This window comes from Serratia odorifera, from assembly GCF_041448735.1.
Taxonomy (GTDB): domain Bacteria; phylum Pseudomonadota; class Gammaproteobacteria; order Enterobacterales; family Enterobacteriaceae; genus Serratia_F; species Serratia_F odorifera.
The window spans coordinates 57,672-113,514 of the sequence record NZ_JBGMUT010000010.1 but is presented as its reverse complement, the minus strand read 5'-3'; the positions used below and the strand labels follow the sequence as shown (position 1 = coordinate 113,514).

At 56.7% G+C, this 55,843-nt stretch carries 56 protein-coding genes (1 of these 56 running past the window's edge); 33 read left to right on the top strand and 23 right to left on the bottom strand.

Annotated features, from left to right (window positions below; all coding sequences use genetic code 11):
- Window positions 1–49: 49 nt before the first annotated feature.
- Entirely contained in the window at window positions 50–2,485 is a 2,436-nt protein-coding gene (locus ACCC84_RS19745; RefSeq protein WP_088499835.1) for a bifunctional aspartate kinase/homoserine dehydrogenase II, read from the bottom strand.
- Between the two features lie 2 nt (window positions 2,486–2,487).
- Window positions 2,488–3,648, bottom strand: coding sequence for a cystathionine gamma-synthase (gene metB / locus ACCC84_RS19740; protein WP_371902187.1), 1,161 nt, complete (start codon window positions 3,646–3,648; stop codon window positions 2,488–2,490).
- Window positions 3,649–3,963: 315 nt separating this feature from the next.
- On the opposite strand from metB, the gene metJ reads away from it, so the two are divergent.
- On the top strand, window positions 3,964–4,281 hold the full coding sequence (gene metJ / locus ACCC84_RS19735; protein ID WP_004956495.1) for a met regulon transcriptional regulator MetJ: 318 nt from the start codon (window positions 3,964–3,966) through the stop codon (window positions 4,279–4,281).
- A gap of 75 nt (window positions 4,282–4,356) precedes the next feature.
- Here the strand turns inward: metJ and rpmE are convergent, their stop codons facing one another.
- A complete protein-coding gene (gene rpmE / locus ACCC84_RS19730; protein ID WP_004956496.1) occupies window positions 4,357–4,572 on the bottom strand; it encodes a 50S ribosomal protein L31 in 216 nt (71 codons plus the stop codon).
- A 200-nt stretch (window positions 4,573–4,772) separates the two neighbouring features.
- On the opposite strand from rpmE, the gene priA reads away from it, so the two are divergent.
- The 7 genes from priA to rraA all read left to right on the top strand — a co-directional run bounded on the left by priA (window position 4,773) and on the right by rraA (window position 12,788).
- On the top strand, window positions 4,773–6,968 hold the full coding sequence (gene priA / locus ACCC84_RS19725; protein WP_198773831.1) for a primosomal protein N': 2,196 nt from the start codon (window positions 4,773–4,775) through the stop codon (window positions 6,966–6,968).
- A gap of 258 nt (window positions 6,969–7,226) precedes the next feature.
- On the top strand, window positions 7,227–8,255 hold the full coding sequence (cytR, locus tag ACCC84_RS19720) for a DNA-binding transcriptional regulator CytR (protein ID WP_198773832.1): 1,029 nt from the start codon (window positions 7,227–7,229) through the stop codon (window positions 8,253–8,255).
- A gap of 65 nt (window positions 8,256–8,320) precedes the next feature.
- The gene (ftsN, locus tag ACCC84_RS19715; RefSeq protein ID WP_371902186.1) at window positions 8,321–9,238 is read left to right on the top strand and encodes a cell division protein FtsN; all 918 of its coding nucleotides are present in this window, start codon (window positions 8,321–8,323) and stop codon (window positions 9,236–9,238) included.
- Between the two features lie 102 nt (window positions 9,239–9,340).
- Window positions 9,341–9,871 (top strand): ATP-dependent protease subunit HslV, encoded by a 531-nt coding sequence (gene hslV / locus ACCC84_RS19710; protein ID WP_039991409.1) that lies wholly within the window; start codon window positions 9,341–9,343, stop codon window positions 9,869–9,871.
- 12 nt (window positions 9,872–9,883) lie between these two features.
- Window positions 9,884–11,215 (top strand): ATP-dependent protease ATPase subunit HslU, encoded by a 1,332-nt coding sequence (gene hslU / locus ACCC84_RS19705; protein WP_004956505.1) that lies wholly within the window; start codon window positions 9,884–9,886, stop codon window positions 11,213–11,215.
- Window positions 11,216–11,309: 94 nt separating this feature from the next.
- On the top strand, window positions 11,310–12,227 hold the full coding sequence (locus ACCC84_RS19700; RefSeq protein WP_039991411.1) for a 1,4-dihydroxy-2-naphthoate polyprenyltransferase: 918 nt from the start codon (window positions 11,310–11,312) through the stop codon (window positions 12,225–12,227).
- A 75-nt stretch (window positions 12,228–12,302) separates the two neighbouring features.
- The gene (rraA, locus tag ACCC84_RS19695) at window positions 12,303–12,788 is read left to right on the top strand and encodes a ribonuclease E activity regulator RraA (protein ID WP_004956507.1); all 486 of its coding nucleotides are present in this window, start codon (window positions 12,303–12,305) and stop codon (window positions 12,786–12,788) included.
- A gap of 57 nt (window positions 12,789–12,845) precedes the next feature.
- Here rraA and zapB read toward each other — a convergent pair whose 3' ends face one another.
- Window positions 12,846–13,085, bottom strand: coding sequence for a septal ring assembly protein ZapB (gene zapB / locus ACCC84_RS19690; RefSeq protein ID WP_004956509.1), 240 nt, complete (start codon window positions 13,083–13,085; stop codon window positions 12,846–12,848).
- 535 nt (window positions 13,086–13,620) lie between these two features.
- On the opposite strand from zapB, the gene ACCC84_RS19685 reads away from it, so the two are divergent.
- From ACCC84_RS19685 to glpX, 3 genes are all read left to right on the top strand, one after another.
- Window positions 13,621–14,466 (top strand): MIP/aquaporin family protein, encoded by an 846-nt coding sequence (locus ACCC84_RS19685; RefSeq protein ID WP_004956510.1) that lies wholly within the window; start codon window positions 13,621–13,623, stop codon window positions 14,464–14,466.
- Between the two features lie 41 nt (window positions 14,467–14,507).
- Window positions 14,508–16,016, top strand: a complete 1,509-nt coding sequence (glpK, locus tag ACCC84_RS19680) for a glycerol kinase GlpK (RefSeq protein WP_004956511.1) — start codon at window positions 14,508–14,510, stop codon at window positions 16,014–16,016.
- 127 nt (window positions 16,017–16,143) lie between these two features.
- On the top strand, window positions 16,144–17,154 hold the full coding sequence (gene glpX, locus ACCC84_RS19675; protein WP_004956512.1) for a class II fructose-bisphosphatase: 1,011 nt from the start codon (window positions 16,144–16,146) through the stop codon (window positions 17,152–17,154).
- A 57-nt stretch (window positions 17,155–17,211) separates the two neighbouring features.
- Here the strand turns inward: glpX and emrD are convergent, their stop codons facing one another.
- On the bottom strand, window positions 17,212–18,396 hold the full coding sequence (emrD, locus tag ACCC84_RS19670; protein WP_198773835.1) for a multidrug efflux MFS transporter EmrD: 1,185 nt from the start codon (window positions 18,394–18,396) through the stop codon (window positions 17,212–17,214).
- A gap of 295 nt (window positions 18,397–18,691) precedes the next feature.
- On the opposite strand from emrD, the gene ACCC84_RS19665 reads away from it, so the two are divergent.
- Both ACCC84_RS19665 and fpr read left to right on the top strand, forming a co-directional pair.
- On the top strand, window positions 18,692–19,315 hold the full coding sequence (locus ACCC84_RS19665; protein WP_273871595.1) for a helix-turn-helix transcriptional regulator: 624 nt from the start codon (window positions 18,692–18,694) through the stop codon (window positions 19,313–19,315).
- A 3-nt stretch (window positions 19,316–19,318) separates the two neighbouring features.
- Complete coding sequence (fpr, locus tag ACCC84_RS19660; RefSeq protein ID WP_004956515.1) at window positions 19,319–20,065, top strand: ferredoxin--NADP(+) reductase; 747 nt, start codon at window positions 19,319–19,321, stop codon at window positions 20,063–20,065.
- 8 nt (window positions 20,066–20,073) lie between these two features.
- Here fpr and ACCC84_RS19655 read toward each other — a convergent pair whose 3' ends face one another.
- Complete coding sequence (locus ACCC84_RS19655; RefSeq protein WP_039991413.1) at window positions 20,074–20,499, bottom strand: DUF805 domain-containing protein; 426 nt, start codon at window positions 20,497–20,499, stop codon at window positions 20,074–20,076.
- A 200-nt stretch (window positions 20,500–20,699) separates the two neighbouring features.
- On the opposite strand from ACCC84_RS19655, the gene ACCC84_RS19650 reads away from it, so the two are divergent.
- A complete protein-coding gene (locus ACCC84_RS19650) occupies window positions 20,700–21,284 on the top strand; it encodes a DUF1454 family protein (protein WP_004956517.1) in 585 nt (194 codons plus the stop codon).
- A 127-nt stretch (window positions 21,285–21,411) separates the two neighbouring features.
- Window positions 21,412–22,179, top strand: a complete 768-nt coding sequence (tpiA, locus tag ACCC84_RS19645) for a triose-phosphate isomerase (protein WP_371902185.1) — start codon at window positions 21,412–21,414, stop codon at window positions 22,177–22,179.
- 62 nt (window positions 22,180–22,241) lie between these two features.
- On the opposite strand, the gene ACCC84_RS19640 is transcribed toward tpiA, so the two are convergent.
- The 4 genes from ACCC84_RS19640 to cpxP form a co-directional block, all read right to left on the bottom strand.
- Window positions 22,242–23,231 (bottom strand): sulfate ABC transporter substrate-binding protein, encoded by a 990-nt coding sequence (locus ACCC84_RS19640; RefSeq protein ID WP_004956521.1) that lies wholly within the window; start codon window positions 23,229–23,231, stop codon window positions 22,242–22,244.
- 181 nt (window positions 23,232–23,412) lie between these two features.
- Complete coding sequence (gene pfkA, locus ACCC84_RS19635; protein ID WP_004956523.1) at window positions 23,413–24,375, bottom strand: 6-phosphofructokinase; 963 nt, start codon at window positions 24,373–24,375, stop codon at window positions 23,413–23,415.
- 233 nt (window positions 24,376–24,608) lie between these two features.
- Entirely contained in the window at window positions 24,609–25,511 is a 903-nt protein-coding gene (gene fieF, locus ACCC84_RS19630; RefSeq protein WP_004956524.1) for a CDF family cation-efflux transporter FieF, read from the bottom strand.
- A 115-nt stretch (window positions 25,512–25,626) separates the two neighbouring features.
- Window positions 25,627–26,121: a cell-envelope stress modulator CpxP gene (gene cpxP, locus ACCC84_RS19625; RefSeq protein WP_004956624.1), complete on the bottom strand. Its 495-nt coding sequence runs from the start codon at window positions 26,119–26,121 to the stop codon at window positions 25,627–25,629.
- A gap of 147 nt (window positions 26,122–26,268) precedes the next feature.
- On the opposite strand from cpxP, the gene cpxR reads away from it, so the two are divergent.
- From cpxR to trmL, 3 genes are all read left to right on the top strand, one after another.
- Window positions 26,269–26,967 (top strand): envelope stress response regulator transcription factor CpxR, encoded by a 699-nt coding sequence (gene cpxR / locus ACCC84_RS19620; protein ID WP_371902184.1) that lies wholly within the window; start codon window positions 26,269–26,271, stop codon window positions 26,965–26,967.
- Window positions 26,964–28,352, top strand: coding sequence for an envelope stress sensor histidine kinase CpxA (gene cpxA, locus ACCC84_RS19615; RefSeq protein WP_004956628.1), 1,389 nt, complete (start codon window positions 26,964–26,966; stop codon window positions 28,350–28,352). The genes cpxR and cpxA overlap by 4 nt, the downstream gene beginning before the upstream one ends.
- A 74-nt stretch (window positions 28,353–28,426) precedes the next feature.
- Window positions 28,427–28,900 carry a tRNA (uridine(34)/cytosine(34)/5-carboxymethylaminomethyluridine(34)-2'-O)-methyltransferase TrmL gene (gene trmL, locus ACCC84_RS19610; protein WP_004956630.1) on the top strand — a complete coding sequence of 158 codons (474 nt, stop codon included), beginning with the start codon at window positions 28,427–28,429 and terminating at the stop codon, window positions 28,898–28,900.
- Between the two features lie 51 nt (window positions 28,901–28,951).
- Here trmL and cysE read toward each other — a convergent pair whose 3' ends face one another.
- The 5 genes from cysE to ACCC84_RS19585 all read right to left on the bottom strand — a co-directional run bounded on the left by cysE (window position 28,952) and on the right by ACCC84_RS19585 (window position 32,275).
- The gene (gene cysE, locus ACCC84_RS19605; RefSeq protein ID WP_004956632.1) at window positions 28,952–29,773 is read right to left on the bottom strand and encodes a serine O-acetyltransferase; all 822 of its coding nucleotides are present in this window, start codon (window positions 29,771–29,773) and stop codon (window positions 28,952–28,954) included.
- Between the two features lie 121 nt (window positions 29,774–29,894).
- A complete protein-coding gene (gene gpsA, locus ACCC84_RS19600) occupies window positions 29,895–30,914 on the bottom strand; it encodes an NAD(P)H-dependent glycerol-3-phosphate dehydrogenase (protein WP_198773843.1) in 1,020 nt (339 codons plus the stop codon).
- Window positions 30,914–31,384 (bottom strand): protein-export chaperone SecB, encoded by a 471-nt coding sequence (gene secB / locus ACCC84_RS19595; RefSeq protein ID WP_004956637.1) that lies wholly within the window; start codon window positions 31,382–31,384, stop codon window positions 30,914–30,916. The genes gpsA and secB overlap by 1 nt, the downstream gene beginning before the upstream one ends.
- Before the next feature lie 180 nt (window positions 31,385–31,564).
- Window positions 31,565–31,813, bottom strand: a complete 249-nt coding sequence (grxC, locus tag ACCC84_RS19590; protein ID WP_004956639.1) for a glutaredoxin 3 — start codon at window positions 31,811–31,813, stop codon at window positions 31,565–31,567.
- Window positions 31,814–31,840: 27 nt separating this feature from the next.
- Window positions 31,841–32,275 (bottom strand): rhodanese-like domain-containing protein, encoded by a 435-nt coding sequence (locus tag ACCC84_RS19585; protein WP_004956643.1) that lies wholly within the window; start codon window positions 32,273–32,275, stop codon window positions 31,841–31,843.
- 284 nt (window positions 32,276–32,559) lie between these two features.
- Here ACCC84_RS19585 and gpmM point away from each other — a divergent pair, with 284 nt between their 5' ends.
- From gpmM to ACCC84_RS19570, 3 genes are read left to right on the top strand one after another with little or no spacing between them, the layout of a single operon-like run.
- Window positions 32,560–34,104 carry a 2,3-bisphosphoglycerate-independent phosphoglycerate mutase gene (gpmM, locus tag ACCC84_RS19580; protein ID WP_004956646.1) on the top strand — a complete coding sequence of 515 codons (1,545 nt, stop codon included), beginning with the start codon at window positions 32,560–32,562 and terminating at the stop codon, window positions 34,102–34,104.
- A gap of 9 nt (window positions 34,105–34,113) precedes the next feature.
- Entirely contained in the window at window positions 34,114–35,448 is a 1,335-nt protein-coding gene (envC, locus tag ACCC84_RS19575) for a murein hydrolase activator EnvC (protein ID WP_371902183.1), read from the top strand.
- A 3-nt stretch (window positions 35,449–35,451) separates the two neighbouring features.
- The gene (locus ACCC84_RS19570; RefSeq protein WP_004956653.1) at window positions 35,452–36,402 is read left to right on the top strand and encodes a divergent polysaccharide deacetylase family protein; all 951 of its coding nucleotides are present in this window, start codon (window positions 35,452–35,454) and stop codon (window positions 36,400–36,402) included.
- Window positions 36,403–36,440: 38 nt separating this feature from the next.
- On the opposite strand, the gene tdh is transcribed toward ACCC84_RS19570, so the two are convergent.
- Window positions 36,441–37,466: an L-threonine 3-dehydrogenase gene (gene tdh, locus ACCC84_RS19565; protein ID WP_004956657.1), complete on the bottom strand. Its 1,026-nt coding sequence runs from the start codon at window positions 37,464–37,466 to the stop codon at window positions 36,441–36,443.
- A gap of 9 nt (window positions 37,467–37,475) precedes the next feature.
- The gene (gene kbl / locus ACCC84_RS19560; protein WP_004956662.1) at window positions 37,476–38,672 is read right to left on the bottom strand and encodes a glycine C-acetyltransferase; all 1,197 of its coding nucleotides are present in this window, start codon (window positions 38,670–38,672) and stop codon (window positions 37,476–37,478) included.
- Window positions 38,673–38,913: 241 nt separating this feature from the next.
- Here kbl and rfaD point away from each other — a divergent pair, with 241 nt between their 5' ends.
- From rfaD to ACCC84_RS19530, 6 genes are read left to right on the top strand one after another with little or no spacing between them, the layout of a single operon-like run.
- Window positions 38,914–39,846: an ADP-glyceromanno-heptose 6-epimerase gene (rfaD, locus tag ACCC84_RS19555; protein ID WP_004956667.1), complete on the top strand. Its 933-nt coding sequence runs from the start codon at window positions 38,914–38,916 to the stop codon at window positions 39,844–39,846.
- A gap of 21 nt (window positions 39,847–39,867) precedes the next feature.
- Window positions 39,868–40,914, top strand: a complete 1,047-nt coding sequence (rfaF, locus tag ACCC84_RS19550) for an ADP-heptose--LPS heptosyltransferase RfaF (protein WP_273871612.1) — start codon at window positions 39,868–39,870, stop codon at window positions 40,912–40,914.
- Window positions 40,915–40,916: 2 nt separating this feature from the next.
- Entirely contained in the window at window positions 40,917–41,879 is a 963-nt protein-coding gene (rfaC, locus tag ACCC84_RS19545) for a lipopolysaccharide heptosyltransferase RfaC (protein WP_004956674.1), read from the top strand.
- Window positions 41,879–43,036: a glycosyltransferase gene (locus ACCC84_RS19540; protein WP_371902182.1), complete on the top strand. Its 1,158-nt coding sequence runs from the start codon at window positions 41,879–41,881 to the stop codon at window positions 43,034–43,036. Before rfaC ends, ACCC84_RS19540 begins: the two co-directional genes overlap by 1 nt.
- 31 nt (window positions 43,037–43,067) lie before the next feature.
- Window positions 43,068–44,309 carry an O-antigen ligase family protein gene (locus ACCC84_RS19535; RefSeq protein WP_004956680.1) on the top strand — a complete coding sequence of 414 codons (1,242 nt, stop codon included), beginning with the start codon at window positions 43,068–43,070 and terminating at the stop codon, window positions 44,307–44,309.
- Window positions 44,306–45,283, top strand: coding sequence for a glycosyltransferase family 2 protein (locus ACCC84_RS19530; protein WP_198773844.1), 978 nt, complete (start codon window positions 44,306–44,308; stop codon window positions 45,281–45,283). Before ACCC84_RS19535 ends, ACCC84_RS19530 begins: the two co-directional genes overlap by 4 nt.
- An 8-nt stretch (window positions 45,284–45,291) precedes the next feature.
- On the opposite strand, the gene ACCC84_RS19525 is transcribed toward ACCC84_RS19530, so the two are convergent.
- Window positions 45,292–46,416, bottom strand: a complete 1,125-nt coding sequence (locus ACCC84_RS19525; protein WP_198773845.1) for a glycosyltransferase family 9 protein — start codon at window positions 46,414–46,416, stop codon at window positions 45,292–45,294.
- Window position 46,417: 1 nt separating this feature from the next.
- Window positions 46,418–47,374 (bottom strand): polysaccharide deacetylase family protein, encoded by a 957-nt coding sequence (locus ACCC84_RS19520; RefSeq protein WP_004956691.1) that lies wholly within the window; start codon window positions 47,372–47,374, stop codon window positions 46,418–46,420.
- A gap of 211 nt (window positions 47,375–47,585) precedes the next feature.
- Here ACCC84_RS19520 and rfaQ point away from each other — a divergent pair, with 211 nt between their 5' ends.
- The 3 genes from rfaQ to ACCC84_RS19505 are packed head-to-tail and all read left to right on the top strand — an operon-like array spanning window position 47,586 to window position 50,893.
- Window positions 47,586–48,668 (top strand): putative lipopolysaccharide heptosyltransferase III, encoded by a 1,083-nt coding sequence (gene rfaQ, locus ACCC84_RS19515; RefSeq protein WP_371902191.1) that lies wholly within the window; start codon window positions 47,586–47,588, stop codon window positions 48,666–48,668.
- Window positions 48,665–49,792 carry a glycosyltransferase family 4 protein gene (locus ACCC84_RS19510; RefSeq protein ID WP_004956702.1) on the top strand — a complete coding sequence of 376 codons (1,128 nt, stop codon included), beginning with the start codon at window positions 48,665–48,667 and terminating at the stop codon, window positions 49,790–49,792. Before rfaQ ends, ACCC84_RS19510 begins: the two co-directional genes overlap by 4 nt.
- Before the next feature lie 3 nt (window positions 49,793–49,795).
- A complete protein-coding gene (locus ACCC84_RS19505) occupies window positions 49,796–50,893 on the top strand; it encodes a glycosyltransferase (RefSeq protein WP_004956704.1) in 1,098 nt (365 codons plus the stop codon).
- A 33-nt stretch (window positions 50,894–50,926) separates the two neighbouring features.
- Here the strand turns inward: ACCC84_RS19505 and ACCC84_RS19500 are convergent, their stop codons facing one another.
- Window positions 50,927–51,940 (bottom strand): glycosyltransferase family 9 protein, encoded by a 1,014-nt coding sequence (locus ACCC84_RS19500; protein WP_004956706.1) that lies wholly within the window; start codon window positions 51,938–51,940, stop codon window positions 50,927–50,929.
- A gap of 125 nt (window positions 51,941–52,065) precedes the next feature.
- On the opposite strand from ACCC84_RS19500, the gene waaA reads away from it, so the two are divergent.
- The 3 genes from waaA to coaD are packed head-to-tail and all read left to right on the top strand — an operon-like array spanning window position 52,066 to window position 54,604.
- Entirely contained in the window at window positions 52,066–53,343 is a 1,278-nt protein-coding gene (gene waaA / locus ACCC84_RS19495) for a lipid IV(A) 3-deoxy-D-manno-octulosonic acid transferase (RefSeq protein WP_039991430.1), read from the top strand.
- Window positions 53,343–54,116 carry a glycosyltransferase family 2 protein gene (locus tag ACCC84_RS19490; RefSeq protein ID WP_004956711.1) on the top strand — a complete coding sequence of 258 codons (774 nt, stop codon included), beginning with the start codon at window positions 53,343–53,345 and terminating at the stop codon, window positions 54,114–54,116. Before waaA ends, ACCC84_RS19490 begins: the two co-directional genes overlap by 1 nt.
- A 2-nt stretch (window positions 54,117–54,118) precedes the next feature.
- Entirely contained in the window at window positions 54,119–54,604 is a 486-nt protein-coding gene (coaD, locus tag ACCC84_RS19485; RefSeq protein ID WP_371902181.1) for a pantetheine-phosphate adenylyltransferase, read from the top strand.
- Here the strand turns inward: coaD and mutM are convergent, their stop codons facing one another.
- The 3 genes from mutM to rpmB form a co-directional block, all read right to left on the bottom strand.
- Window positions 54,605–55,414 (bottom strand): bifunctional DNA-formamidopyrimidine glycosylase/DNA-(apurinic or apyrimidinic site) lyase, encoded by an 810-nt coding sequence (gene mutM, locus ACCC84_RS19480; protein ID WP_004956715.1) that lies wholly within the window; start codon window positions 55,412–55,414, stop codon window positions 54,605–54,607.
- Between the two features lie 87 nt (window positions 55,415–55,501).
- Entirely contained in the window at window positions 55,502–55,669 is a 168-nt protein-coding gene (rpmG, locus tag ACCC84_RS19475) for a 50S ribosomal protein L33 (protein WP_004392084.1), read from the bottom strand.
- An 11-nt stretch (window positions 55,670–55,680) separates the two neighbouring features.
- Window positions 55,681–55,843 carry the 3' portion of a 50S ribosomal protein L28 gene (gene rpmB, locus ACCC84_RS19470; protein ID WP_004931195.1) on the bottom strand. It continues 74 nt past the right edge of the window, so 163 of the gene's 237 nt are visible here — the last part of the coding sequence; its start codon lies beyond the right edge, outside the window; it ends in the stop codon at window positions 55,681–55,683.

Here is a 55,843-nt window from a genome sequence, read left to right as displayed (position 1 = left end):
CGCCCAGAGACAGACTACGCACAGAGCGCGGCAAGCCGCGCTCGAGGGATTACAGCAGCTGTGCCAAACGATTGAGATCCGACTGCAGCGCTCCGGCGGTGACATCACGCCCGGCGCCCGGCCCGCGGATCACCAACGGGTTATCACGATACCAGCGGCTTTCAATGGCAAACACGTTGTCGCACGGCAGCAGCGACGCCAGCGGATGCTCTGGTCGCACCGCCTCCACCCCGACGCGCGCCTTGCCGTTGGCATCGAAGCGTGCCACGTGGCGCAACACCAGCCCCATTTCACTGGCGGCCTCAAAGCGTTGCAGCATCTGCTGATTCAGCGCATCGCCATTCTCAAAGAACTGATCGACCGAGCCCTGTTCGGTACCTGCCGGCACCAGCGATTCCACCCGCACCTGATTCGGTTCGATGTCATAACCGGCCTCTCGCGCCAAAATCACCAGTTTGCGCATCACGTCCTGTCCGGAAAGGTCAACGCGCGGATCGGGTTCGGTCAGCCCCTGCTGCCACGCCTGATCAACCAGTTCGGTAAACGGCACCGTGCCGTCGAATTGCAGGAACAGCCACGACAGCGTACCGGAGAAAATACCACTGAGCGCCAAGATACTGTCGCCGCTATCACGCAGATCGCGCACCGTGTAGTTCACCGGCAAACCGGCACCCACGGTAGCGTTATACAGCCAATGGCGGCCGGTTTTTGCGAACGCGTCGCGAATCTGGCGATGGGTATCGCTGCAGGACGCGCCGGCCAGTTTGTTGGCGCTAATAACATGGAAACCGTAACTGGCGAAATCCAGGTACTGATCTGCCAGGTTTTCACTGGCAGTAACGTCAAGCACCACCAGATCGTCGAACGGATGAGCACGCATCCACAGAAACAGCGACTCTTCGTCCAGTTCCTGCGCTTCGTCATCGAAAAACGCCAACGCGCGGCTGGCATCCAGTCCGTCGTAATTGAGCAGACTGCGACGACTGTCCACCACCCCGGCCAGAATGAATTCAAAACCGGTACGGGCAGACAGGTTTTTTTGTTCACGTGCGAACAGTTCCAGCCAGCGCGAACCAATATTGCCTTTGCCGAACAGCACCAGGCCGATGCGCTTTTCCGCCCGGAACAGGCTCTGGTGCAGCCCCTGGATCAGCAAGCCGGTCGGCCCCTGACGCAGTACCGCCACCAGGCTGATGCCGTCTTCCGCCTGCCAGATAAACTCCACCGGCTGATCTTTCAACTGCTGATAGAACCGATGGCTGTGCAGCGGGTTCTTACACACGCCGGCACCAACCAGCGCCACCAGCGCCAGCCCTTCCCGCAGTTGCAAGGTCCCCGGCAACGCCGCTTGCTGCAAAACGCGCAGTACGCTACCGGCCACTTCTGCGGTATAGCACAGCTGAATCAGGCTGCGATCGGTGTGGATGCCAATCGACAGCGGTTTGATCTGCGCGCGTTTCAGCACCAGATCCAGTTCTTTTTGCGCCAGCTTGAAATCATGCTGGGGTGCAACCGTCAGCTCGATCAGGCAGACGTCATCATGGCTGGTGACGATTTTCGCGCCAGTGCCCGAGGCCAGCACCCGCTCAATGCGCGTAGAGCCCTGCTCCGGTTGATAACTGCAGCGCAGTTGCAGATCGATATCACTGCCGGATACCGGTTGCAAAGTACGGGTGTGCAATACCGGTGCCGCCAGGCGCGCCAGTTCGCTGGCCTCGTCCAACCGCAACAGCGGCAGCAGACAGGCGTCTTTCACTTTACGCGGATCGGCGCTGTACACCCCGGCGACGTCGCTCCAGATAGTGACCCGCTCAACGCCGGCCAAGGCGCCGATCTGCGTGGCGGAATAGTCACTGCCGTTGCGCCCTAACAGCACGGTTTCACCGGCGTCGTTGCGCGAAATAAACCCGGTCACCACCAGGCGTCGGCCCGGATGCTGTGCCATCAACTGCTGCAATAGCGGGTAGGAGCGTCCTTCATCCACCTGCGGCTGCGCCGCACGTTCGGCGCGCAGAAAATCGCGCGCATCCAGCCAGGCCGCTTGCATATCCAGTTTCTTCAGCACTTCCGCCATCAGGCGCGCCGACCAGATTTCACCGTGCCCCACCACTTCGGCGTAGGTCACGTCATCGACGTTGCCGTCCAGCAGCACCGCCAGACGCTCCAGATCGTGAATAAATGCCGCAATCAACGGCTCGGCGGTTTCCGGCGGTAACAGGCCGCTAATCAGCTCGCTATGGTAGCGGCGCAGCGCCTGTTGAACCTGATGCGCGGAAAGGCGATCGCTCTGGCTCAGCTTGAGCCAGTTAATCAGTTGGTTAGTGGTGCTGCCGGCCGCCGATACCACCATCAGATCGCCCGGCTGGCTGTATTCGGCCATAATTCCGGCCACCCGCAGATAACACTTCACATCCGCCAGGCTGCTGCCGCCAAATTTGTGCAGTTGACGCCCGCTGACCGGCCCTGCTACCGCAATTGCATTCATGCTTACCTCGTTGCCGCCGCCTGGAAAGCGCGTTCCAGATCGGCAATCAAATCTTCACTGTCTTCAATACCCACGGAAATACGCAGCAGGCTTTCGGAAATGCCAGCCGCCGCTCGCGCATCCGCCGCCATGCCGGCGTGGGTCATGGTCGCCGCATGCGAGATCAGGCTTTCCACCCCACCCAGCGATTCCGCCAATGTGAACAACTCCAGAGCCGACAGGAAGCGGCGCAGTACTGCCTCGTCCCCGTCCAGCTCAAAACTGAGCATCGCACCAAAACCGCGTTGTTGCCGGCGCGCAATCTCATGGCCTGGGTTTTCCGGCAGGGAAGGATGATACAGCTTTTTGACCAAAGGTTGCTGCTGTAAATAACCGACAATCGCATCGGCGTTGTGTTGCGCCGCCTTGATGCGCGGCGACAGCGTGCGCATACCGCGCAGCAGCAGGTAGCTGTCAAACGCGCCGCCGGTGACGCCGATATTGTTCGCCCACCACGCCAGCTCCACCGCCAGCTCGGCGTCTTTGGCAATCACCGCGCCGGCAACCACGTCGGAGTGACCGTTAAGGTATTTGGTGCAGGAATGAACCACCAGATCCGCCCCCAGCGCAATCGGCTGCTGCAGCGCCGGGCTGAGGAAGGTGTTATCCACCACCGCCAGCGCACCGGCGGCATGCGCCGCCTGACAGATGGCGGCAATATCCACCACCCGCAACAGCGGGTTGCTCGGGCTTTCGATCAGCACCAACTTTGGTTTTTGCGCTAACGCCTGTTGCAACGCAGCCTCGTCGCTCTGATCGACAAACAGCACCCGATAGGCGCCACGCTTGCTCAGGCTGTCAAACAGCCGATAGCTGCCGCCGTAGCAGTCGTGCGGTGCCACCAGCAGATCGCCGGGTTGCAGTAGTACCGTCGTCACCAGATGGATCGCCGACATGCCACTGCCGGTCATCACCGCACCAGCACCGCCTTCCAGCTCGGCCAGCGCACGCTGTACCACGTCACGCGTCGGGTTGCCGCGCCGCGAATAATCATGGGCTCGCGACTGGTTAAAGTCGGTGAAGTTATAGGTGCTGGACAGATGAATCGGCGGAACAACGCAGCCAAACTGTTGGTCATCGTTCAGGCCGCTGCGCACGGCGATGGTGGCGGGTTTACGCGTCATTAGGGGGCTCGGCTCTCGAATACGGTGAATGAGGCCTAAAGATTAATCGCAAGAAGGATGGACGTCAATACATCTGGACATCTAAACTTCTTTGCGTATAGATTGAGCATCGGCATAATACCCGCTAAAATTATAGCGATTTGATATGACGTTAAGATGTTGTTGCGCTAAGCATAGTCTAAAGCTATCGATCGACAGCAATCAGTGACTTTGGTCGCGTAAAGTTGACATTTATTTAGTGAGAACAGTGAAGATCGGGCATAATTAGCCGGTTTTTAGAATTTTGTAATTTTTCTGACAAATTTAAGGTGTCCCATGGCTGAGTGGAACGGCGAGTATGTCAGCCCTTACGCTGAACACGGTAAAAAAAGCGAGCAAGTAAAAAAAATCACGGTATCCATTCCGCTGAAGGTTCTTAAGATCCTCACCGATGAACGGACCCGTCGCCAGGTGAATAACCTGCGCCACGCCACTAACAGTGAATTACTGTGCGAAGCGTTCCTGCATGCCTTTACCGGCCAGCCGCTGCCGAACGATGAAGACCTGCGCAAAGAGCGCAACGATGAAATCCCGGAAGCCGCGAAAGTGCTGATGCGCGAACTGGGTGTGGATCCCGATACCTGGGAATATTGAATGCCGTCTGCCAACGCAGGCGACAAAAACAAAAAAGGCGCCTGAGGCGCCTTTTTTATCGGACGATAAGAAATCTTATTTCTTAGCGCCTGGTACGCTGAAACGCTTGTTGAAGCGGTCAACGCGGCCACCGGTAGCAACGTCACGCTGCTTGCCAGTGTAGAACGGGTGGCATTGACCACACACGTCCAGGTTCAGATCGTGACCCACTGTAGAGCGGATAGTGATCACGTTACCGCAAGAGCAGTTTGCAGTAACAACGTCGTATTTTGGGTGGATACCTTGTTTCATGGGGAAACCTCAGTTAAGGCCGTGTCGCTATCCAGCCCTGTTTCGCCAGACACCACACGTGATTGATGATAATTTTTTGGTATCGAATTATACCAAAGGCGGCAAATTATACAGAATAATATCACCCGCGCAATCGGATCCGTACATTTGAACGGCTAGCGTGTAAACTAGCCGACAATCTTTACCTCCTGGATGACCTCATGCCCGTTGTTCACGTTGCTTTACCGGTTCCCCTCGCTCGTACCTTCGACTATCTGTTGCCGCATGGCGTGCAACCGGTCATGGGTGCACGCGTCAGCGTTCCCTGGGGACGGCAACGCTCGATCGGCATCGTAACCGGCTGCAGTGAAGCCAGCGAGGTACCGCTGGAAAAACTGAAGCCGATCGACAGCGTCATCGATCACACCTCGCTGTTTTCACCCAGCCTGTGGCGTATTCTCAACTGGGCCAGCGAGTACTACCACTACCCGCTTGGCGAAGTGCTGTCTCATGCGCTACCGATCCTGCTGCGTCAGGGCAAACCCGCAGAGGCCGCCCCGCTATGGCAATGGTTCGCCACCGAGCAGGGGCGCGCCACCCCGCCGGAAAGCCTGAAACGCGCGCCCAAGCAGCAACAGGCGCTGGCTGCGCTACTGCAGCGGCCGGTTTACCGTCATCAGGTCAGCGAACTGGAACTGAGCGAGCCTGCGCTCCAGGCGCTGCGCGCCAAGGGGCTGGTTGACCTGCGTGCTCAGGCCGTCGCCACACAGGACTGGCGGCGCGATTTCGCCGTGTTGGGCGAGCGACTGCGGCTGAATACCGAGCAGGCCACCGCCGTCGGTGCCATACGCAGCGAGGATCAACAGTTTGCCGCCTGGCTGTTGGCAGGCGTCACCGGATCCGGCAAAACGGAAGTCTATCTCAGCGTGCTGGAAAACATTCTGGCCAAGGGCCGCCAAGCGCTGGTACTGGTGCCGGAAATCGGCCTGACGCCACAAACTATTGCCCGCTTTCGCGAACGCTTCAATGCGCCGGTCGAGGTTCTGCACTCCGGCCTCAACGACAGCGAACGTCTGGCGGTATGGCTGCGGGCGCGCAGCGGCGAAGCGGCGATTGTCATCGGCACGCGCTCTGCCCTGTTTACGCCGTTTGCCCGCTTGGGCGTGATCATCATCGACGAAGAGCACGACAGTTCGTACAAACAGCAGGAAGGCTGGCGCTATCACGCACGTGACCTGGCCGTGTTTCGCGCGCACGCAGAAAACATTCCGATGGTGATGGGCTCCGCCACCCCAGCGCTGGAAACGCTGCACAATGTGCAGTTGGGGAAATACCGCCAGTTAAAATTAACCCAGCGCGCCGGCAACGCCAAACCGGCGGCGCAGCATCTGATTGACCTGAAAGGCCTGCCATTGAAAGTCGGCCTGTCGCAGCCGTTGTTGAAAAGCATGCAGCATCATCTCAAGAACGGCAATCAGGTCATGCTGTTCCTCAACCGTCGCGGTTACGCGCCGGCGTTGCTATGCCACGAGTGTGGCTGGATAGCCGAATGCCAGCGCTGTGACCGCTATTACACGCTGCACCAGAATCATCGCCAACTGCGTTGCCACCACTGCGACAGCCAGCGCCCGGTGCCGCACCAGTGTCCACAATGCGGCTCAACCCACCTGGTATCGGTCGGCGTCGGCACCGAGCAGTTGGAAAATGAACTGGCGCCGCTGTTCCCGGACACGCCAATTACCCGCATCGATCGCGATACCACCAGTCGCAAAGGCTCGCTGGAACAGCATCTGGCGGATATCCACCGCGGTGGCGCACGTATTCTGATCGGCACCCAGATGCTGGCCAAGGGGCACCACTTCCCGGACGTCACGCTGGTGGCGCTGCTGGACGTGGACGGCGCGCTGTTTTCCGCCGACTTTCGCTCCGCCGAGCGCTTTGCCCAGCTGTATACCCAGGTGTCCGGCCGTGCCGGCCGCGCCGGCAAACAGGGCGAAGTGTTGCTGCAAACCCACCACCCGGAGCACCCGTTGCTGCAAATCCTGCTGCAACAGGGTTACGACGCCTTTGCCAAACAGGCGCTGGCGGAACGTAACAGCGTGTTTCTACCACCGTATACCAGCCATATTCTGCTGCGTTCGGACGATCACGATAATCAGCAGGCGCCGCTATTCCTCCAGCAGCTGCGCAACTTACTGGAAGCCAGCCCGCTAAAGGACGAATCGCTGTGGATCATGGGTCCAGTGCCGGCGCTGCAATCCAAGCGCGGCGGCCGTTTCCGCTGGCAGTTGCTGTTGCAGCACCCGTCGCGACGCGTGTTGCAGCAACTGATGAAAAGTTCGCTGCCGCTGATCGGGACGCTGCCGCAGGCACGCAAAGTAAAATGGACGCTGGATGTCGATCCCATCGACAGTTGAACCCAGAAAAGTCTGATTCAGTTCCTGTTAAGCAAACGTTTACCCTTGAATTTGCGAGCGAACGCGAAAAAACCTTCCTAAGTCACATTTTTTATGCAAATTAGGTAACAAAAGCAGAACGTAATCTGTTTAGAATGTCTGCTAAGGTTTTTTGTCATTTGTGAGCATACCTGCACGCCAACGCTGAACAGGCGACGTCAGCGAGGTCGGGTATTGCAGTAGTCGCGTTGGCATGGGGCTGGCGCAAGGAGAAAGGCGTTGGAACACAAGAAAGAACTATCCATGGCGACCATGAAAGACGTTGCCGAAATGGCGGGCGTTTCAACGGCTACCGTATCGCGTGCGTTGATGAACCCGGAAAAGGTGTCAACGCCGACGCGTCAGAAAGTGGAACAGGCCGTACTGGCCGTGGGCTACTCTCCCCATGCACTCTCACGCAACATCAAGCGCAACGAATCCCGCACCATCCTGGTGATCGTGCCGGACATCTGCGACCCGTTTTTCGCCGACGTGATCCAGGGGATCGAGCAGACCGCTGCGCAGCAGGGTTACCTGGTGCTGATCGGCGACTGCGCGCAGCAAAATCAGCAGGAACGCACCTTCGTTAACCTGATAATCACCAAACAGATTGACGGTATGCTGCTGTTGGGCTCCAACCTGCCGTTCGACGCCAGCAAGGAAGAGCAGCGCAACCTGCCGCCGATGGTGATGGCCAATGAATTTGCACCTGAACTGGAATTGCCGACGGTGCACATCGACAACCTCACTGCCGCCTTCGAAGCGGTGCACTATCTGCATCAGCTCGGCCACACGCACATCGCCTGTATCGCCGGGCCGGAGCAGATGCCACTCAGCCATTATCGTCTGCAAGGTTACATTCAGGCATTACGTCGTAATGGCATTACCGTCGAAAGCAGCTATATTACCCGGGGTGATTTCACCTACGAGGCAGGCGCGCAAGCGCTGGCGGCGCTGATGGCGCTGCCAAAACCGCCAACGGCGGTATTCTGTCACAGCGATGTGATGGCGATCGGCGTGTTGTCGCAGGCGAAGCGATTGGGCCTGCGCGTACCGCAGGATCTGTCGATTGTCGGGTTCGACGACATCAAGCTGGTGCAGTATTGCGACCCGCCATTGACCACGGTGGCGCAACCGCGCTATCAGATTGGTCAGCAGGCCATGTTACTGCTGCTGGAACAACTGCACGGACAGGCAGTCGCCAGCGGTTCCCGCTTATTGGACAGCGAACTGATCGTCAGAGGCAGCACCGCTGCTCCTAAACGCTAGTCAAATATTTTAGGGTTCAGTAACATGACGGACTTAATTCCTTATAAAGACACAGCGGAAGAATAGTGGCACAGAAAGACTATGTAAGCCGCGGGCGCTCTGGAGCGCGGCGCAAAACCCCCAGCCGTAAAAAAAGCAGTTCTCCGAAGGTATCTAAAACCGTGGTGGCGCTTGCTGTTGCCCTGCTGGTGATCTTTGTCGGTGGCCTTTATTTCATTACGCACAACAAACCGGACGACGCACCGCTGTTGCCTACGCACAGCAGCCGGCCGGGCAATGGCCTGCCACCGAAGCCGGAAGAACGCTGGCGTTATATCAAAGAGCTGGAAAACCGCCAGATTGGCGTACAGGCCCCGACCGAACCAACGGCCGGCGGTGAAGTGAACTCCAAAACCCAACTGACGCCAGAACAGCGCCAACTGCTGGAGCAGATGCAGGCAGATATGCAACAACGGCCGACCCAACTGAACGAAGTGCCGTACAACGATGCGATGGCGGCGCAGGGCAGTAGCCGCCAGCAGATGCAGCAACGGCAACAACAGTTGCAACAGCAACAACAGCAACAACAGCAGCAACAGCAGCAACAGCAGCAACAGCAGCAGGTGAACCAGCCACGTAATCCGTTCAACAGCGGTTCGGCTCCGGTGCAGCAACAGCCCAAGCCGGCCGTCACGCCGCCGGTGCAGACCAAACAGCCTGAAGCAAAACCGCAGCCTAAACCGGAAGCGAAGCAGGAAACCGCCAAGCAGGAATCGAAACAGCGCTGGATGGTGCAGTGCGGCTCGTTCCGCGCCACCGATCAGGCAGAATCGGTACGTGCCCGGCTGGCGTTTGAAGGCATTGAAAGTCGCATTACCAATGGCGGCGGCTGGAATCGCGTGGTGCTCGGGCCGTTCAGCAGCCGCGCTGCAGCCGATAAAACACTTTCGCGCCTGAAGGGCGTTGGCATGTCAAGTTGCATTCCCCTCTCCGTTGGGGGTTGAAAAGCGTTAATCCTCCCCCATCTATACTCTCAATATGCCTCGTAGTGCCGGTGCCGACCGGCGCTGCGAGGGCTTCTTTCCGTCTGCAACGAGGGTCTGCTCGTGACAACAATTGTAAGCGTACGTCGCAACGGCCAGGTGGTCATCGGTGGTGATGGCCAGGCAACATTGGGAAATACGGTGATGAAGGGCAACGTCAAGAAAGTACGTCGCCTGTACAACGATAAAGTGATCGCCGGTTTCGCCGGGGGCACCGCTGACGCCTTCACGCTGTTTGAGCTCTTCGAACGTAAACTGGAAATGCACCAGGGCCACCTGGTGAAAGCCGCCGTGGAGCTGGCAAAAGACTGGCGTACCGACCGTATGCTGCGTCGTCTGGAGGCCTTGCTGGCCGTCGCCGACGAGAACGCCTCGCTGATCATCACCGGCAACGGTGACGTAGTACAGCCTGAAAATGATTTGATCGCGATCGGTTCCGGCGGCCCGTACGCCCAGTCTGCCGCTCGCGCGTTGTTGGAAAATACCGATCTGGGCGCCCGCGACATCGTCGAGAAATCCCTCGGCATCGCCGGTGACATCTGTATCTACACCAACCATTTCCTCACTATCGAAGAATTGCCTTCCAAAGCGTAAGGACCGAATACTATGTCTGAAATGACTCCGCGCGAGATCGTCAGCGAACTGGACGGTTACATTATCGGCCAGAGCAAGGCCAAACGTGCCGTCGCCATTGCCCTGCGCAACCGCTGGCGCCGCATGCAGCTCAACGAAGAGCTGCGCCATGAAGTAACGCCAAAAAATATTTTGATGATCGGCCCGACCGGCGTCGGTAAAACCGAAATCGCCCGTCGCCTGGCTAAACTGGCCAATGCGCCATTCATCAAGGTTGAAGCGACAAAATTCACCGAAGTGGGCTATGTTGGTAAAGAAGTGGATTCGATTATCCGCGATCTGACCGATTCTGCGATCAAAATGGTACGCCTGCAATCGATCGAAAGAAACCGCACCCGCGCCGAAGAAATGGCCGAAGAACGCATTCTCGACGTGCTGATCCCGCCGGCCAAGAATAACTGGGGCCAGCCGGAAGAACACCAGGAACCGTCCGCCGCGCGCCAGGCCTTCCGCAAGAAACTGCGTGAAGGCCAACTGGACGACAAGGAAATCGAGATCGATCTGGCGGCTGCGCCGATGGGTGTCGAAATCATGGCGCCTCCAGGCATGGAAGAGATGACCAACCAGTTGCAGTCGATGTTCCAAAACCTCGGCGGCCAAAAGCAGAAACCACGTAAGCTGAAGATCAAAGAAGCCTTCAAACTGCTGGTGGAAGAAGAAGCGGCCAAGCTGGTGAACCCGGAAGAGCTGAAAGAACAGGCGATCGAAGCGGTGGAACAGCACGGCATCGTGTTTATCGACGAAATCGACAAAATCTGTAAGCGCGGCGAATCTTCAGGTCCGGACGTGTCCCGTGAAGGGGTGCAGCGCGATCTGCTGCCGCTGGTTGAAGGCAGCACCGTGTCGACCAAGCACGGCATGGTGAAAACCGACCACATTCTGTTTATCGCCTCCGGCGCATTCCAGGTGGCCAGCCCGTCGGATCTGATCCCGGAATTGCAGGGTCGTTTGCCGATCCGCGTTGAACTGCAGGCGTTGAGCACTGAAGACTTCGAGCGCATCCTCACCGAGCCGAACGCCTCGCTGACCGAGCAGTACAAAGCGCTGATGGCGACCGAAGGCGTGACCATCGACTTTACCGCCGACGGCATCCGCCGCATCGCAGAGGCGGCGTGGCAGGTCAACGAAAGCACCGAGAACATCGGCGCGCGCCGTTTGCACACCGTACTGGAACGTCTGATGGAAGATATCTCCTACGATGCCAGCGAAAGTAGCGGCCAGAGCATCACCATTGATGCGCAATATGTCGGTAATCATCTGGATGAGCTGGTAGCAGATGAAGATTTGAGTCGTTTTATCCTATAATCGCTCTATCATTGTCCTGTCAGTCAATTATATGGGAGGCATCGCCTCCCATTTTTTGGCCGGGACACCGCCACCTGACCTGCTGAAGCGAAAAATGAGCTCATCTATCACTACCACCCCGGCCCGAGCCTGGTTGGAAAGTTTACGACCACGTACCCTGCCGCTGGCTTTTGCCTCCATCGTTGTCGGTTCGGCGATCGCCGCCTGGCAAGACAGCCTGAAACCGGGTGTGGCGCTGCTTGCGCTGCTGACCGCCGGTCTGTTGCAAATCCTCTCCAATCTGGCCAATGACTACGGCGACGCGGTCAAGGGCAGCGATAACGAAGATCGCATCGGGCCGTTGCGTGGCATGCAAAAAGGCATGATTAGCCAGGCGCAGATGAAACGGGCGTTGGTGATTACCGTGGTGCTCATCGCCATTGCCGGCAGTTCGCTGATTGCGCTGGCCTGCGAAAAACCGAGCGACGTGGTCGGGTTCCTGGTATTGGGTGCGTTGGCGATCGTTGCAGCGATCACCTACACCGTGGGCAATAAGCCCTATGGTTATCTGGGGTTGGGCGACATTTCGGTGCTGGTGTTCTTCGGCTGGCTCAGCGTCGCTGGCACCTATTACCTGCAAACCCACCATTTCGACAGTGTCATTATGCTGCCGGCCACCGCCTGCGGTTTATTGGCGGCGGCGGTACTTAACATCAATAATCTGCGCGATATCGAAAGCGACCGTGCCAACGGCAAAAACACGCTAGCGGTACGTTTGGGGCCGACCAATGCCCGACGCTATCATGCGCTGTTGCTGGCCGGCTCAGTGCTGTGCTTCGCCCTGTTTACCCTGTTCAACCTCAGCGGCCCATGGGGCTGGCTGTTCGTACTGGCGGTGCCGCTGCTGTGGCGTCATGCCTTGCGCGTCGTGCGCGATCCGTCGCCGGCCGGTATGCGCCCGATGTTGGAACACATGGTCAAGGCCGCGCTGCTGGCCAATGTACTGTTCGCCATCGGCGTGGTGCTCAGTTAAAAACCGATGATTTTGCCAACATGGCAAATAAAGGGATATACTGGTTATTCCAGCGGCAAACAGACGTAAAATCCTATGAAATACGATACTTCCGAACTTTGCGACATCTATCATGAAGAGGTTAACGTAGTTGAACCTCTATTCTCCAATTTTGGCGGGCGTACTTCATTTGGCGGGCAGATCACTACGGTGAAATGCTTCGAGGATAACGGCCTGCTTTTTGACCTGCTTGAAGAAAACGGCCGTGGCCGGGTGCTGTTGATCGACGGCGGTGGTTCGGTACGCCGGGCGCTGATCAACGCAGAACTGGCGCGTCTGGCAACCCAGAACGAATGGGAAGGCATCGTGGTTTACGGTGCTGTGCGTCAGGTAGACGATTTGGAAGAGCTGGATATCGGCATCCAGGCGATGGCGGCCATTCCGGCCGGCGCGCCGAGCGAAGGCGTCGGTGAAAGCGATATCCGGGTTAATTTCGGCGGCGTCACCTTCTTCTCCGGTGACCATCTGTACGCTGACAATACCGGCATTATTCTTTCCGAAGATCCGCTCGATATCGAATAAGCAGCATCCCACCATGAAAAAGGGCGCCAAAGGCGCCCTTTCTGTATTGCCGAATAATCAGACTTCTTCCATCTTGCCCAGCAGCGCGCGCAGGCGGTCTTGCCATACGTGCTGTTCTTCTTTCAGCTGTTGGTTCTCACGTACCAGCGCATCGTGATTACCGCTGGCGTTCTGAACTTCCTGAGACAGGGTATTATTCTTCTCTTTCAGCTCTTCAATTTCCATCTGCAACAGCGTGATGGTATCGATCGCCTGCTGAACTTTTGCTTCCAGTTTTTCAAATACTTCAAATGACATTCTTCAGTCCCCTCATGATAGCAAGGCGTACATCTATAAGTAGCGGCCGCAGCAAAGGCTTGCAGCTACTGCGAATATGCATCGCGCCAAGTGACACGCGCTTTTATGGAAAACGCGCCTGTCTCGATAAAACGCTCTTTCGATAAAAACGATTGTAAGTAGCCTGCCTCTCACTGTCTAGCAACATACCGGCTCATCACGCAGTCTGTTGCAAATTTCCTACCGCTACCATCAGCAAAAACTGAAAAAAACGCCGCTCCGGGTTGGTGGTTTGTTAACAACCGACTAGGAAAAAGGAATAAGCACTGTGCTTTTTGGCCTAGAAAGATCACTAAACGACGCGAATTCGCTCAATTTTATGACGAAGCACACACATTTTGATTTCGCTATTTCTCGTTTATGTTCGTTAACGATAAATTTACATCACGTCCTCCGAATAAAATTGGACGAGATAAAAAAAACTGTACCCTAGGCTACCTGGCGCCACGCGCAGAGCCTATAAACCTCTAACCGCTGTTTGCAGGACAACAACATTATGAGCCAAACCACCAGTCCGACCTTAAAAGGCCAGTGCATTGCTGAATTCCTCGGCACCGGTCTGTTGATCTTTTTTGGCGTAGGCTGCGTTGCCGCATTGAAACTGGCCGGCGCCAGCTTCGGCCAATGGGAAATCAGCGTCATCTGGGGCTTCGGGGTCGCCATGGCGATTTATCTGACCGCCGCGATCTCCGGCGCTCACCTGAACCCGGCAGTCACGCTCGCACTGTGGCTGTTCGCCTGCTTTGATGGACGCAAAGTACTCCCCTACATCGTTGCTCAGGTGGCTGGAGCCTTCTGCGCCGCAGCGCTGGTCTACGGGTTGTATTACAACCTGTTCTTTGATTTTGAAGCGGCCCACCACATGGTGCGTGGCAGCAACGAAAGCCTGGATCTGGCCGGCATTTTCTCCACCTATCCAAACCCGCATATTTCCGTGATGCAGGCGTTCCTGGTGGAAACCGTCATTACCGCGATCCTGATGTGCCTGATCCTGGCGCTGACCGACGATGGCAACGGCGTGCCGCGCGGCCCGCTGGCGCCTTTATTGATCGGTATTCTGATTGCCGTTATCGGCGCGTCTATGGGACCATTGACCGGCTTCGCGCTCAACCCGGCGCGTGACTTCGGTCCGAAAATGTTCGCCTACATCGCCGGTTGGGGTGAAGTGGCCTTCACTGGCGCACGTGACATCCCTTACTTCCTGGTGCCAATCTTTGGCCCAATCCTTGGCGCAGGTCTGGGTGCCTTCGGCTACCGCGCATTGATTGGTCGTCATCTGCCTTGCGATGTTTGCATCGAGGAAGACGAGCCCGCCGCCAAGACCCAGCAGCGCAAAGCGTGATTGGCGCAGTTTTAAATGGTTAACAACAGCAGGAATAAACCATGACCACAGCTAAAAAATTTATTGTCGCTCTCGACCAGGGAACCACCAGTTCACGCGCCGTCGTGATGGATCATGACGCCAATATCGTGGCAGTCTCACAGCGCGAATTCACCCAGGTGTACCCGAAAGCGGGCTGGGTAGAACACGACCCGATGGAAATCTGGGCGTCACAAAGCTCAACGCTGGTTGAAGTACTGGCCAAGGCCGATATCAGTTCCGATCAGATTGCCGGCATCGGCATCACCAACCAGCGCGAAACCACCATCGTCTGGGAAAAGGACACCGGCAAGCCGATCTATAACGCCATTGTCTGGCAATGTCGCCGTACCGCAGAAATCTGCGAACAGCTCAAGCGCGACGGCCTGGAAGAGTACATTCGCCATAACACCGGTCTGGTGGTTGACCCCTACTTTTCCGGCACCAAGGTAAAATGGATCCTCGACCACGTCGAAGGGGCGCGCGAACGCGCCAAGCGCGGCGAACTGCTGTTCGGTACCGTCGACACCTGGCTGGTGTGGAAAATGACTCAGGGTCGGGTGCACGTTACCGATTATACCAATGCCTCGCGCACCATGATGTTCAACATTCATGAGCTGGACTGGGACGATCGCATGTTGCAGGCGCTGGATATTCCGCGCGCCATGCTACCGAAAGTGCGCCCGTCTTCTGAAATCTACGGCCAGACCAACATCGGCGGCAAAGGCGGCACGCGCATCCCAATCGCCGGCATTGCCGGTGACCAGCAGGCAGCGCTGTACGGCCAACTGTGCGTTCAACCGGGCATGGCCAAGAATACCTACGGCACCGGCTGCTTCCTGTTAATGAACACCGGCACCGAAGCGGTAAGCTCCAGCCACGGCCTGCTGACCACCATCGCCTGCGGCCCGCGCGGCGAAGTGAACTATGCGCTGGAAGGCGCGGTGTTCATCGGCGGTGCCTCCATCCAGTGGCTGCGTGACGAGCTGAAGCTGATCAGCGACGCCACCGACTCCGAATACTTCGCCAGCAAGGTGAAGGACAGTAACGGCGTATACGTGGTGCCGGCCTTCACCGGCCTCGGCGCGCCTTACTGGGATCCGTACGCCCGCGGCGCCATCTTTGGCCTGACTCGCGGCGTGAACAGCAACCACATCATCCGTGCGACGCTGGAATCCATCGCCTACCAAACCCGCGACGTGCTGGACGCCATGCAGGCAGACTCCAACACCCGTCTGCAATCGCTGCGCGTCGACGGTGGCGCGGTGGCCAACAACTTCCTGATGCAGTTCCAGTCAGATATTCTCGGCACCCGCGTAGAGCGCCCTGAAGTACGGGAAGTTACCGCGCTGGGTGCTGCCTTCCTCGCCGGTCTGGCGGTCGGGTTCTGGAACGATCTGGACGAAGTGAAGAGCAAGGCGGTCATTGAACGCGAGTTCCGCCCAAGCATCGAAACCACCGAGCGTAACTACCGCTATAGCGGTTGGAAGAAAGCGGTGGCACGTGCCCAGGCATGGGAAGAACACGAATAAGCGCCACCGCGTATCCTTCTGAACAAACGCTGCCTGCGGGCGGCGTTTTTTTTTGCCTCGCCCCGCCGGCACCCCGCTGTGGTAGACTTTGTCGATATTTTCTTCCTTCTCACTGACAGGTTCTGCCATGAAACGTGAATTAGCCATCGAATTTTCCCGCGTGACCGAAGCTGCCGCTCTGGCCGGCTACAAGTGGCTGGGGCGCGGCGACAAAAATGCCGCCGACGGCGCCGCCGTCAACGCCATGCGCATTATGCTCAATAAGGTGGATATCGATGGACGCATCGTGATCGGCGAAGGGGAAATCGATGAGGCACCAATGCTGTATATCGGCGAACAGGTTGGCAGCGGCTACGGCGACGCGGTGGATATCGCCGTCGATCCCATCGAAGGCACCCGCATGACCGCCATGGGCCAGTCCAACGCGTTGGCGGTACTGGCGGTGGGCGATCGCGGTACGTTTCTGCACGCGCCGGACATGTACATGGAAAAGCTGGTAGTAGGGCCGGCCGCACACGGTGCCATTGACCTCAACCTGCCGCTGGCGGAAAACCTGAAAAACGTCGCCGCGCGCCTGGCCAAACCTCTGGCACAGCTGACGGTGATTACGCTGGCGAAACCACGCCATGAGGCGGTTATTGCGCAAATGCAGCAACTGGGCGTCAAAGTGTTCGCCATTCCCGACGGTGACGTGGCGGCATCGATTCTCACCTGCATGCCGGAAAGCGAAGTGGATGTGATGTACGGTATTGGTGGCGCGCCGGAAGGGGTTATTTCGGCGGCGGTGATCCGCGCGCTGGATGGCGATATGCAGGCTCGCCTGCTGCCGCGCCATCAGGTGAAGGGCGACAGCGCGGAAAACCGGCGCATCGGTGAAGAAGAGCTGACACGCTGCAAGGAAATGGGCATCGAAGCTGGCAAGCTCCTGCGGCTGGACGACATGGCGCGCAACGATAATGTGATTTTCGCCGCTACCGGCATCACCAAAGGCGATCTGTTGGAAGGCATTAGCCGCAAGGGCAATATGGCCACCACGGAAACGCTGCTGATTCGGGGCAAGTCCCGTACCATCCGCCGTATTCGCTCGACCCATTACCTCGATCGCAAAGACCCGGCGCTGCACCCGTTCCTACTGTAGTCAGCGGCCACCGCCGCCCCTGGGCCAGGCCTGCCTGGCCTGCCTGGCCTGCCAGCATCAGGCGGTGTGCCCCTGGTGCTGCATCCGATTGGACAGCGGCCACCAGCACAGCAAAATCAGCAGCGCCATGGCAAACATCAACAGACCCAGACTGAACTGCCCGGTCTGCGGCAGCATGGCGGACAGCCATGTCGCCAGCCCGGACCCCATGTTTTGCATACCGCCCACCAACGCGCCCGCGGCACCGGCCAGATAGGGGAACGGCTCCATCGCGCCGGTGGTTGCCAGCGGGAACAGCATGCCGGCACCAAAGAAGAACAGCGCCGCCGGTACGATCAATGTCCAGATGTTCATCACCCCGAACCAACCGGGGACCCACATCATCAGGCCTGCCAGCAGACAACTGATCACCGAATGCCACATCAGGCTGTGGAAGGTCTTGCCGTCACGGCCGGCATACCAGGCGCCAAAAAAGGCCGCCGGGATCGGCAGAATAAACAGAATGCTAACGGTCAGCCCGCTCAGCCCCAGCACCCCGCCCATCAATACGCCGCAGCTGGCCTCAAACACCGCAATACCCGCCAGCGCGCCAATCAGCATCACCAAGTAACAGCTGAAGGTACCGTCACCCAGCAGTTGGCGAAAACTGGCCAGCATGCGGCGCTTTTCCGTTTGTTGCGGCCGCGTTTCCGGCAACCAGCGCAACATGGCAAACGCCACGCCGACGCACAGCACCAGTAGAAACGCGTAGCAGGCACGCCAACCGAACATCATCGCCAGCGCACCGCCGATCACCGGTGCCAACAACGGGCTGACCAGAATCCCCATATTCAGTAAGCTGTTGGCGTAGCGCAGCGCGCTGCCGGCATACAGATCGCGCGGCATGGTGCGCGCCATCACCCCGGCAACGCCGGTGCCCATCCCCTGGATCGCGCTGGCGGCCACCAGCATCGTCAGGCTACTGGCCATCAAGGCACCCGTCGCGCCGACGATAAATATCACCATCCCCGCCAAAATCACCGGGCGGCGACCAATACGGTCCGACAGCGGGCCGTAAATCAGCTGGGAAAACCCGTAGGTCATCAGATAAGCCGCCATCACCCGCTGTACTGCACCGTTAGGTACCGACAGGTCGTGAGCGATATCGGCAATGGTAGGAACATAAATGGTTTGCGCCATCTGGCCGACGGCCACCAGCAGGATCAACATCACCAACAGGTGAAAATTTTCTAATTTTCTCATTATCTTCGTTAACGTATTAACTCGCCAAAACCGCCTGTGCAGGTATCGTTGTCCGACGCCGATGCCGCCAGCCCTTTATCGCGGCATAAGCTAACAAATCTATTTTTTTTAGCGAGTTTCCTGCAAACTTTGATCGCGCTCACACTGGCAGCAATGCCGACCAGCGTCGTAAATTAAACTGTACGACTCGCCCCGGCCGATACCCAAGCCACACTTGCAGTAGCTCCGCTTTAGCATTTAATCGATAATTCTTTTCATCATCTTGAAATAAAATAACGCCATAGGGATTGGGTAGATGAAAACACCAGCGCTGATTTTATTGCAGTTAAAAACCCTGGGGCCGCACTCGGCCAAGATGCTCGCACAGCATCTGGGTATCACCCCGATGGGCATTCGCCAGCATCTGCAATCCCTGGAGCAACGCGAGCTGGTTTGCTACGAGGAAGCGCGCAGCAAAGTGGGGCGTCCGACACGCTATTGGTCGCTCACCCGCTCAGGGCACGCGCAATTTGCCGATCGGCACGCTGAGCTGGCGCAGGCGTTACTCACCACCGCCCATACGCTGTTTGGTGGTGCGGGGCTGAGCACGCTGATTGGCGCTCGTGAAGACGACCTGTTCCAGCGCTACGCCGCACAGCTGGCGCAAGAAAGCGATCATCAGGGTAGACTGGCCCGGTTGGTGCACCTGCGGCGGCACGATGGCTATATGGCTGAACTGCTGGAGCACCCGCTCGGCACGCTGCTGGTGGAAAACCACTGCCCGATTGGCGTTGCCGCCAATAGCTGCAGCAGTTTGTGCAATTCAGAGTTACGCCTGTTTCATCGGCTGTTGGGTGGCGATTACCACATTGAGCGTACCGCACACGCCATCGCCGGCTCGCGGCATTGCGCTTATTTGATTCAACCACGGGAGCTTTAAGATATGGCCGAATGGGTTAAAGGCAAGGTTACTCACCTGGAACAGTGGACCGACGGTCTATTCAGCCTCACCGTCGATGCACCGATTGACCCGTTCATCGCCGGGCAATTTGCCAAATTGGCGCTGGAAATTGACGGCGAACGGGTGCAGCGCGCCTATTCTTACGTGAATGCGCCGAGCGATAGCAATCTCGAGTTCTATCTGGTCACCGTGCCGGAGGGTAAACTCAGCCCACGGCTGAACCAGTTGGCGCCAGGCGCCGAGATCATGGTAACCAAACAGGCCGCCGGGTTCTTCGTACTGGATGAAGTGCCTGATTGTGACACCCTGTGGATGCTGGCTACCGGCACCGCCATTGGCCCATACCTGTCGATGTTGCAGGAAGGCAAAGGACTGGAGCGTTTTAGCAATCTGGTGCTGGTGCATGCCGCCCGCTTTGCGCGCGATTTGAGTTATCTGCCGCTGATGCAACAGCTTCAACAGCGCTACAACGGCAAATTACGTATCCAGACCATCGTCAGTCGGGAAGAGATCGCCGGCTCGCTGACCGGTCGCGTACCGGCGCTGATAGCCGATGGACAGTTGGAGTCGGCGATCGGTTTGCCGCTCGATGCCGAAACCAGCCATGTGATGCTGTGCGGCAACCCGCAAATGGTGCGCGATACCCAGCAGACGCTCAAGGATCTGCACGGCATGCGCAAGCACCTGCGGCGCAAACCCGGGCATATGACCAGCGAGCATTACTGGTAATCCATCATTCACTCGGCGCGGAACTTCACCGGCTCGGGCGGCGGGCCAAAACGGTTATCTTCAGGCGTGCCGACGAACGCCCCCAGATCGATAACCATCATCACGATAATCAACGTCGGGATAAAACGCCCGACGCCCCACTGCCAGAGCGGCGCCAGCATCTGCCAGTTGCCTGCCGCCAACATCCAGGCAAGGATCAGCAGCAACGCCCACCAACCGGCTTTGTTGCGGTCATGCAACCGCTTCACCAGCACCGCCGCCGTTGGCCACAGCAGCGCCACAATGAAAAATGCAATGGTCTGAATCGCCACCCACTGGTAATTGGCCAAGGTGAAGGCTATCGCCATCAGCACCAGCCACAACCCTATCCAGATCCAGAAGTCACGCCGTCCAATGCGCCCCTTAAACGAAAAACACCACTGTTGTATTGTCATTGAATCCTGCATCGTTAACCTGCCCATATTCTGCGCCGCAGTGTAACATAGGCAACGCAGCGGCGAGGTTTTCGCCATGCAGAATGCGTAATACCACGCAGTCTCGCTGTCAGTTGGCGTTAATCCTGCGGGATCTTTGACAAGCCCCCTCGGTTATCGCTTTAATCGGAGTCCGCTTTGCTATTGATGCCGCTACTATCATGCTGAGAAAAATCACCCTTATTGCCTGTCTGGCATATGGAATGGGCGCTGCCTGGGCCGATCCGCCAGCCGCTGCGGATGCACCACCGACGGCGCCATACCTGTTGGCCGGCGCGCCGACGTTCGATCTGACGGTGGTGAAATTCCGCGAAAAATACAACCGCGACAATCCGACGTTGCCGATTGGCGAATTCCGCGCCATCGCCGCCAGCGAAGACGATACGCCGTTGCTGACCCGCGCCGCCAGCAAACTGAATGAAAACCTGTACGCTTCCACCGCATTGGAAAAAGGTACGGGTAAAATCAAAACGTTGCAGATAACCCATCTGCCGTTGCAGGGCAACGACGCAAAAACCGCCCGAGCCATCGCGGTTAACTATATGGCGGCGCTGATGCGCCAGTTCGAACCGGCGCTGTCGGTCGAACAAAGCATCATCAAGGTTAATTCGCTGCTGGAGAAAGGCAAAGGCTCCCACTTTTACTCGCAGCAGGTGGGTGCCATCCGCTACGTGGTGGCGGACAACGGCGACCAGGGCCTGACCTTTGCGGTTGAACCGGTAAAATTAACGCTGGCGGAACCGTGATTGCCGGGCAATTAATGACGAAAAGCAAAGCCTTCTCATCTTTTCATCTCTATACTGTTGGGCAGGTTGACTGCCGGTCCGGCAGTATTAATTTCGACTCTCGCGTTCCCTTGTTGGAGGAAAAAACATGCGTCATCCATTAGTTATGGGTAACTGGAAGCTTAACGGCAGCACTCACATGGTTAACGAGCTGATCGCCGGCTTGCGCAGCGAACTGAGCAGCGTAGAAGGCTGCGGCGTAGCCATCGCCCCACCGGTAATGTACCTGGATCAAGCCAAACATCAGCTGGCCGGCAGCCGTATCGCGCTGGGTGCGCAAAACGTGGACATCAACCTGTCCGGCGCTTTCACCGGCGAAGTTTCCGCCAACATGCTGAAGGACGTTGGTGCGCAATACATCATTATCGGCCACTCCGAGCGTCGCACTTATCACAAGGAAACCGATGAAGCGATCGCAGAGAAGTTTGCCGTACTGAAAGAAGCTGGTCTGATCCCGGTGCTGTGCATCGGCGAGACCGAAGCAGAAAATGAAGCGGGTAAAACCGAAGAAGTCTGTGCACGCCAGATCGATGCCGTATTGAAAACCCTGGGCGCACCGGCAATGAAAGACACCGTTATCGCCTATGAGCCAGTGTGGGCCATCGGTACCGGCAAATCTGCTACCCCTGCGCAAGCACAGGCGGTACACAAATTCATTCGTGACCACATCGCCAAGCACGACGCCGACGTTGCGGCAGGCGTGATCATCCAGTACGGCGGCTCGGTCAATGATAAAAATGCCGCAGAACTGTTCGCACAGCCGGACATCGACGGTGCACTGGTTGGCGGCGCGTCGCTGAAAGCCGACGCGTTCGCGGTGATCGTCAAGGCCGCGGCCACAGCGAAAAAAGCCTGATAACCTACAGCGCTGAATGACAAAACCCCGGCATGCCGGGGTTTTTTATTGCGCTAACTGGCTTAACGCTTGCTGATTTCGTCGAATTTTCCGCCGCTGGCGAAGTGTTCTTTCTGCGCTTTGGTCCAACCGCCGAAGGTATCATCCACGGTGAACAGTTTCAGTTTCGGGAACTGCGTGGCAAATTTGGCCTCGACCGCCGGATCGCGTGGACGATAATAATTTTTCGCCGCGATGGTTTGGCCTTCCGGCGTGTACAGATATTTCAGATAGGCGTTTGCAACGTCTCGAGTCCCACGCTTATCGACCACCCGATCGACAACCGACACCGTCGGTTCTGCCAGAATCGACTCGCTCGGAGTGACAATTTCGAACTTATCCTTGCCCAACTCCTTTTCCGCCAGCAACGCTTCGTTTTCCCAGGCGATCAATACGTCGCCGATGCCGCGCTCAACAAAGGTGTTGGTTGAGCCACGCGCGCCGGAATCCAGCACTTCGACGTTTTTATACAGGTTTTTGACAAATTCCTGCGCCTTGGCCTGATCGTTATTGTTGTGGTGCAGCGCATAGCCCCACGCCGCCAGGTAGTTCCAGCGTGCGCCACCGGAGGTTTTCGGGTTAGGTGTGATGACGGAAACGCCTGATTTCACCAAATCCGGCCAGTCGTGAATCTGCTTCGGGTTGCCTTTGCGTACCAGGAAAACGATGGTGGAGGTATAAGGTGCGGAGTTATCCGGCAGCCGCTTGATCCAGTTTTTATCAATACGACCACGCTCGGCAATCGCATCAACGTCATAGGCCAGCGCCAGCGTCACCACATCGGCTTCGATACCGTTAATCACCGAGGTCGCCTGCTTGCCGGAGCCACCGTGCGACTGGCGCACGGTGACGCTGTCGCCGCTCTGCTGCTGCCAGTATTTGCTGAATGCGGCATTATATTCCTGATAAAACTCACGCGTCGGGTCATACGAAACGTTCAGTAATTGAATGTCTTTCGCCACCGCCCCGGTGGTCAATAACAACAATGACAGCCCTACACCCCATTTACGCATCGCACGCTCTCCCAGGAAAATAATCGCAACCTCAATCGGTTGATATAGCCCAGAGCCTGCCAGAAACTGGCCTGATGATTAAAGACTAAAAAATTTATGGCTAGACGATTCTGGAATATGCCAGCGTGAAAGCATAAAAAAACCCCCGTAAACGGGGGCTTTAGGCGATAGCACCGAAAGATCAGTACAGTTTTTTGGCAGTATCCAGCCAATCACCACGGAACGGACGCTTCATGTTTTCAATCGCGTCAATGATGTCATGGTGCACCATTTTCTCGTTTTGGATGCCCACGCAACGGCCGCCATAACCTTTCAGCAGCAGTTCGATGGAATACGCACCCATGCGCGAAGCCAGGATACGGTCATACGCCACTGGGGAGCCGCCGCGTTGAATGTGGCCCAGCACGGTGGCACGGGTTTCACGCTTGGTTTCCTGCTCAATGTAAGCCGCCAGCTCATCGATGTCGCAGATGTGCTCGGTAATGGCCACGATGGCGTGTTTCTTGCCTTTGGCGATACCGGCCTTGATTTCACATACCAGATCTTCGCGGTTGAATTCTATTTCCGGCAATACGATGAATTCGCAACCACCGGCGATGGCCGCCGCCAGCGTCAAATCGCCGCAGTAACGCCCCATCACTTCTACGATGGAAATACGCTGATGTGAAGAGGAGGTATCACGCAGTCGGTCAATCGCTTCCACCACGGTTTCCAACGCGGTGAAGTAACCGATGGTGTAATCGGTACCGGCCACGTCGTTATCGATGGTGCCAGGCAGGCCGATGCATGGGAAACCTTCTTCGGTCAGGCGCTTGGCGCCCATATACGACCCATCGCCGCCGATCACTACCAGCGCATCAATGCCGCGTTTTTTCAGGTTTTCGATGGCCTTGGCGCGTACGTTTTCATCTCTGAATTCCGGGAAGCGAGCCGACCCCAGGAAGGTACCGCCACGATTGATCATATCGGACACGCTGTAGCGGTCCAACTGCTCCATGCGATCTTCGTACAAGCCAAGGTAGCCGTCGTAAATACCAAAAACGTCCAGACCTTCCGTAAGCGCGGCGCGCACAACACCACGGATCGCAGCGTTCATACCTGGCGCGTCACCGCCACTCGTCAGTACACCGATTTTCTTGATCATGACTACCTCTGAACTTGTAGATGCAATTTCTTAAGAATTTTGTATTCGCCGATTGCGCCTTCCGCGTCTCCGGTTGCAGCAACCCCGCTTTACGGATTTTATTGCTGGATATTATAACAAAAACACCCAGCTGAATTGATTCAGGTCACACTAAATCAAGGTAAAAAACCTCATCGCACGCTGAGTTAAAGCCATCTAGCCCAACGTCATATCAGCCATGCCGCATAGGCTGATTATAGCTCCCATTGCCCCTGGCGACCCGGGGGAACTACAGAGCAAGGATCCTGGTGAATAATGACATCCGCACCGGGAAAACGCTCCAGCAGGGTTTTTTCTACTCGTTCGGCCAATATGTGCGCCTGCATCAGCGGCAGATTGTCTTCCATTTCCAAATGCAGCTGGATGAACTTGGTCGGGCCGGATTGGCGAGTGCGTAAATCATGGGCGCCTTTTATCCCCGGCAATGACGATACCACCTCGATGATCGCCTGCCGCTCTTCATCCGGCAATGCGCGATCGAGCAATGATTGCACCGCTTCATAACCCATGCGCAACGCGCTGTAGAGAATGTAAACGCCAATACCCAGCGCAAACAGCGCATCTGCTCGCTGAAAGCCGTACCAGCTTAGACCAAGCGCTATAAGAATAGCACCATTCATCATGACATCTGACTGATAATGCAGCATATCTGCTCTTACCGCCTGACTGCGAGTTTTTCTTACCACCCATCGTTGATAAGTCACCAGCATCAGGGTACTGAGCAGCGCCACCAGCGTGACGGCAATGCCGACGCCAGGCTCGCGCATCGTCTGCGGGGAATAGAGATGTTGAAAGCCGGTAAGAAACAGGAACAGCGCGGAGCCGGAGATAAACATGCTTTGCGCCAGCGCAGCCAATGACTCGGCCTTACCGTGTCCGAAGGTGTGTTCCTGGTCGGCCGGCTGCAGGGAATAGCGCACCACCAGCAGATTGGTCAGCGAAGCGGCGATATCCACCAGTGAATCCACCAGCGCAGCCAACACGCTTACCGACCCGGTGATATACCAGGCAACGATTTTGATCAGCAGTAACGTTGCGGCCAATACGGTGGCGGCCAGGGCGGCAGACTTCACCAGGCGCGCATATTGCTGTTGCATAACCAGTCCCGATTGATTTTTCTCGGTTCAGTATAACGGAATGTCAGGCAAAAAAAGCCCCGCCATCATGGCGGGGAAGACAGGGATGGTGTCTATGGCAAGGAAAAACAGGGTACTACTCAGTCGCACTCAACTTCTGGGCAGAAGTTTGTTGCAAACCAGAAATCTGTTGCTCCATCTGCTGCATACGCTGCTGATGCTTCTGGTCTAAAACACTTTTTTGCTTAGGCGTCAGCAGGTTATACATCTGGTTGCGCACTCGGGCCATTTCGACCTGTCGCTTGACCTGTTCCTGAGCCATTCTTTCCGCCTGGGCATGCACGGCGGCTTCATCAAATTTGTCTGCGGTTACCAGCTTATGCATGGCTTCCATTTCAGCTACATTGACACCAGGCAGATCGTTGCGAGCCTGGCGCATCAAGTCGCGCATTTGCTGGCGCTGCTGTTCAGTCAGGCTGACACCATCAAACATGTGGTGTTGGCCGGGAAGCGTGTTGATCGCAACATGCGTAGCAGACGGGAGCGTTTCCGATATAGTCTCGGCAGCAGTGGCGGCGGAAGAACCTATCGCCAGCATTGATGCCATAACTAATGCGGTCACCTTACGCATTTTTACTCCTCGTTCTTTCCACTTTGCGAATCGACGAAGAGCAGTGTACTGCCGCACCTGCAAACATCCGTCAGGGCATGTAAAACTACGTAAAGTCATGGAATACCAACGGTTGATGACGTATTTTGCGTCAGGAGGTAAATCATAATGAACAAGATTCTGTTAGTGGACGACGACCGCGAGCTGACCTCGCTGTTGAAAGAATTGCTTGAAATGGAAGGCTTTACCATTGTCGTTGCTCATGACGGCGAACAGGCGTTGTCACTGCTGGACAGCTCCATCGATCTCCTGCTTCTCGATATCATGATGCCGAAGAAAAATGGTATCGACACCCTGAAAGAATTACGCCAACACCATCAAACGCCAGTAATTATGCTGACCGCACGCGGTAGCGAACTGGATCGCGTACTCGGGCTGGAGCTCGGCGCTGACGACTACCTGCCGAAACCGTTCAACGATCGCGAGCTGGTGGCACGCATCCGCGCCATTTTGCGCCGTTCCAACTGGAGCGAGCAGCTACAAAACGTTGATACCAGCGCACCAACGCTGGATGTCGACGGCCTGCAGCTCAATCCGGGGCGTCAGGAAGCCAGTTTCGACGGCCAGGTGCTTGATCTGACCGGCACCGAATTTACGCTGCTCTATCTGCTGGCCCAGCATCTTGGCCAGGTGGTATCACGCGAATTGCTGAGCCAGGAAGTATTGGGCAAGCGCCTGACGCCGTTCGATCGCGCCATCGACATGCATATTTCCAACCTGCGACGTAAACTGCCCGACCGTAAAGACGGCCACCCATGGTTCAAAACCCTGCGTGGCCGCGGCTATTTAATGGTATCTGCAACATGATCAACAGTTTGACGGCACGCATCTTCGCCATTTTCTGGTTTACATTAGCGCTGGTGCTAATGCTGGTGTTGATGGTGCCCAAGCTCGACTCCCGCCAAATGACTTCGCTGCTGGACAGCGAACAACGGCAGGGGCTGATGCTGGAACAGCATGTCGAGGCCGAATTGCAACAGGATCCGGCCAACGACCTGATGTGGTGGCGGCGCCTGTTTCGCGCCATCGACAAGTGGGCACCGCCCGGCCAGCGTTTGCTGCTGGTGACCAGCGAAGGCCGCGTTATTGGCGCACAGCGCAATGAAATGCAAATCGTGCGTAATTTCATTGGCCAGTCCGACAACTCCGATCATCCCAAGAAGAAAAAGTATGGTCGCGTCGAGCTGGTCGGCCCCTTCTCGGTGCGCGACGGGGAAGACAACTATCAACTGTACCTGATTCGTCCTGCCAACAGCCCGCAATCCGACTTTATCAATCTGATGTTCGACCGACCCTTGCTGCTGCTGATTGTCACCATGCTGATCAGCGCGCCGCTGCTGCTGTGGTTGGCCTGGAGCCTGGCAAAACCGGCGCGCAAATTGAAAAACGCCGCGGATGACGTGGCGCGCGGCAACCTGAAGCAGCATCCGGAACTGGAGGCTGGGCCGCAGGAGTTCCTGGCTACCGGCGCCAGTTTCAACCAGATGGTCAGCGCGCTGGAGCGCATGATGACCGCCCAGCAGCGGCTGATTTCCGATATTTCCCACGAGCTGCGCACGCCGTTGACGCGCCTGCAATTGGCCACAGCCCTGATGCGCCGCCGTCACGGCGAAGGTCATGAATTGGCACGTATCGAAACCGAAGCGCAGCGACTGGATTCGATGATTAACGACCTGCTGGTCTTGTCCCGCGGGCAGCAAAAAAGCGAGCTGGTACGCGAATTGCTCAAGGCCAATGAACTGTGGGCCGATGTGCTGGATAACGCCGGCTTTGAAGCCGAACAGATGGGTAAACAGCTAGAGGTCGCGTCACCACCGGGGCCATGGACGCTGTTTGGCAACGCAGGCGCCCTGGACAGCGCGCTGGAAAACATTGTGCGTAATGCCCTACGTTACTCGCATACGCGCATCGTGGTGGCATTCAGCGCCGATAATCAGGGTATTACCATCGTGGTTGACGATGACGGCCCGGGCGTCAGCCCGGAAGACCGTGAGCAAATCTTCCGGCCGTTCTACCGTACCGATGAAGCACGCGATCGAGAATCCGGTGGTACCGGCCTGGGGCTGGCGATCGTCGAAGCGGCGGTCACGCAGCACCGCGGCTGGGTGAAAGCCGAAGACAGCCCGTTCGGCGGCCTGCGTCTGATCCTGTGGTTACCGTTGCACCAGCGTAAATCATCGCGCGATCATTAACCGGCGCGCGCCGCTCCGCGACAAACCCCGCTTGGATTTGCTATTCTGCGCCCCTCTCATGAGGGGCTTTTACCATGCTGAACATCGTTTTATTTGAACCCGAAATCCCACCCAATACCGGCAATATCATCCGCCTGTGCGCCAATACCGGCTTTCAGTTGCACGTGATTGAACCCATGGGCTTCCCATGGGACGACAAACGCCTGCGCCGCGCCGGGCTCGATTACCATGAGTTTACTCGCGTCAAGCGCCACGCCGATTATGCGGCATTCATGGCCAGCGAACAGCCGCAGCGCCTGTTTGCCCTGACCACCAAAGGCACACCGGCGCACAGCGCGGTCAATTATCAGCAAGGGGATTATTTGCTGTTTGGGCCGGAAACGCGCGGCCTGCCGGCGGAGATCCTCAATGCCTTGCCGCCACAGCAAAAAATCCGCATTCCCATGCAGGCGCAAAGCCGTAGCATGAACTTATCCAATGCGGTTGCGGTGGTGGTATACGAAGCCTGGCGTCAGTTGGATTATGCCGGAGCGCTGATCAAGCAATAACAAAAAGGCCGCGCTGATGGCGGCCTGAAAAGTCTGACGTCCGGTTGGCGCTCAAATGCCGTCGCCGTATTCAAACCCATGATTGGAACCGTTGAAATACTGGTCCATATCCATCGACGGTTTATCGCTTTCCGGTCTGCCGACGATGCGCGCCGGCACCCCAGCGGCCGTGGTATGCGCAGGTACCGGTTGCAATACCACCGAACCGGCGCCGATTTTTGCCCCTTTGCCGACTTCGATATTGCCGAGGATTTTCGCACCCGCGCCAATCATCACCCCTTCACGGATTTTGGGATGGCGATCGCCGCTGGTTTTGCCGGTACCGCCCAGTGTGACAGACTGCAAAATGGAAACGTCATTTTCCACCACGGCGGTTTCGCCGATGACGATACCGGTCGCATGATCGAGCATGATGCCGCAGCCGATATTCGCCGCCGGGTGAATATCCACGCCAAAAGCAACGGAGATCTGGTTTTGCAGGTAAATTGCCAGCGCCTCACGGCCTTGCAGCCACAGCCAGTGGCCGATACGGTAAGCCTGCAAGGCGTGGAAGCCTTTCAAGTACAGCAGCGGCGTAGAGTATTTGTCCACCGCCGGGTCACGCAACCGCACGGCGAGAATGTCGCGCGCCGCTGAGGCAATCATCTGCGCATCGGCACGATAGGCGTCTTCCACCACTTCGCGCACCGCAATCGCCGGCATGATCGGATTGGCCAGCTTGTTGGCCAGTATGTAACTGAGCGCGCTGCCCAGGTTTTCGTGCTTGAGCAACGTCGCATGGAAAAAGCTAGCCAGCATCGGTTCACAATCAGCCAGCGCCCGCGCCTCTGATTTAATGCAGCTCCAGACCTGTTCTAACTCTTCTGACGACATCGTTTTCCTCTCTGCCTTACAAAAACAGGCAACCCCGCCGACGCCGGCAAGGCAGCCAATTATACGTAACAGGCGCGATAATCGCGCCCGGTGGGCTCAGCGTACTGCGCCCATTGCCAGATCAGGCACTGTGTTTTTCGTCTTTCCGTGTACGCCCTAGCAGGCTCAGCGCTGCTTCGCGGGCATTTTTATTACAGTACAACACCTGGTAAATCTGTTCGGTGATGGGCATTTCCACCCCGTGACGCTGCGCCAGCGCCAGCACTTCTTTGGTATTGCGATAGCCTTCGACCACCTGGCCGATGCTCTGCTGCGCTTCTTCCACACCCTTCCCCTGCCCCAGCATAATACCGAAGCGGCGATTGCGTGATTGATTATCCGTGCAGGTTAACACCAGATCGCCCAGCCCGGCCATGCCCATAAAGGTCGACGGATCGGCACCCAGCGCGGAGCCCAGTCGGCTCATTTCTGCCAGGCCACGGGTAATCAGCGCGGTGCGGGCGTTGGCGCCAAAACCAATGCCGTCAGACATCCCGGCACCGATGGCAATCACGTTTTTAACCGCACCGCCCAGTTGCACGCCGATAAAGTCCGGGTTGCTGTAAACGCGGAAACTTTTGCCGCAGTGCAGCAACTGCTGCAGATCGTCGGCAAATTGTTCGTCCGTCGCCGCCAGCGCAATGGCGGTCGGCAGGCCGGCCGCCAGCTCTTTGGCAAACGTCGGCCCGGACACCACCGCCAATGGAATGGTATCGCCAAGCGCTTCGCGTGCAACGTCCTGCAATAGCCGGCCGGTTTCCGCCTCCAGTCCCTTGGTTGCCCATACGATGCGCGCATCGGTACGCAACAGCGGCTTCAACTGGCGTAATACGTCGCCGAAGACGTGGCTTGGCACCACCACCAACACATCGCGGCTGGCCGCCAGTGCACGTGCCAAATCGGCTTCGAGCAGCAAAGTATCGGGAAACGGCACATCGGGAAGGAACGTCTGATTGCAGCGTTCGCGTTGCAGTGTGGCTATCTGGTCGGGGTTATGGCCCCATAGCACTACCGTGTGGCCGTTACGCGCCAGCGTAATGGCTAAAGCGGTGCCGTACGAGCCGGCACCGATAACGGTCATTGAAGCATTGACGGTATTCATCAGGCATCCTGATGTGGTGCGGCACCTTCGCCTTCGGCCTGCTGTTGCAGATAGTTCATGAACAGCGCATCAAAGTTGACCGGTGCCAGGTTCAACTGCGGGAACGTACCACGGGAAACCAGAGCGGTGATGCACTCGCGCGCATACGGGAACAGAATGTTCGGGCAATATGCACCCAGGCAATGCGCCAGTTGCGTACCATCGATACCGGCCACGGAGAAGATACCCGCCTGCTGCACTTCGCACAGGAATGCGGTTTCTTCGCCCAGCGACGCGGTCACGGTTACGCGCAGTACCACTTCATATACCTCATCTGCCAATTGGCTGGATGCGGTATCAAGATCAAGTTTAACTTCTGGCTGCCATTCCTGCTGGAAAACCTGTGGTGCATTTGGCGCTTCAAAAGAGATGTCTTTGGTGTAGATACGCTGGATCTGGAAAGCCATCTCGGTACTGTTTTGTTCTGACATGTGTGTAATACCCTTAGTTAAATGTCCTTATATACCCGTCATGCTTCACGCCGCCCGTTGATAGCGGTCGGCCACTCGACCGCATAGCCTGACGGCGCCAGACTGGCAAGGCGCCGTTCAGATGCCGCCCTGAGGCAACGTGAATAATGTGAGTATGAATACGCTGTTACGGCCTGCCGTCTAGAGCAGCGGGTCCAGGCCGCCACGTGCATCGAGTGCATATAAATCATCACAGCCGCCAATATGCTGACCGTCGATGAAGACTTGAGGCACGGTAGTGCGCCCACTGCGCGCAATCATCTCTTCACGCTTTACGTTGTCGCCGTCGATAGCGATCTCGTTGAAAGCCGCGCCCTTGCTGTTCAGCAGCGCCTTGGCGCGATGGCAGAACGGGCAAGTCGCCTTGGTGTAGATGTCGATGTTAGCCATGGGAACCACCTCTACTACGTTAAAGAATTATTTACCGCGTGCCAAAGGCAGATTTTCACCACTCCAACCGGCAATACCGTCTTTCAGAGTCGTAACGTTGTCAAACCCGGCTTTGCTCAGGTTTTCTGCCGGCTCGCGCGACGTTGTACCGTTAGCGCACACCACAATCACCGGCTGCGCCTTGTGTTTTTCCAGCTCGCCCAGGCTGCCGCTCTTGATTTCGCTCGCCGTCAGGTTGATGGCATTGGCAATGTGACCCTTGCGGAAATCTTCACGGCTGCGGGTATCGACCACCACCGCATCTTCTTTGTTAATCAAGCGGGTAGCTTCACCACGGGTGATCTCTTTAACCTTGGAGAAACGGCTTTTGAAGGTCATCACAATCACCGCGACCAGCAGGGCAATCCAGGCCAGGCTAAGTATGGGATGATTGCTAACGAATTGCATAATTTCTTGCAGCATGGGGTGTAACAACTCCCGTCAGTTAAGGGAAAATAAGTCAAGGCTCCAGAGTATACCTGCCGAATGCGGCAATTACAGCCAATTAGCGGCTGTGATTGCAGAAACTGCGGGCTACGATAAAAAATTGTCATGTCAGCACAAAAAAGTTGCCGACAGTTCAACGCAACTTTGATCTCTCTGGGCTCTTTTTTACCCGCCGCGCGCTAGAATCCCCCGCTTTGCAGCGTGCATAGCCATCATCCCCCGCGGGCAGATGGCTATTCATACTTTATGAGGTTAATACCATGTCGAGCAATAAAAAGCCTATGGTGCTGGTGATTCTGGACGGCTATGGCCACCGGGAAGAACCACAGGACAACGCAATTCTCAACGCCTGTACGCCGGTAATGGATCGCCTGTGGCAACAGCAGCCACATACGTTGATTGCCGCATCCGGCCTGGACGTCGGCCTGCCGGACGGACAAATGGGCAACTCCGAAGTCGGCCACGTCAATCTGGGCGCCGGACGCATCGTCTATCAGGATTTGACTCGCCTGGATAAAGACATTCAAGACGGCGGCTTCTATACCAACCCGACGCTGACGGCAGCGGTAGACAACGCCGTTCAGGCCGGTAAAGCGGTGCACATCATGGGTCTGCTGTCGCCGGGTGGCGTACACAGCCATGAAGAGCACATCCTGGCAATGGTGCAACTGGCCGCACAACGTGGCGCCAAAGCGGTTTACCTGCACGCCTTTCTGGACGGTCGCGATACCCCGCCACGCAGCGCCGAAGACTCTCTGCAACGCTTTAGCGACGCATTCGACGCGCTGGGAACCGGGCGCATTGCGTCGATCGTCGGCCGTTACTTCGCCATGGATCGCGACAACCGCTGGGATCGCGTGCAATTGGCCTATGACCTGCTGACTCAGGCAAAAGGCGAGTTTCATGCCGACAGCGCCGTCGCCGGGCTGCAAGCCGCCTACGCTCGCAATGAAAACGACGAATTCGTCAAACCCACGGTGATTCGCGCAGCCGGTGAAGCCAGCGCGGAAATGCAGGATGGCGACGCGTTGATTTTCATGAACTTCCGCGCCGACCGCGCACGCCAGATCGCTCGCGCCTTTGTCAACGCCGACTTCAACGGCTTTCCTCGTGCCAAAATCGTCAAGCTCGCGGATTTCGTGATGCTGACCGAATACGCCGCCGACATCCACACCGCCTGCGCCTATCCGCCAGCGTCGCTGGTGAATACCTTTGGTGAATGGCTGATGAAGCACGACAAAACCCAGCTGCGCATCTCCGAAACCGAAAAGTACGCCCATGTTACGTTCTTCTATAACGGCGGCGTGGAACAACCGTTCACCGGTGAAGATCGGGTGCTGATCAATTCGCCGCAGGTCGCCACCTACGATCTGCAACCGGAAATGAGCTCGGCCGAATTGACCGACAAGCTGTTGAATGCCATCGCCAGCGGTAAATACGACGCCATTATCTGCAACTACCCGAACGGCGACATGGTCGGCCACACCGGTATCTATGACGCCGCAATCCAGGCGGTTGAAACGCTGGACGGCTGCATGGCAAAAATCGTCGACGCGGTAAAAGCCGTTGACGGCCAACTGCTGATCACCGCCGATCACGGCAACGCCGAGCAAATGCGGGACCCGGCCACCGGCCAGGCACACACCGCGCATACCAGTCTGCCGGTGCCGCTGATTTACGTTGGCAAACCGGCCACGGCAGTCAGTGGCGGCAAGCTTTCGGATATCGCGCCGACCATGCTGACGCTGATGGGAATGGAAATCCCGCAAGAGATGACTGGTAAGCCGCTGTTCATCGTGGAATAATCCCTCTCCATGAGGGAAAAGGCGTATTTTGCACTATCAAGGGTAACCCGAAGCGCAAACGCAGGCAGCCAATCGCTGCCGCTTCGCAGTGCGCCAAGGAAGTTGACCACACTGTGCGCCAGCGTATTTTGCGCTGGCGTCTTGTTGTTGCCGCTATTCGGCCATGCTGCCAACGACAGCAAATCCGAGCTGAAAGACATTCAGCAAAGCATTGCTGAAAAAGAAAAAGCGGTTAAGCAACAGCAACAACAACGCAACACGTTGCAGGATCAACTCAAGTCACAGGAAAAAACCATCGCGCAGGCCAGTCGTTCTCTGCGTGATACCCAGAGCTCGTTAAACGCCCTGGGCAAGGATATTTCCGGCTTGAATGCCTCGATCGCCAAACTGCAGCAACAACAAAGCACGCAACAAGACATACTGGCCAAACAGCTGGATGCCGCCTTCCGTCAAGGGCAGCACAGTGCGGTGCAGTTGATCCTCAGCGGTGAAGAAAGCCAGCGCAGCGAGCGCATTTTGGCTTACTTTGGCTATCTGAACGAAGCACGCCAAAAAACCATCGAGCAGTTGAAGCAAACGCGCATCGAGCTGGCCGCACAAAAGACCACGCTGGTCGCCAAGCAGAACCAGCAAAAAACCTTGTTAAGCGCCCAACAGACACAGCAGCAAAAGCTGGAACAGGCGCGCAGCGCACGTAAGAAAACCCTGACCGCACTCGAAGCGTCGCTGGATAAAGATCAGCAACGTTTGAGCGAGCTACGCCAGAACGAAAGCCGTTTGCGCGACAAAATCGCCCGTGCCGAACGTGAAGCCCGCGCCCGTGCCGAACGCGAAGCGCGCGAAGCCGCCCGAGTACGTGAGCAGGTACGCAAGAAAGAGCAACAGGCGAAGAAAACCGGCTCCAGCTACAAGCCAAGCGAAAGCGAACGCTCGCTGATGGCCCGCACCGGCGGCCTTGGCCGACCAAATGGCCAAGACTACTGGCCGGTACGCGGCAGCACCCTGCACCGCTTTGGCGAAACGCAGCAAGGTGAGTTACGCTGGAAAGGCATGGTGATTTCTGCACCTGAAGGCAGCGAAGTCAAAGCCATCGCCGATGGTCGTGTGCTGATGGCCGACTGGCTGCAAGGCTACGGCCTGGTGGTGGTGGTCGAGCACGGCAAGGGTGACATGAGCCTGTACGGCTACAACCAGAGTGCGCTGGTCAACGTCGGTGCCCAGGTACGCGCCGGCCAGCCAATCGCCTTGGTGGGTACCAGCGGAGGCCAGGGATCGCCTGCGCTCTATTTCGAAATTCGCCGCCAGGGTCAGGCGGTTAACCCACTGCCGTGGTTGGGAAAATAAGATTTGCATTACATCAAAACGCGAAGCGCCGCACTGATTGGCGCCCTGCTGCTGGCCAGTGCCGCACAGGCAGGTAAACTGTCGATTGTGATTGATGATGTGGGCTACCGCCCACATGAAGAAAACGCCGTGTTGCAGATGCCGCTGGCCATTTCGGTAGCAGTGCTGCCCAATGCGCCACACGCGCATTTAATGGCGACCCGCGCCCACAGCCAGGGCCGGGAAGTGCTGATTCATATGCCGATGGCGCCGCTCAGCAAGCAGCCATTGGAACGCGACACGCTGCAACCCTCGATGAGCAGCGACGAGGTACAGCGCATCATTCGCAATGCGGTTAATAACGTGCCATATGCGGTTGGCATGAACAACCACATGGGCAGCGCCATGACCTCCAGCCTGCCGGCAATGCAAAAAGTGATGCAGGCGCTGGAAAGCTACAACCTCTATTTTCTCGACAGCATGACCATCGGCAACAGCCAGGCAACCCGTGCGGCCGCCGGTACCGGCGTGAAAGTGATCAAACGTCGGGTATTTCTTGACGACACTGCGAGCGAAGCCGATATTCGCCATCAGTTCAACCGGGCGGTAGAGCTTGCGCGACGCAACGGTTCGGCCATCGCCATCGGTCACCCTCGGCCGGCGACCGTCAAGGTACTCCGGCAGATGCTGGCAACCCTGCCGTCCGATATCGTGCTGGTGCGGCCAAGCTCGCTGCTCAATGCGCCGCAGTCAGGCGGTAGCGGTTATCTGCCGCCGGCCAAGCCACAGCATCCACAGTCGAAGAACCCGTTCAAGGGCGGTATCAAACAGTGCAAGGTGAAACTGCCGCAGGAAAAAGCCAACGCCGGCAGCGCGTTGAAGGTGATTGGTGAAAGCCTGGCGCAATCACCGGCCGTAACGTTCATCAAAAATCAGTGGCAGCGCTGGGTGACAACGCCGGAGCGGAAATCATAGGGTCCGGCGGGCCGGACCCTGAGGACAAATCGCCGGAATTAATCCCAGCTTAACACCACTTTCCCGGACTGGCCGGAGCGCATGGCGTCGAAGCCCTGCTGGAACTCGTCAATCGAAAAGCGGTGGGTGATGATTGGCGTCAGATCCAGTCCTGACTGGATCAGCGCCGCCATCTTGTACCAGGTTTCAAACATCTCACGACCGTAAATCCCTTTGATAAACAGCCCTTTGAAGATCACCTGATTCCAGTCGATCGACATGTCGGACGGCGGAATGCCAAGCATGGCGATACGCCCACCGTGGTTCATGGCGTTGAGCAACGTACGGAACGCCGGTGGAGCACCTGACATTTCCAGCCCGACATCAAAACCTTCGGTCATACCCAGCTCGGTCATCACGTCGCTGAGATTTTCCTTGCTCACGTTGACCGCGCGAGTGACGCCCATTTTGCGCGCCAGATCCAGCCGGTATTCGTTAACGTCGGTAATCACCACATGACGTGCGCCCACGTGCTTGCAAACCGCGGCCGCCATGATGCCGATCGGGCCGGCGCCGGACACCAGCACGTCTTCGCCGACCAGGTCAAACGACAGCGCGGTGTGCACGGCGTTGCCGAACGGGTCGAAAATCGCCGCCAGTTCATCCGGAATGTTGTCGGGGATTTTGAAGGCGTTGAAGGCCGGGATCACCAGATATTCGGCAAAGGAACCAGGACGGTTAACGCCGACGCCAATGGTGTTGCGGCACAGATGAGTGCGACCGCCACGGCAGTTGCGGCAATGCCCGCAGGTAATATGGCCTTCGCCGGAAACCCGATCGCCGATAGTGAAGCCTTTGACCTCCTGGCCAATCGCCACTACTTCACCGACATACTCATGACCAACCACCATCGGAACCGGGATGGTCTTCTGGGACCATTCATCCCAGTTATAAATATGCACATCGGTGCCGCAGATCGCGGTTTTACGAATTTTAATCATGACATCGTTGTGGCCCAGCTCCGGCTGCGGCACGTCGGTCATCCAAATCCCTGCTTCCGCTTTCAATTTTGACAATGCTTTCATGGGTTTACCTTATGCAATAACGCCAAGATCTTTACCGATACGAGTAAACGCCTCAACGGCGCGCTCAATTTGTTCCGGCGTGTGGTCGGCAGACATTTGGGTGCGGATACGCGCCTGGCCTTTCGGCACCACCGGATAGAAGAAACCTGTTACGTAAATGCCTTCCTTGAGCAACGCATTGGCGAAATCCTGCGCCAGTTTCGCTTCCCCCAGCATCACCGGGATAATGGCGTGGTCGGCCCCGGCCAGTTCAAAGCCGGCTGCGGTCATTTTTTCACGGAACAGACGGGCGTTGGACCACAAGCGATCGCGCAACGCATCCCCCTGCTCCAGCAGTTCCAGCACCTTGATCGAGGCCGCCACGATCGCCGGTGCCAATGAGTTGGAGAACAGATATGGACGCGAGCGCTGACGCAGCCATTCCACCACTTCTTTCCTGGCGGCGGTGTAGCCACCGGAAGCCCCGCCCAGCGCTTTACCCAGCGTACCGGTGATAATGTCGACACGGCCCATCACGTCGCAATATTCATGCGTACCACGCCCGTGCGCGCCAACGAAACCGACGGCGTGCGAATCGTCGACCATCACCAGCGCCTGATATTCGTCGGCCAGGTCGCATACGCCTTTCAGGTTGGCGATCACCCCATCCATTGAAAATACACCATCGGTAGCAATCAGAATGTGCCGTGCGCCATCGGCTTTGGCCTGTTTCAACTGCGCTGCCAGCTCGCCCATGTGGTTGTTGGCGTAGCGGTAGCGTTTGGCCTTGCACAGTCGCACGCCGTCGATGATCGACGCGTGGTTCAGCGCATCGGAAATGATGGCGTCTTCCGGACCCAGCAGCGTTTCGAACAGGCCGCCGTTGGCGTCAAAACAGGAGGAATAGAGGATGGCATCTTCCATGCCGAGAAAGTCGGCCAGCTTCTGCTCCAGCTGCTTGTGGCTGTCCTGGGTACCGCAGATAAAACGCACCGATGCCATACCGAAACCGTGGCTGTCCATGCCCGCCTTTGCGGCCTCAATCATCGCCGGGTGATTCGCCAGGCCAAGGTAGTTGTTGGCGCAAAAGTTGATGACGTGGCTCCCGTCTGCCACGGCGATATCGGCCTGTTGCGCAGACGTAATAATGCGTTCTTCTTTGAACAACCCTTCAGCTCGGGTAGTGGCAAGCTGTTGTTCCAACTGCTGATAAAAAGACGCGGACATTCGGTTATCTCCAGGATGGGCTTATTTCCGGCATATTTTACTGATTTGTTGGCTGACTGACGACAATAGGCAGGAGAGAATATGAAAAATGCAGCAGATATCACGGCGATGTAGCGTCAGACGCGGGTTGGCAACAGAATAAGAGCCCATCCGATGTTTGCTGCGACACGAAATGCTATTATAGCCAACATATAGCGTGGGGCATTGTGCACCACCAGGCAGAATGACAGGGGTAAGCCCAATGATTATCGTCACTGGCGGCGCCGGCATGATCGGCAGCAATATCGTTAAAGCATTGAATGATAGCGGGTATCGCGACATTCTTGTGGTAGACAACCTGAAAGACGGCACCAAGTTCGTCAACCTGGTCGATCTGGATATTGCCGACTATATCGATAAGGAAGATTTTATCGCCAGCATCATGGCCGGCGACGATCTCGGCGACATCGACGCGGTATTCCATGAAGGCGCCTGTTCAGCCACCACCGAGTGGGACGGCAAGTACATGATGGATAACAACTATCAGTACTCCAAGGATCTGCTGCACTATTGCCTGGATCGCGAGATCCCGTTCCTGTACGCCTCGTCCGCCGCCACCTACGGCGGCCGCAGCGAAAACTTCATCGAAGAGCGTCAGTATGAACAACCGCTGAACGTTTACGGTTACTCCAAATTCCTGTTCGACCAGTACGTGCGTGAAATCCTGCCGCAGGCGGATTCGCAAATCTGCGGTTTCCGTTACTTCAACGTCTACGGCCCGCGCGAAGGGCACAAAGGCAGCATGGCCAGCGTGGCGTTCCATCTGAACGGCCAGATCAATCGCGGTGAAAACCCGAAACTGTTCTCCGGCAGCGAAAACTTCAAGCGCGACTTCATTTACGTTGGCGACGTGGCGGCAGTCAACCTGTGGTTCTGGAAGAGCGGCGTGTCAGGCATCTTCAACTGCGGTACCGGCCGGGCGGAAACCTTCCAGGCGGTGGCCGATGCGGTGGTGGAATACCATCAGCAAGGCGCGGTGGAATACATCGAATTCCCTGAAAAACTGAAAGGCCGTTACCAGGCTTACACCCAGGCCGACCTGACCAAGCTGCGCGAAGCCGGTTATGACGCGCCATTCAAAACCGTCGCCGAAGGCGTCAAAGAGTACATGGCCTGGTTAAACCGCACCGCCTAAGCTGAAGGAAATCTGCACGGTATGAAAATACTGGTTATCGGCCCTTCCTGGGTTGGCGATATGATGATGTCGCAAAGTCTCTACCGCACCCTGAAGGCCGAGTACCCGTCAGCAGAGATCGATGTGATGGCACCGGCCTGGTGTCGTCCATTGCTGGCGCGCATGCCTGAGGTCAGTCAGGCGCTGTCGATGCCGCTTGGCCACGGGGCCCTGGCGATCGGCGAACGGCGGCGTCTCGGCCGCGAGCTGCGCGCCAATCGCTACGATCGCGCCTATGTGCTGCCAAACTCGTTCAAATCGGCCCTGATACCATTTTTCGCCAACGTGCCACAGCGTACCGGTTGGCGCGGCGAAATGCGTTACGGTCTGCTGAACGATATTCGCGTACTGGATAAAGCCGCCTTCCCGTTAATGGTGCAACGCTACGTTGCGCTGGCCTATGACAAACAGCAGATTCGGCGCGCGGAAGATCTGCCGCAGCCGTTGCTATGGCCGCGATTACAGGTCAGCGACGAAGAGATCGCCGAAACCGCCTCAGCCTTCAACCTTACCGACCAACGACCGACCATCGGATTTTGCCCTGGCGCTGAATTCGGCCCCGCCAAGCGCTGGCCACACTATCACTATGCGCAATTGGCGCAGATGCTGATCGACCAAGGCTATCAAATCGCGCTGTTCGGTTCCGCCAAAGACCATGAAGCCGGTGAACAAATCCGCGCAGCACTGGTCGAAGAAGCGCGAGATTACTGCGTCAATCTGGCCGGTGAAACCCAGCTGGAGCAGGCGGTAATTCTGATTGCCTCCTGTCGGGCGGTGGTCAGCAACGACTCCGGATTGATGCACGTTGCGGCGGCGTTGAACAAGCCTCTGATAGCCTTGTACGGCCCAAGCAGCCCCGACTTTACCCCGCCGCTATCTGACAAGGCCCGGGTCATCCGCCTTATCAGCGGTTATCACAAAGTACGCAAAGGCGATGCCGACCAGGGTTATCATCAAAGCCTGATCGACATCCAGCCACAGCAGGTGTTGGACGCGCTGACGCCGTTGCTTGCCGCCAGCGAGGAATAATCATGCAGGTGCTGATCGTTAAGACCTCTTCCATGGGGGACGTGCTTCATACGTTGCCGGCATTGACCGACGCCATGAATGCCATTCCCGGCATCCGTTTCGACTGGGTGGTGGAGGAGAGCTTCAGCCAGATCCCAAGCTGGCATCCGGCGGTCGATCGCGTTATCCCGGTGGCTATCCGCCGTTGGCGCAAAAACTGGTTCGGTAGCGAAACCCGACAGCAGCGCTGCGATTTCAAACGTCAGCTGCAGGCACGCAACTACGATGTGGTCATTGATGCCCAGGGGCTGATGAAAAGCGCGGCGCTGATCACCCGCATCGCCAAAGGCAGCAAACATGGGCAAGACTGTAAAAGCGCGCGCGAACCTTTCGCCAGCTGGTTTTACAACCATCGCCATGACATTGACAAGCAGCAACATGCGGTGGAACGCACCCGTGAACTGTTCGCCAAGAGTCTGGGTTATCCAAAACCGACGACCCACGGCGATTATGCCATTGCCGCCCGTTTCCTTGGCGATCCACCAGCGGATGCCGGGCAATACCTGGTGTTTTTGCACGCCACCACGCGCGATGAGAAACACTGGCCAGAAGCAAACTGGCGTGAACTGATTGCACTGATCGAGCCGACCGGGCTCGGTATCAAGCTGCCGTGGGGTGCGGAGCATGAACATCAGCGAGCACAGCGGCTGGCAGACGGTTTCCCGCACGTCGAGGTGCTGCCAAAGCTCAGCCTGCAACAGATAGCCGAAGTACTGGCCGGTGCGCAAGGCGTGGTGTCGGTCGATACCGGACTCAGCCACCTGACCGCCGCGCTCGATCGCCCGAACATTACGCTGTTCGGCCCTACCGACCCGGGATTGATTGGCGGCTATGGGCAAAACCAACGGTCGCTGGTATCAGCGGATAAGACCATGGCTACCATCAGCGCCGAATCGGTTTGGGCAGCATTGCAAAAGGATATGTGATGAAGAAATTGCACATCATCAACCTGGAAAAAATGGGCGGCGTAGAACGCCTGTTTTTGCAGTATCTCAACGACACCACCGACGGCAGCAACCAGGTCATTTGCATCAGCAGCGAGGTGGGTGAAGAGATCCGCAAAAAGATGCCACAGCAGAAAGTGACGTTTGCCAATCGCCTGTTCAATGCCTTTTCTCTGCGCTGCCCGCAGTTTCTGCGCAAATACCTATTGAAATGGAAAGTTGAGCGCGCCGACGCCGATGTAGTGATCGTCTGGGACCTGATCCCGGGCCTGGTGGCGAAACCCAAGCGCGGCAAACTGATTTATTACGACCACGGCTGTTCGTGGCGTTATGCCAAAAACGGCAAAACGCTGCGCTTCTTCGCGATGCTCGATGGGGTTATCTCAGCCTCTTATGCCTCAAAACGCGTGATGGAAATGCGCTTTAACCTGCCTTGTCCCAATCCGGTGGTGATTAATCGAATCAAGACGCCAGCCGGGATCGACAGCGAACCCAAAACGCTGGCGACGCCGCTGCGGATCGGTACCGCCTCCCGCCTGGTCACACTAAAGGGGATCAGCGTTTCCCTGTTGATGATGCAAGAACTGCTGCGTCGTGGGCATGACGTGACGCTGGAAATTGCCGGCAAAGGCCCTGACCAGCCGGCATTCGAAGCGCTGGCCCAGCGTCTGCAACTGGGCGATCGCGTGCGGTTCAGCGGTTTTCAGGACAACGTCGCGGATTTCTTCAACCGTACCCATATTTATATGAGCACGCCGATAACCGAACCCTTTGGCTTATCCTGCATGGAATCGCTGTATTTTGGCGTGCCGGTGATCTTCCCTCTGGTTGACGGCCAGCCGGAAGCCGTCAAAGACGGCGTATGCGGTATCGGCCTGACGCCGTCGGTCACCATTGAAGAACACCAACAGCTTACCGGCCTCAAGGTCGATTTCCCGCATCAGGTCTATGATCCGGTGCAGGATTGCCTGGTGACGCCCAAACTGGTGTCGCACCTGGATTGCGCCGATGCGGTGGAAAAAATGCTGCAGCCTGCAACCTATCGCAGCATGAGCGCCAATGCCCGCCAATTTACTGCCGAACATTTTGATTATTCGGTCTTCAAGACCGAGTTCGACCGTTCGCTCGAATCGTTTTAACTCTAGAATAAAGTAAGCCGGAACCCGACCCATGCCAAGTGAGAAACGTCCACATCCTGCTTTTAGCTACCTGATCTTTTTAGGCTGCGCGATCGCTTTTTGCACCATTCCTTTTGGCGTTGAGACAGGGCGAAACATTTTTTATATTTCTAGCTACATCTCTTTTATCGCCCTGTGTTTTAACTTCAGGTTTTATACCAAAAACAAAGTCCACCTGACGCTATTCTTATCCCTGTGCCTGTTGGGAGCCGCAAGCATGATCTGGGCTCCACTCAATAAACAGCCGGATGATTATGTAAATATTTACCGCAGCTATTTCTCTACCGGCAAATTACAGCTGGCCACCGCATTTATTTTGCTTATTGCGCTGAATGAACGCCTGGATTTTCAAAAAAGCTATATCGCCGTTGCCATTGGCGGCGCGCTGGCCGTCAACGCTTACGCCATCTACCAGGGGTTATGGCTGCATTATCCGCGCGTACAGCTCAACTTCGATCGCGCCACCATCGTTGCCTATATCATCACCGCCATTAATCTCGTCATGCTGCATGCGGTATTGCTGCTGAAAACACGCTATCGGTTGATGCTGTTCCTGTTGGCGTTTATCGTCAGTTTCTCGGTGATCGGCCTGACCGGCACGCGGGCTGCGATGCTGGTGTTCCCGGTGATGGTGGCTATTTTCGTCTTCACGTCGCGCGAGTTTTTCTCGCGTCGCCAGAAAATGACCATCGCCTTGGCTTTCCCGTTGCTGTTGCTGCTGAGTGCGATGATCTTCAAGTCGCAAATAGAACAACGCATTCACGACTTCCATCAGGATATGGCGTCGATCAACGATCCGCAGAAAGACAATTCCATCATGTCACGCCTATCGATGCAGCGCACCGGCTTCCATGCCGGCAACCAGGCCCTGCTGGGTCAGTCAGCCGAGCAGCGGGCCAAAGAAATAACCGCCATGGTCAAACAGGATCCTGAACTGATGGGGGTCATGCCTTACCTGACCGTGCATTTGCATAACGAACTTATCGAAGCCTATTCGTTGAAAGGTATTGTGGGTGCCGTGCTGCTGCTGACGTTTTATTTGACCTACATTTTTGCCGCGTTAAGAATATATAACAACGTCTTGCTGTTTACCGTCATGCTGAGCCTTATTGCCTTTGGCCTTACCGACGTTATTTTCTTCAGTACCGAAGGCACCGTCATGTTCTGCCTGGCGATTATTGCCAGCGTCATATCCATGAAAAAAACGCCTGATGCACAGGATCTTCGTCAATGAGCCAACGCCCCTATTTACTCAGTTTCATTGTGCCGTTTTACAACAATGCCGACTTTGTGGTGGAGAGCTTACGCTCGCTGTTCAGCCAGATGACCGATGATATCGAAGCAGTCATCATTGATGACGGTTCAACGGATGATTCTGCGCGCCTGGTGAAGCAATTGCTGGACGAGTATCAACCCGCCGGCGTAACGCTGATTAGCCAGCCGAACGGCGGAATTGCCCATGCCCGTAACGTCGGGTTGGCTAATGCCCATGGCCGCTACGTCACTTTTCTTGATGGCGATGATGCCCTCAGCCGCCATTACCTGCGCCTGCTGCGTCCGATACTGCTGGGCGACGAATACGACCTGATCGATTTTAATTATCAGAAGTTTTCGACAACGGTGCCGGATCATCCGATCGATGACGCCGTCGGACTCAGCCCCTACCCGATAGAAAATAACCAACTGGCATGTCTGGCGCCGTTATTTTCCCGTTCGATGTGGCACCTGTGGAACCGGGTCTACAAACGCAGCCTATTGGCGGGTGAGTCCTTTGCCACCGGCCGCCGCTACGAAGACGTCATTTTTACCCCGTTCCTGTATTTCAAAACGCAAAAGATCGCGCGCCTGAATCAGGTACTCTATTTTTATCGGGACAACTGTCAGGGCATCACTCGCAATAACACCGCCAAGGACATTGAAGACCTGCGCTTCGCGATGAACAAGATGGTTTGCTTCGCATTGCAGCATGAAAATAAAGCGCAAATACGCCCGCTGGCAGCGCTGATGATTGCCAACTGCTTCAGTGAAATAAAGAATATGTCCAAATCTGTGCATGGCTATTACTACTATACGCCGGCACTGCTGGACGATTTTCGGCGCGCGGCCGATGTGTGCCGGGGCACCGCAGTGCCCCGCAAGAAAATATGCCAGATGCGTTATCCGCAAATTGACACGCTGTTGTCAAAGCTGCGCCGTCAGCAAAAGTAACGCCATTCTCAGGCGTTATCGCCGCCCGCTTCACGGTGTGCGGGCAGTAAGTTCGCATGCGCCACCACCTCGTGATACACCCGCTGCGGCTGAATGACGCCCATCGGACCTTCAGCCTCCAGTGGCAGCGTATAGCCGGAACGCGAGGCGTGAACAATCCGGTGCAGTTCAAGATCCTGAATCGGCCCGGTGGTACGCGGATCGGCGGTGACAAACAGGCTGACGGTTTTTACCTTCAGCGCGACCGCCAAATGCAGCGGCCCGGTATCGCCGGTGACCAACAGTTCGAAACTGCCCAGCAGCGTCAGTAATTGTCGCAAACCGGTTTTGCCGATACGGTTATCCACCCGTTCACGGGTTCTGTCTTGCACCAGCTGCAAGAATTGCTGCGCTTTGCCCTCATCAAACGGCGCACCGATTAGCACAATACGAACGTTGTCATGCTGCGCCGCCAGTTGATCCGCCAGGCTGGCAAAATGCGACACCGGCCAGCAACGCGATTCCGTTGAAGCCCCCAGTTGAAAACCGATGGTGCATAACGCGGGATCTTTTTCCCCTGCGGGGAACGGCGCCGGTACCTCCATGCTCGGATCGTCGGTGCGGCACCCCAAAATGGAAATCAGCTCCAGCTTACGGCGAATAAAGTGCCCGTAATAGTCAAATACATAGTTGGTCAGCCACGGCTCCAGGCCGCAAATACCGTTACGGTAATTATCGCGAATAATGTATTTGGCTCCGGCCAATACCGCGCTGATAACGTCATAAGGCTGATGGGAATGCAGAATCAACGCCAAATCGGGTTCAAATTGGCGCAACGATTTCAGCAACGGCCCCATGCTTTTGAATTTACTGTCCCAGTACACCACGCGGTTAAAGTAGCGGCCGTTTTCCACCAGCTCCTGATTCTTTTTATGCACCACCAGCGTGATATGCGCGTCGGGATAACGTTCGCGCACTGCGCGGATTGCCGGCGTGTTAAACATAAAATCGCCAAGCGCCGTGGTGGAATAAATCACGATATTGGCAAACTGCATGCCGGGATCGAAAGTGGCCTTATCCTGAAAACGCCCACGTTTTGCGACGTATCGCCGTAAAAACCAGTCCGCGAACTTTATTTTCCATTTCTTCGACATGTCAATTCACTTTACGTTGATAGTACTCGGCCAGCGTCATTCCCACCGTTCGTGAGTGCAGCCAGGCAAATAATTGTTCTAAATCGCGGTACAGCGCCTCGATATCCTGCTCGGTTTTAAACGTTGGGCTGCCACCGGGCATAAACTCGGAGGAATGCAGCATAAATTCAACGTAGTCATGCCCCTCGGCCAGCGACTGTTCGGCGACCCGCTGCATGTGATTCAGGTTGTTACCGGTTGGGCGTAGCCAATGCACCGAAGGTGAACGCCGTTTGCCGCGCAGGCGATCGTACCCCTGCTTCAGCGCGTTCATCATCCCCGAATGTTTGTACTGAATGCTCATCGGAACTTCCAGCAGACGCGACTGACCCGGACGGGCAATATTCTGCGGATCGATAAAATAGGCATGCGCCGGAAAATGGCGATAATCGGTACCGCCGTTGCCGTGCGGACTACCAGGAGAAAATTGCCAGTTGACCCGCGGCGTAACGGAACAATCGACCTGATAGCCGTATTCCAGCAGTAAACCGGCATAATATTCGTTGAACGCCCAGCGCCCGGCGCGATGGCTGAGCATTTTGGTTTGAAAGGTGTCTTCCAGCAACTGGGTCATGTGATCGACTTTGGCGCGGATCTGGTCAACTGGATACTCAATCAGATAGGGCTTGTGGCGCCAATCGTCATCGGTCAGCGGCGTCAACGGCGGGCTGTTCCAGGCGTGCAAATGCATGCCGATCTCACCCGCGCCGCGCGCTATCACATCGCGCGCGAATTCGACGTACTGCGGGTCTACCGCCATTTCATAGTTGGTCAGATAAACCGGCTTAAAGGCGTATCGCTCGCACAGCGCCTGGAAACGCGGTAGAAAACGGGTGTTTTCCGTCGAAATACGATCGTGGTTTTGCCACAGATTGTCGCCTTCGGTATCAATAGTGATGAGAAATGCCGGTTTAGTCATGAATATCGTGCCTGATATCAATAGAATGCATTATGTTACGCAGCCCGCGTGTCCAGGGCAAACGACTTCGCTGCGAGGTTTGGACAACGTTGAGGCGCATTTGTCGCGCACCGGCCGCTGTTTTTTGCTTCACGGCAAGAAAAACCGGCAACAGTAGCCACATGGGGTAGTGTCATTTAGAATCATCCATTGGTTTCCCATATAGCGAATGATGATGAACGACGCGCCAGCACAGATCCCTGCCACTCCTCCACAGCGTATTTTGATCGTCAAGCTGCGCCACCACGGTGACATGCTGCTGACGACACCGGTTATCAACACGCTGAAAGCCAATTACCCCGAGGCGCAGATCGATGTGCTGCTGTATAAAGAAACCCAGGACATGCTGGCCGACAACCCGGCGTTGACGCAGGTGTTCATCATCGATCGCCAATGGAAAAAACAGGGCACCAGAGCCCACCTGGCGCAAGAATGGCGCCTGATCCGTCAATTGCAGGCCCGGCAGTACGATCTGGTGGTCAATCTGGCCGATCAGTGGCGCAGCGCGCTGGTTACTCGCCTCACCGGCGCAGCGGTTCGCCTGGGGTTTGATTTCCCCAAGCGACGCGGGGCGCTGTGGCGTCACTGCCATACTCACCTGGTGCCGGTCGACGACCACGCCAATCTTCATACCGTCGAGCAGAACCTGTCGCTGCTGCAACCGCTGGGCCTGAAAATCACCAACAGCCAGGTCACCATGAGCTACGCGCCGCAAGACTGGCAGGCGTGCGCCACGCTGTTGCAGCAGCACGGCATCAGCGACGGTTACATCATGGTGCAACCTACCTCTCGCTGGTTTTTTAAATGCTGGAGTGAGGAAAAAATGGCCTCCACCATCAGCGCGCTGCACGCCGATGGTCACACCATCGTCATTACCTCCGGTCCGGACGCTAAAGAACGCCAGATGGTCGAGCGTATTGTGGCCCAGAGCCCGCCGCAGGGTGTGGTGTCGCTGGCCGGCCAGTTGACACTGCGGCAACTGGCCGCGCTTATCGATCATGCCAAACTGTTTATCGGCGTAGATTCGGTGCCCATGCATATGGCGGCGGCGCTGCAAACGCCGTGCATCGCGCTGTTTGGCCCGTCCAAACTGGTGTTTTGGCGCCCGTGGCAGGCCATCGGCACCGTTATCTGGGCCGGCGATTATGGCACCCTGCCCGATCCGGATGATATCAATACCGGCACCGATGAACGCTACCTTGACCTTATTCCTACAGACGCGGTGATTGCAGCCGCGCGGAGCCAGCTTGCATGAAAGCATTTCGTTTGGCGATTGTGCGCCAAAAATATCGACCGGACGGCGGAGCCGAGCGTTTCGTTTCCCGAGCGCTGGAGGCTCTGGAGCAACAGGACCTCGAACTGAACGTGATCACCCGTGAATGGCAGGGTGACGCCAACCCAAATTGGCATATTCATTTATGTAACCCAATGAAGTTCGGCCGCATCAGTCGTGAACGCGGTTTCGCCGAAGCGGCACGCGCGCTCTGGCAGAAAGAACGGTTCGATCTGGTGCAGAGCCATGAGCGGATTGCCGGCTGCGATATTTATCGTGCCGGCGATGGGGTACACCGGCGCTGGCTGTTGCAACGTGCGCGCCTGTTGCCGGAATGGCGGCGCAAGTGGCTGTTTTCCAATCGTTACCACCGTTATGTGATGTGTGCTGAGCGCGCGATGTATGCTGCACCGGAACTGAAGGCGGTCATCTGCAACGCAGAAATGATCAAGCAGGAAATCATTGCCGACTTCGGCGTGCCGGCGGATAAAATCACCGTTATTTACAACGCGATCGATAACCAGAAATTCCTGCCGGCCAATCAGCAGCTCAGACAGCAGCTGCGTCAGCAGTACCAGATCCCGCAACAGGCGCACTGTCTGATTTTTGTCGGTTCCGGTTTTGAGCGCAAAGGCTTGGCAACGGCGATCCGCGCCGTCGCCGCCACCGACAGCTATTTGCTGGTGGTTGGCAAGGACAAGGCGGAAAAGCGCTACCGCGCACTGGCGCAGTCGTTAGGCTGTGGTGAACGGGTGCGTTTCATGGGGGTACAAAAGCAGACGCTGCCGTTCTACCAGAGTGCCGACGCGCTGTTACTGCCGACGCTGTACGATCCCTTCCCCAACGTGATTCTGGAGGCAATGTCCTGCGGGCTGCCGGTGATCACCAGCAACACCTGCGGCGGCAGCGAGTTTATTACGCCAGGGCAGAATGGCTATGTCACCGATGCGCTGGACGTCACGGCGATTGCCGAGGCCATCCGCGCGTTGCCACGCCAGGCCATCGGCTCATCGATGGGCGAAGCGGCGCGGCTGGGCATTATGTCGGCAACGCCGGCGCGACTCTCCGAACAACTGGTTTCGTTGTATAACCGACTACTGGATTAACCTATGCGTATCCTGATGATTATCGACGGGCTGCCCGGCGGCGGAGCAGAAAAGGTGGTACTGACCCTGTGTCAGGGCATGCAGCAACTGGGTCATGAGGTCAGTCTGATCTCCTTGCGCGACGTATGTAACTACCCGATCCCCCCAGGCATTCACTATCAGGTAGTGGCAGATCGCAGCCGCGCGCCGTGGCGCAAGCTGACCGAGCTTTCACGCCGTGCCGCACAGCTGGACCAGGCCGTCACCGCCAACGAGCGGCAGCATGGCGCATACGATTTGGTATTTTCCAATCTGCACAAAACCGATCGTATCGTCAGCCGCAGCACGCTGCTTGGCGGCGATCGAGTCTGGTTCTGCATTCACGGCATGCTGTCCACCTCCTATCTCGGTCACCGCAGCGGACTGGACCGCTGGCTGAAGCAGCGCAAGATTGCCAAGGTTTACCACCAGCGCAATATCGTGGCCGTTTCACGCGCGGTGGGCGACGATCTGCAACAGAATCTGCCCATTCGCGCCAAACAGCTGGCGGTGATCAACAACCCGTTTGATATCGCCGCCATTGAACAGTTGGCCGCGCAACCGTGCGAGCTGGCCGGCCAAGACTATCTGCTGCATGTCGGACGCTTCCACCCGCACAAGCGCCACGATCGGCTGCTGAAGGCCTATGCGCTATCCGGCATTGAGGCGCCTCTGGCGTTGATTGGCGCGGGTAAAGAGAGCGAGCTCGACGCCGTCAGGCAGTTGGCGAGCCAGTTGGGTATCGAACAGCGCGTCCTGCTGCTCGGCTTCCAGGAAAATCCGTACCCGTTTATCAAGCATGCGGCTCAGTTGGTGCTCAGTTCAGACAGTGAAGGGTTCGGCAACGTGTTGGTGGAAGCGCTGCTGTGCGGCACGCCGGTGGTCAGTACCCGCTGCCCGGGTGGTCCGGCGGAGATTCTGGAAAATGCCGGCATGACCGACGCATTGGCGGAGCTGAATGAAAACTCGCTGGCGGAGAAAATGGCGCTGATATATCGTCAGCCGCCAGAAATAAATCACCAACGGCTGATGCGCTACGGTCTACAGCCTATTTGCGAGCAATATCTGGCACTGAAAAAATAATCGCGGCAGGGGTTAGCCCCCTGCCCAGAATAATTAACCGAGCGCCTGTATCCGTTGCCAGACGTCCTCCACCGGCACGTCAATACAGTCACCGGATTCGGTTTGCAATATTTCATATTGCCCTGACCAGGGATGCCAGGATTCTTTATCGGTATCGCCAAAGAACACCACCTGGGTTTTATTCAACGCCGCCGCCAAATGCATTTGCCCGCCGTCGCTGCACAACACCAAGTGGCATAAATCGAATGCCGCGAGCAGCTCGCGCACCGAGGCCGTCGGATACAGGGCAACGCGTTCGCTTTGGCATTGCGCCAGCAACTGCTCCGCACGCTTTTGATCGCCGATGTCGTCCGGCGCCAGCGTGCCCTGCGGCGACCAGAAAATCAGCACGGCATTATCGCTATCGACGGTCAAGCGGCGCACGATCTCGGCATAACGCTCCAGCGGCCAGCGACGATTGGCAATACGGCTGCTGATATGCACCGCGTAAATACGCGTGGCGTCCGGCAGCAGTCGCTGCCGCCGTTGTTGCGCCAACTGCTGCTCTTCGGCGGTCAAATACACCCGCACCGGTGGAATGGCGATCGGTTTATCGGTAATGGCAGACAGATAGCTGAAGGTGTGCTCTACCTGATGCTTACCGGAAAAATCGTCATGTTTAAACGGGCGGGTTATTTCCGGCGTGCCCAGATCGGCACCGATAATATGTTTGGCTCCCGCCATTTTCGCCAGTCGTAAACTGTATTTACAGGGCACCGGGTTGGCGAGGATCGCCGCATCGAAGTTAATTTTACGCAGTTTGAGAAAAATCATCAGGCGTTCAAGATAAACCCCCAGCGTGGTTTCATTTTTCGCCTTGTGCTTGGCTTTCTTATAAACAAAAACCCGTTCGATATGGGGATTATTCTTAACGACATCCTGACTGATTTTATTGATTAACAGGTAGAGTTTGGCCTCGGGATAGGCAATTTTTACCGCTTCAATCAGCGGGGTCGTACAAACCAGATCGCCAATGTTGTCGCGGCGAATAATTAAAATATTTTTCATACCAAGCCTATCGACGAAAACGCTCGCCTGTTGTCTGAAACTGCCACCCAAGGTTACCAAATTAGCGCCTTTCCCTTCCAGTTATGGTACTATTCCGATTAACCCATATAAATGAAATTGATAGAATGTTGCTGCGTTTATATCAGGTACTACTCTACCTCATCCAACCCCTGATCTGGCTCCGCTTATTACTGCGTAGCCGCAAAGCGCCAGCCTACCGAAAACGCTGGGCAGAGCGCTATGGCTTCTGCGCCGGCAAAGTGGTGCCGGGCGGTATCATGCTGCATTCCGTTTCTGTCGGTGAGACACTCGCCGCCATCCCGCTGGTACGCGCGCTGCGTCACCGCTACCCTTATTTGCCGATTACTGTGACCACAATGACGCCGACTGGTTCAGAGCGCGTTCAGTCCGCCTTCGGCAAAGACGTCCATCACGTTTATCTGCCCTACGATCTGCCCGGCTCAATGCGTCGTTTCCTCGATCAGGTGAATCCCAAATTGGTGATCATCATGGAAACCGAGCTGTGGCCAAACATGATCAATGCGCTGCACCAGCGCCAAATCCCGCTGGTGATCGCCAACGCGCGTCTTTCCGCCCGTTCTGCGGCGGGCTACAAGAAAATTGGCGGCTTCGTGCGTGATATGCTGCGGCGCATTACGCTGATTGCCGCACAAAATCAGGAGGATGGCGAGCGCTTTATCGAGCTGGGTCTCAAGCGTTCGCAACTGACGGTCACCGGTAGCCTGAAGTTTGATATTTCCGTCACGCCGGAACTGGCGGCACGAGCCGTCACGCTGCGGCGACAATGGGCGCCGCGTCGCCCAGTGTGGATCGCCACCAGCACCCACGAAGGCGAAGAGGCCATTCTGCTGGCGGCGCACCGCAAGCTGCTGGAGCAACACCCCGAGCTGCTGTTGATTTTGGTACCCCGCCATCCGGAACGCTTCCCCACCGCCAAAGAGCTGACGCAAAAAGCCGGCTTCAGTTACATCACCCGCAGCAGCGGCGAGATCCCCTCAGGTAGCACGCAGGTGGTTATCGGCGACACCATGGGCGAACTGATGCTGCTGTACGGTATTGCCGATCTGGCCTTCGTCGGCGGCAGCCTGGTGGAGCGTGGCGGTCATAACCCACTGGAAGCCGCGGCGCACGCCATTCCGGTGCTGATGGGACCGCATACCTTCAACTTCAAGGATATCTGCGCCAAGCTGTCACAGGCCGAAGGGCTGATTACCATCACCGATGTCGATTCACTGGTCAAAGAAGTGGCAACACTGCTGACCGATGAAGACTACCGCCGTTACTATGGCCGCCATGCCGTGGAAGTACTGTATCAAAATCAGGGAGCGCTCCAGCGCCTGCTGCAACTGCTGGAGCCCTATCTGCCGCCTCGGAGTCACTAATGAGCAACCGCAAAAGCCTGTCGGTAGTCATGATTGCGAAAAACGAAGCCGACCTGCTACCGGATTGCCTGCAATCGGTGCAATGGGCCGATGAAATCATCGTGCTTGACGGCGGCAGCCAGGACGCAAGCCGCGCCATCGCCGAAGGCCTGGGCGCCAAAGTACTGGAGAACAGCGACTGGCAAGGCTTTGGCAAACAGCGCCAACTCGCCCAGCGCTACGCCAGCTGCGATTACGTTTTTATGATCGATGCCGACGAGCGCGTCACCCCGCAATTGCGTCAGTCGATTGAACAGACGCTGAGCGCCGCTGACGACAACGTGGTTTACAGCATCGGCCGCCGTAACCTGTTTCTCGGCCGCTTTATGCGCCACAGCGGCTGGTATCCAGACCGCGTCAATCGTCTGTACGCCCGTGAACGCTACCGCTATAACGACCACCTGGTGCATGAGTCGCTGGCCATCGGCAGCGCCCGCGTAGTGCCGTTAAGTGGCGATCTGCTGCACCTGACCTGCCGTGACTTCTTCGCCTTCCAGCGCAAGCAGCTGCATTACGCGCAGGAATGGGCCAATCAACGCCATGCGGCCGGCAAGCACTGTGGCTATGCGTCGATTCTCAGCCATACGCTGGGTGCCTTCTGCAAGACCTGGCTGCTGCGTGCGGGCTTCCTTGACGGCAAACAGGGGTTGCTGTTGGCGGTGGTTAACGCGCAATATACCTTCAATAAATACGCCGCCCTGTGGGCGTTGGGCCGTAACAACGCTGAGAAGTGAATATGACCAGTAAAGCCATCTATCCCGGTACCTTCGATCCGATGACCAACGGTCATCTGGATTTGGTCACCCGCGCGTCGCTGATGTTCGATCGTGTGATCCTGGCCATTGCCGCCAGCCCAAGCAAAAAACCGCTGTTTACCCTGGAGGAGCGCGTAGCGCTGGCGACGCAGGTCACCGCGCATCTGGACAATGTCGAAGTGCTGGGCTTTAGCGAACTGATGGCCCATTTCGCCGCCCATCAGAACGCCAATATTCTGGTGCGCGGCCTGCGGGCGGTTTCGGACTTTGAGTATGAATTGCAGTTGGCCAACATGAATCGCCACCTGATGCCCCAGTTGGAGAGCGTGTTTCTGATGCCGTCGGAAGAGTGGTCATTCATCTCCTCGTCGCTGGTAAAAGAAGTGGCTCGTCACGGTGGAGACATTTCACCGTTCTTGCCGGACGTCGTCACCCAGGCGCTGATGGCAAAACTGTCGACCCAGTGATCAATGCTGGCAGCGGCGGCAAAAGAAAGTGCTGCGCTGCCCGTGTTTGGCGCTTTCAATCGGCGTGCCGCAAACACGGCAAGGTTCCCCCGCTCGCCCATACACCTGCAATTCCTGCGCAAAATATCCCGGCTTGCCGTCTGATTGCAGGAAATCCCGCAACGTGGTGCCACCCTGCTCGATCGAACGCAGTAATACCGCCTTGATGGTCTCCGCCAGCAGGTCAGCTTCGGCCCGCGTCAACGACCCGGCCTGACGGTCGGGCAGAATTCCAGCGGTAAACAGCGATTCGCTGGCATAAATATTACCGACGCCCACCACCAGTTTGTTATCCATCAGCCAGGGTTTGATCAGGGTGCGCTTGTTACGTGATTTATCAAAAAGATACTGGCCGTCAAACGCTTCGCTCAACGGTTCCGGCCCCAGGTGGGCCAACACGTTGCTGGCTGCCAGGTCGTCACACCATAACCAGGCACCGAAACGACGTGGATCGGTGTAGCGCAGGATCATGCCGTTGCTCATTACCAGGTCAACGTGGTCATGCTTGCCCGCCTCACTCTCTTCCGCCAGCATACGCAGGCTGCCTGACATGCCGAGATGTACGATTATCCAGCCGTGATCCAGCTCAATCAGCAGGTATTTGGCACGACGCTGTACGCTGCGCACCGGCCGGTCGCTCAATGCCAGGATTTGTTCTGAGACAGGCCAGCGCAAACGTGCATTGCGCACCACGGCGTACTGAATACTGTGGCCAACAAGATAAGGCTCGATACCACGACGGCTGGTTTCAACTTCTGGCAATTCAGGCATGGCGTGCTCTCCCTCAGACTTAACCCTTTATTATAAAACAAAAAACCCGGCCGAAGCCGGGTTTCAATTAATCCGCTAAATTAACGATTACTTAATTTTAGCTTCTTTGTAGATCACGTGTTGACGGACAACTGGATCGAATTTCTTCAGTTCCAATTTTTCCGGCTTAGTACGCTTGTTCTTCGTGGTGGTATAGAAGTGACCAGTACCAGCAGAAGAAACCAGCTTGATCTTCTCGCGAACACCTTTAGCCATGATGCAGTTCCTTAATACTTCTCACCACGGGCACGCAGATCGGCCAAGACCGTCTCAATACCCTTCTTATCAATAACACGCATACCTTTAGCAGATACACGCAGAGTTACAAAGCGCTTCTCAGCCTCAACCCAAAAACGGTGTGAGTGCAGGTTTGGCAGAAAACGGCGTTTG

What these genes read in the sequence shown, in the direction of transcription:
- ACCC84_RS19745 (WP_088499835.1), bottom strand. Translation starts at nt 2,485, where the DNA reads ATGAATGCAATTGCGGTAGCAGGGCCGGTCAGCGGGCGTCAACTGCAC.
- metB (WP_371902187.1), bottom strand. Translation starts at nt 3,648, where the DNA reads ATGACGCGTAAACCCGCCACCATCGCCGTGCGCAGCGGCCTGAACGAT.
- metJ (WP_004956495.1), top strand. Translation starts at nt 3,964, where the DNA reads ATGGCTGAGTGGAACGGCGAGTATGTCAGCCCTTACGCTGAACACGGT.
- rpmE (WP_004956496.1), bottom strand. Translation starts at nt 4,572, where the DNA reads ATGAAACAAGGTATCCACCCAAAATACGACGTTGTTACTGCAAACTGC.
- priA (WP_198773831.1), top strand. Translation starts at nt 4,773, where the DNA reads ATGCCCGTTGTTCACGTTGCTTTACCGGTTCCCCTCGCTCGTACCTTC.
- hslU (WP_004956505.1), top strand. Translation starts at nt 9,884, where the DNA reads ATGTCTGAAATGACTCCGCGCGAGATCGTCAGCGAACTGGACGGTTAC.
- ACCC84_RS19700 (WP_039991411.1), top strand. Translation starts at nt 11,310, where the DNA reads ATGAGCTCATCTATCACTACCACCCCGGCCCGAGCCTGGTTGGAAAGT.
- rraA (WP_004956507.1), top strand. Translation starts at nt 12,303, where the DNA reads ATGAAATACGATACTTCCGAACTTTGCGACATCTATCATGAAGAGGTT.
- zapB (WP_004956509.1), bottom strand. Translation starts at nt 13,085, where the DNA reads ATGTCATTTGAAGTATTTGAAAAACTGGAAGCAAAAGTTCAGCAGGCG.
- ACCC84_RS19685 (WP_004956510.1), top strand. Translation starts at nt 13,621, where the DNA reads ATGAGCCAAACCACCAGTCCGACCTTAAAAGGCCAGTGCATTGCTGAA.
- glpK (WP_004956511.1), top strand. Translation starts at nt 14,508, where the DNA reads ATGACCACAGCTAAAAAATTTATTGTCGCTCTCGACCAGGGAACCACC.
- glpX (WP_004956512.1), top strand. Translation starts at nt 16,144, where the DNA reads ATGAAACGTGAATTAGCCATCGAATTTTCCCGCGTGACCGAAGCTGCC.
- emrD (WP_198773835.1), bottom strand. Translation starts at nt 18,396, where the DNA reads ATGAGAAAATTAGAAAATTTTCACCTGTTGGTGATGTTGATCCTGCTG.
- ACCC84_RS19665 (WP_273871595.1), top strand. Translation starts at nt 18,692, where the DNA reads ATGAAAACACCAGCGCTGATTTTATTGCAGTTAAAAACCCTGGGGCCG.
- fpr (WP_004956515.1), top strand. Translation starts at nt 19,319, where the DNA reads ATGGCCGAATGGGTTAAAGGCAAGGTTACTCACCTGGAACAGTGGACC.
- ACCC84_RS19655 (WP_039991413.1), bottom strand. Translation starts at nt 20,499, where the DNA reads ATGACAATACAACAGTGGTGTTTTTCGTTTAAGGGGCGCATTGGACGG.
- ACCC84_RS19650 (WP_004956517.1), top strand. Translation starts at nt 20,700, where the DNA reads ATGCTGAGAAAAATCACCCTTATTGCCTGTCTGGCATATGGAATGGGC.
- tpiA (WP_371902185.1), top strand. Translation starts at nt 21,412, where the DNA reads ATGCGTCATCCATTAGTTATGGGTAACTGGAAGCTTAACGGCAGCACT.
- ACCC84_RS19640 (WP_004956521.1), bottom strand. Translation starts at nt 23,231, where the DNA reads ATGCGTAAATGGGGTGTAGGGCTGTCATTGTTGTTATTGACCACCGGG.
- pfkA (WP_004956523.1), bottom strand. Translation starts at nt 24,375, where the DNA reads ATGATCAAGAAAATCGGTGTACTGACGAGTGGCGGTGACGCGCCAGGT.
- fieF (WP_004956524.1), bottom strand. Translation starts at nt 25,511, where the DNA reads ATGCAACAGCAATATGCGCGCCTGGTGAAGTCTGCCGCCCTGGCCGCC.
- cpxP (WP_004956624.1), bottom strand. Translation starts at nt 26,121, where the DNA reads ATGCGTAAGGTGACCGCATTAGTTATGGCATCAATGCTGGCGATAGGT.
- cpxR (WP_371902184.1), top strand. Translation starts at nt 26,269, where the DNA reads ATGAACAAGATTCTGTTAGTGGACGACGACCGCGAGCTGACCTCGCTG.
- cpxA (WP_004956628.1), top strand. Translation starts at nt 26,964, where the DNA reads ATGATCAACAGTTTGACGGCACGCATCTTCGCCATTTTCTGGTTTACA.
- trmL (WP_004956630.1), top strand. Translation starts at nt 28,427, where the DNA reads ATGCTGAACATCGTTTTATTTGAACCCGAAATCCCACCCAATACCGGC.
- cysE (WP_004956632.1), bottom strand. Translation starts at nt 29,773, where the DNA reads ATGTCGTCAGAAGAGTTAGAACAGGTCTGGAGCTGCATTAAATCAGAG.
- gpsA (WP_198773843.1), bottom strand. Translation starts at nt 30,914, where the DNA reads ATGAATACCGTCAATGCTTCAATGACCGTTATCGGTGCCGGCTCGTAC.
- secB (WP_004956637.1), bottom strand. Translation starts at nt 31,384, where the DNA reads ATGTCAGAACAAAACAGTACCGAGATGGCTTTCCAGATCCAGCGTATC.
- grxC (WP_004956639.1), bottom strand. Translation starts at nt 31,813, where the DNA reads ATGGCTAACATCGACATCTACACCAAGGCGACTTGCCCGTTCTGCCAT.
- ACCC84_RS19585 (WP_004956643.1), bottom strand. Translation starts at nt 32,275, where the DNA reads ATGCTGCAAGAAATTATGCAATTCGTTAGCAATCATCCCATACTTAGC.
- gpmM (WP_004956646.1), top strand. Translation starts at nt 32,560, where the DNA reads ATGTCGAGCAATAAAAAGCCTATGGTGCTGGTGATTCTGGACGGCTAT.
- envC (WP_371902183.1), top strand. Translation starts at nt 34,114, where the DNA reads ATGAGGGAAAAGGCGTATTTTGCACTATCAAGGGTAACCCGAAGCGCA.
- tdh (WP_004956657.1), bottom strand. Translation starts at nt 37,466, where the DNA reads ATGAAAGCATTGTCAAAATTGAAAGCGGAAGCAGGGATTTGGATGACC.
- kbl (WP_004956662.1), bottom strand. Translation starts at nt 38,672, where the DNA reads ATGTCCGCGTCTTTTTATCAGCAGTTGGAACAACAGCTTGCCACTACC.
- rfaD (WP_004956667.1), top strand. Translation starts at nt 38,914, where the DNA reads ATGATTATCGTCACTGGCGGCGCCGGCATGATCGGCAGCAATATCGTT.
- rfaF (WP_273871612.1), top strand. Translation starts at nt 39,868, where the DNA reads ATGAAAATACTGGTTATCGGCCCTTCCTGGGTTGGCGATATGATGATG.
- rfaC (WP_004956674.1), top strand. Translation starts at nt 40,917, where the DNA reads ATGCAGGTGCTGATCGTTAAGACCTCTTCCATGGGGGACGTGCTTCAT.
- ACCC84_RS19540 (WP_371902182.1), top strand. Translation starts at nt 41,879, where the DNA reads ATGAAGAAATTGCACATCATCAACCTGGAAAAAATGGGCGGCGTAGAA.
- ACCC84_RS19535 (WP_004956680.1), top strand. Translation starts at nt 43,068, where the DNA reads ATGCCAAGTGAGAAACGTCCACATCCTGCTTTTAGCTACCTGATCTTT.
- ACCC84_RS19530 (WP_198773844.1), top strand. Translation starts at nt 44,306, where the DNA reads ATGAGCCAACGCCCCTATTTACTCAGTTTCATTGTGCCGTTTTACAAC.
- ACCC84_RS19525 (WP_198773845.1), bottom strand. Translation starts at nt 46,416, where the DNA reads ATGTCGAAGAAATGGAAAATAAAGTTCGCGGACTGGTTTTTACGGCGA.
- ACCC84_RS19520 (WP_004956691.1), bottom strand. Translation starts at nt 47,374, where the DNA reads ATGACTAAACCGGCATTTCTCATCACTATTGATACCGAAGGCGACAAT.
- rfaQ (WP_371902191.1), top strand. Translation starts at nt 47,586, where the DNA reads ATGATGAACGACGCGCCAGCACAGATCCCTGCCACTCCTCCACAGCGT.
- ACCC84_RS19510 (WP_004956702.1), top strand. Translation starts at nt 48,665, where the DNA reads ATGAAAGCATTTCGTTTGGCGATTGTGCGCCAAAAATATCGACCGGAC.
- ACCC84_RS19505 (WP_004956704.1), top strand. Translation starts at nt 49,796, where the DNA reads ATGCGTATCCTGATGATTATCGACGGGCTGCCCGGCGGCGGAGCAGAA.
- ACCC84_RS19500 (WP_004956706.1), bottom strand. Translation starts at nt 51,940, where the DNA reads ATGAAAAATATTTTAATTATTCGCCGCGACAACATTGGCGATCTGGTT.
- waaA (WP_039991430.1), top strand. Translation starts at nt 52,066, where the DNA reads ATGTTGCTGCGTTTATATCAGGTACTACTCTACCTCATCCAACCCCTG.
- ACCC84_RS19490 (WP_004956711.1), top strand. Translation starts at nt 53,343, where the DNA reads ATGAGCAACCGCAAAAGCCTGTCGGTAGTCATGATTGCGAAAAACGAA.
- coaD (WP_371902181.1), top strand. Translation starts at nt 54,119, where the DNA reads ATGACCAGTAAAGCCATCTATCCCGGTACCTTCGATCCGATGACCAAC.
- mutM (WP_004956715.1), bottom strand. Translation starts at nt 55,414, where the DNA reads ATGCCTGAATTGCCAGAAGTTGAAACCAGCCGTCGTGGTATCGAGCCT.
- rpmG (WP_004392084.1), bottom strand. Translation starts at nt 55,669, where the DNA reads ATGGCTAAAGGTGTTCGCGAGAAGATCAAGCTGGTTTCTTCTGCTGGT.